This window comes from Citrobacter sp. KH_055_1, from assembly GCF_057838705.1.
Map to the genome: position 1 here is coordinate 4,540,623 of NZ_CM174473.1, position 56,657 is coordinate 4,597,279.

Genomic DNA, 56,657 nt, shown 5'->3' on the forward strand with positions numbered 1-56,657 from the left:
TTACATTCACCGCAAACATACATATTTCAGCACTGATTCACAGGTACAAAAAAAGCGCCTTACGGCGCTTTTTTCCGACAGCAAAAAACTTATTTGCTGGTACCCGGTACGCTGAAACGCTTGTTGAAGCGGTCAACACGGCCACCGGTAGCAACATCACGCTGTTTGCCAGTATAGAACGGGTGGCATTTACCGCACACGTCGAGGTTCAGATCGTGACCAACGGTAGAGCGGATTTTCATGACGTTACCGCAAGAGCAGTTTGCAGTAATTTCTTCGTATTTCGGATGAATATCTTTTTTCATGGGGAGAACCTCAGTTAAGGCCGCGTCGCTCTTCCAGCCCTAACGCCAGACACCACGCGATGTTAATTATTCCCCGTCACCTTTCACACTGCTGATGCGTTGCCTGCGTTCACTCACTCTGGTCACATAGTTCACTATGCTCCCAGAGATTCGTTCGCTTGCCGCCTTCCAGCCGCGCGAAACTCTCGGGTAATGGTCAGTATTTGACGCAATCAATTTGCATCAAAGGCGGCGAATCATACAGAAATTAGCCTGCTCATGCAAACTGATCCGCATTCCGCTCCCCACTAATGTGTATACTAACCCGCCAGAATTCAAGTCAGGATGATTCAATGCCCGTTGCTCACGTTGCCTTACCTGTCCCGCTACCCCGCACCTTTGACTACCTCTTACCGGAAGGTATGAGCGCCAAAGCCGGGTGTCGCGTGCGTGTACCCTTTGGCAAACAGCAAGAACGCATTGGCATTGTCCTGTCAGTTAGCGAGAACAGCGAACTGCCGCGGAGCGAACTAAAAGCGGTCATTGAGGTGCTGGACAGCGAACCGGTCTATTCGACCTCCGTCTGGCGCTTGCTGCTGTGGGCCGCAGATTATTACCATCATCCCATTGGTGACGTGCTGTTTCACGCCCTGCCGATGCTACTGCGCCAGGGGCGTCCCGCCACCAACACGCCAATGTGGTACTGGTTTGCCACCGAAGAAGGCCATGCCACTGACCTGAACAACCTGAAACGCTCACCGAAGCAGCAGCAGGCGCTGGCAGCACTGCGACAGGGAAAAATCTGGCGGGATCAGGTGGCCGACCTCGAATTTAATGATGCGGCATTGCAGGCGCTACGCAAAAAAGGTCTGTGCTCCCTGGCAAGCGAAACGCCTGGATTCAGTGACTGGCGCACGCACTACGCCGTCTCTGGCGAGCGTTTAAGGCTGAATACCGAACAAGCCACCGCCGTTGGAGCTATTCACAGCGCATCGGACAGCTTTAGCGCCTGGCTACTCGCCGGCGTCACAGGTTCTGGCAAAACGGAAGTCTATTTAAGCGTACTGGAAAATGTCCTCGCTCAGGGCAAGCAGGCGCTGGTAATGGTGCCGGAGATCGGCCTGACGCCGCAAACCATCGCCCGCTTTCGTGAACGCTTCAATGCTCCGGTCGAAGTCCTGCACTCTGGTTTAAATGACAGCGAACGTCTTTCTGCATGGCTGAAAGCAAAAAACGGTGAAGCAGCAATTGTCATCGGTACCCGCTCATCGCTGTTCACCCCGTTTAAAAACCTCGGCGTAATTGTCATCGACGAAGAACATGACAGCTCCTATAAACAGCAGGAAGGCTGGCGCTATCACGCCCGCGACCTGGCGGTTTACCGTGCGCACAGCGAGCAGATCCCGATTATCCTCGGCTCAGCCACACCGGCGCTGGAAACGCTGTGCAACGTACGACAAAAAAAATATCGCATGTTGCGCCTGACGCGTCGCGCCGGGAATGCCCGTCCCGCGACGCAGCACGTGCTGGATCTGAAAGGTCAGCAGGTACAGGCCGGACTGGCCCCGGCGCTGATCGCCCGCATGCGTCAGCATCTGCAGGCTGATAACCAGGTTATCTTGTTTCTTAATCGCCGGGGTTTTGCCCCTGCGTTGTTGTGCCACGACTGCGGCTGGATTGCTGAATGTCCACGCTGCGATCACTACTACACGCTGCATCAGGCACAGCATCATCTGCGCTGCCACCACTGCGACAGCCAGCGCCCGATACCGCGTCAGTGCCCCTCCTGCGGCTCTACGCATATGGTACCGGTTGGACTCGGCACTGAGCAGCTCGAACAGGCCTTAGCGCCGTTCTTTCCCGGCGTGCCGATTTCACGTATCGATCGCGATACCACCAGCCGTAAAGGGGCGCTTGAGCAGCATCTGGCAGAGGTCCATCGCGGCGGAGCACGCATTCTTATCGGGACGCAAATGTTGGCGAAAGGCCACCACTTCCCGGACGTCACGCTGGTGGCGCTGCTGGATGTGGATGGGGCATTATTCTCTGCTGATTTCCGCTCCGCAGAGCGCTTTGCCCAGCTCTATACCCAGGTATCCGGGCGCGCAGGACGTGCCGGGAAACAGGGCGAAGTGGTATTGCAGACGCATCACCCTGAACATCCGTTGCTGCAAACCTTATTGCATAAAGGCTATGACGCCTTTGCCGAGCAGGCACTGGCCGAGCGACAAACATTGCAGCTCCCACCGTGGACCAGCCACGTGATCGTGCGGGCTGAAGATCACAACAACCAGCAGGCACCGCTGTTTTTACAACAGTTACGTAATCTGATTCAGGCCAGCCCGCTGGCCGACGATAAGCTGTGGGTATTGGGCCCGGTTCCCGCGCTGGCGCCCAAACGTGGCGGTCGCTATCGCTGGCAAATTTTGTTGCAACATCCGTCACGGATTCGACTGCAGCATATCGTCAGCGGCACGCTGGCGTTGATCAATACCCTGCCCGAAGCACGCAAGGTCAAATGGGTGCTGGATGTCGATCCCATTGAGGGATAACCCCCCATGATGCGAGGCGGATCGTAAAATTAAATATCCATCACACTTTTTATGAAAATTCTGTAACTGCTTCGATTCACTATCTGATAAAAATGTTTCAGATGAAGGTTACCCAGGGACAGATCTGCACCAGCAGCGCCCTGGCGAGGAGAAAGAGTGAAACCGAACAAGCAGGTCACTGCCGCAACGATGAAAGATGTTGCCCTGAAGGCGAAGGTCTCCACGGCAACCGTTTCCCGTGCATTGATGAATCCAGACAAAGTCTCTCAGTCAACCCGTAACAAGGTTGAGCAGGCCGCTCTGGAAGTAGGATATTTACCGCAGTCAATGGGCCGCAACGTTAAGCGTAATGAATCACGTACCATCCTGGTCATCGTCCCGGATATTTGCGATCCCTTTTTCAGCGAAGTCATTCGCGGCATTGAAGTCACCGCCGCCGAGCAGGGTTATCTGGTGCTGATCGGCGATTGCGCGCATCAGAACCAGCAGGAAAAGACCTTTCTTAACCTCATTATTACCAAGCAAATTGACGGCATGGTGCTGCTCAGCTCACGCCTGCCATTTGATGCCAGCGTAGAAGAACAGCGCAATTTACCGCCGATGGTGATGTCCAATGAATTCGCGCCTGAGCTGGAACTGCCCACCGTTCACATTGATAACCTCACCGCCGCCTTTAACGCGATGAACTATCTGCTGGAGTTGGGGCACAAACGCATCGGCTGTATCGCCGGACCAGAAGATATGCCACTGTGCCACTATCGCCTGCAAGGTTACGTTCAGGCGTTACGTCGCAGTGGGATTACCGTCGATCCGCATTTTATTGCGCGCGGCGATTTTACCTACGAAGCGGGGGCTAACGCGCTAAAACAACTGCTTGAACAGCCTCAACCACCGACAGCCGTCTTTTGCCACAGCGACGTCATGGCGCTGGGCGCACTTTCCTACGCCAAACGCCAGGGACTGAAAGTGCCTGACGACCTGTCGATTATTGGCTTTGATAACATTTCACTGACGGAATATTGTGATCCACCGCTGACAACCGTCGCACAGCCGCGTTTCGATATCGGACGTGAGGCTATGCTGTTACTGCTCGATCAACTCCAGGGGCAAAATGTCAGCAGCGGGTCACGTTTACTGGACTGTGAACTCATTATTCGGGGCACCACCCGGGCACTGACGTAAAGTAAAGTGCTTTCGGACTCCCCTGTCTGGTCAAAGGCCCGCCGCTTAAGTAACATGGCGGGCTGACGAACGAATAAATACAGCGAAACGATAGTGGCACAACGAGATTATGTACGTCGCGGCCAACCGGCACCTTCGCGGCGCAAAAAGAGCACCTCACGGAATAAGCAACGCAATACGCCTGCGGTTTCACCCGCGATGGTCGCTATTGCAGCAGCCGTACTCGTGACCTTTATCGGTGGTCTGTACTTCATTACGCATCACAAGAAAGAAGAGTCCGAGACGCTGCAAAACCAGAAAGTTACCGGCAATGGCATTCCGCCGAAGCCGGAAGAACGCTGGCGATACATCAAAGAACTTGAAAGCCGTCAACCAGGCGTGCGTGCACCAACCGAACCCTCTGCGGGCGGTGAAGTGCTGAATGCCGATCAGCTGACCAATGAGCAGCGCCAGTTGCTGGCGCAAATGCAGGCTGATATGCGTCAGCAGCCTACTCAGCTCAACGAAGTTCCGTGGAATGAGCAAACGCCTGCGCAGCGCCAGCAAACGCTGCAGCGTCAGCGTCAGGTGCAGCAACAGCAATGGAGCAACGCGCAGCAGCAGGCTCAGCAGCCACGCCCTCGGGCAACGGAGCAGCCTCAGCAGCAGCAAACGCGTACCGCACAAGCCGCGCCGGTGCAGCAACCTCGTCAAACGCAGCCCAAACCTGCGGCCCAACAGCCATACCAGGATCTGCTGCAGACGCCTGCACATACCGCTGCCGCTCAGCCGAAGACGCAGCCAGCAGCACCGATTACCGAAGTGCCGAAGCAGACTGCTGAGAAAAAAGATGAGCGCCGCTGGATGGTGCAGTGTGGGTCGTTTAAAGGGGCTGAACAGGCAGAAACCGTACGTGCACAGCTGGCTTTTGAGGGCTTTAACTCCCGTATTACCACCAACAACGGCTGGAATCGCGTGGTTATTGGCCCACTCAAAGGCAAAGAAAACGCTGACAACACCATCAGCCGTTTGAAAGTAGCGGGTCACACAAACTGTATTCGACTGTCTGCCGGGGGTTGAAACCCCCAAAATCCCCCCCATCTATACTTGCATTACGCCCCGTACATCTGTGCGGGGCCTGAATTCCGTATTTGTAACCAAGGGGTCTGCTCGTGACAACAATAGTAAGCGTACGCCGTAACGGCCATGTGGTAATCGCCGGTGATGGTCAGGCCACACTGGGTAACACCGTAATGAAAGGCAACGTGAAAAAAGTCCGCCGTCTGTACAACGACAAAGTCATCGCGGGCTTTGCGGGCGGCACTGCGGATGCATTCACGCTGTTTGAACTGTTTGAACGCAAACTTGAAATGCATCAGGGTCACCTGGTGAAAGCTGCCGTTGAGCTGGCGAAGGACTGGCGTACCGACCGTATGCTGCGCAAACTCGAAGCGCTGCTGGCTGTTGCCGATGAGACTGCATCACTCATCATTACCGGTAATGGCGATGTCATTCAGCCAGAAAACGATCTGATTGCCATCGGATCCGGCGGTCCCTACGCCCAGGCTGCGGCACGTGCTCTGCTTGAAAACACCGAGCTTGGCGCCCGCGAGATTGCTGAGAAAGCGTTGGATATTGCAGGGGATATCTGCATTTATACCAACCACTTCCATACCATCGAAGAATTGAACTCCAAAGCGTAAGGATCCCCCATGTCTGAAATGACCCCACGCGAAATTGTCAGCGAACTGAACAAACACATCATCGGCCAGGATAACGCCAAGCGTTCCGTGGCGATTGCTCTGCGTAACCGCTGGCGCCGCATGCAGCTCGACGAAGAGCTGCGCCATGAAGTTACGCCAAAAAACATTCTGATGATTGGCCCAACCGGCGTCGGTAAAACCGAAATCGCCCGTCGTCTGGCAAAACTAGCCAACGCACCGTTTATCAAAGTTGAAGCCACGAAATTCACCGAAGTCGGCTATGTGGGTAAGGAAGTTGACTCCATCATCCGCGATCTGACCGATGCTGCCATTAAAATGGTCCGCGTCCAGGCGATCGAGAAAAACCGCTTCCGCGCCGAAGAAATGGCGGAAGAACGTATTCTCGACGTACTGATCCCACCAGCTAAAAATAACTGGGGACAGTCTGAACAGCCTCAGGAACCTTCCGCTGCACGTCAGGCATTCCGTAAAAAACTGCGTGAAGGCCAACTGGACGACAAAGAGATTGAAATTGATCTCGCCGCTGCGCCGATGGGCGTAGAAATTATGGCACCTCCTGGCATGGAAGAGATGACCAGCCAGCTGCAGTCCATGTTCCAGAACCTGGGCGGCCAGAAACAAAAACCGCGTAAGCTGAAAATCAAAGAAGCCATGAAGCTGTTGATTGAAGAAGAAGCGGCGAAGCTGGTAAACCCGGAAGAACTGAAGCAAGACGCTATCGACGCCGTTGAGCAGCACGGGATCGTGTTTATCGACGAAATCGACAAAATCTGTAAGCGCGGTGAATCCTCCGGTCCGGACGTGTCCCGTGAAGGCGTGCAGCGCGACCTGCTGCCGCTGGTCGAAGGCTGCACCGTCTCGACCAAGCACGGCATGGTGAAAACAGATCACATTCTGTTTATCGCTTCCGGCGCGTTCCAGGTGGCGAAACCGTCCGACCTGATCCCGGAACTGCAGGGTCGTCTGCCAATTCGTGTAGAATTGCAGGCACTGACCACCAGCGATTTCGAGCGTATCCTGACTGAGCCTAACGCCTCCATCACCGTCCAGTACAAAGCACTGATGGCAACTGAGGGCGTTAATATTGAGTTCACGGAAGATGGCATTAAGCGCATCGCTCAGGCCGCCTGGCAGGTCAACGAAACCACCGAGAACATCGGTGCCCGTCGTCTGCACACCGTGCTTGAGCGTCTGATGGAAGATATTTCCTATGATGCGAGCGATTTAAACGGCCAAAGCATCACAATTGATGCCGAATATGTGAGCAAACATCTGGATGCGCTGGTCGCAGATGAAGATCTGAGCCGTTTTATCCTATAATCGCGTTCAATGCATTTTCATCACTGTTGATGGGGCTGATAAAGCCCCATTTTTATTGGCGCTAAATATGACTGAACAACAACAAATTAGCCGCTCACAAGCCTGGCTGGAAAGTTTACGACCTAAGACCTTACCGCTCGCCTTCGCGGCGATCATCGTCGGTACGGCATTAGCATGGTGGCAAGGGTATTTCGATCCGCTGGTGGCTCTGCTGGCATTGATAACGGCGGGGCTGCTGCAAATCCTGTCCAATCTCGCAAACGACTATGGCGATGCTGTCAAAGGCAGCGACAAGCCTGACCGCATTGGACCGCTGCGTGGCATGCAAAAAGGGGTGATCACCCAACAGCAGATGAAGCGCGCATTAATGGTCACCGTGGCCTTAATTTGCCTGTCCGGCCTGGCACTAGTTGCGGTGGCCTGCCACACGATGGCTGATTTTATCGGCTTCCTGGTGCTCGGTGGCTTGTCGATTATCGCGGCGATCACCTATACCGTCGGCAATCGCCCCTATGGCTACATCGGCCTCGGTGATATTTCCGTGCTGGTTTTCTTCGGCTGGCTGAGCGTGATGGGTAGCTGGTATCTGCAGGCCCATACGCTGATCCCCGCGCTGATCCTGCCAGCCACCGCCTGCGGTCTGCTGGCTACCGCCGTGCTCAACGTCAATAACCTGCGTGATATCAACAGCGACAGGGAGAACGGTAAAAACACGCTGGTGGTGCGTCTGGGGGCCGTGAATGCACGTCGTTACCATGCCTGCCTGCTGATGGGGACGCTGGTTTGCCTGGCGCTGTTTAATCTGTTTTCGCTGCAAAGTCTGTGGGGATGGCTGTTCATCCTGGCTGCTCCGCTGCTGATTAAGCAGGCGCGATACGTAATGCGTGAAATGGATCCGGCAGCAATGCGTCCGATGCTGGAACGCACCGTAAAAGCGGCACTGTTAACTAACCTGCTGTTTGTGGTTGGAATTTTCCTAAGCCAGTGGTCTGTTTAACTGACAAATATCAATTAACAATTGATGATTTTGCCAACAGTACACATAGCGCGATATACTAAAAATTCTCGCAGCAACTGAACGTTGAGCCTATGAAATACGATACATCCGAGCTTTGTGACATCTACCAGGAAGATGTCAACGTCGTGGAACCACTGTTCTCTAACTTTGGGGGACGGTCGTCGTTTGGCGGACAAATCACCACGGTAAAATGTTTCGAGGACAACGGGTTGCTGTACGATCTGCTCGAACAAAATGGCCGTGGTCGCATTCTGCTGGTCGATGGCGGCGGCTCTGTCCGTCGTGCGCTGGTTGATGCCGAACTGGCGCGCCTGGCGGTACAGAATGAATGGGAAGGTCTGGTCATCTACGGTTCAGTACGCCAGGTAGACGATCTGGAAGAACTGGACATCGGTATCCAGGCAATTGCCGCTATTCCGGTGGGTGCCGCAGGTGAAGGCATTGGGGAAAGCGATGTGCGCGTCAACTTCGGTGGCGTGACGTTCTTCTCCGGCGACCACCTGTACGCCGACAATACCGGGATGATCCTCTCCGAAGACCCGCTCGATATCGAGTAATCGAAAAAGGCACCTTACGGTGCCTTTTTTATGCGTTATCGCCGATCGCCGGATGGCGGCTTGCGCCTTATCCGGCCTACACGCAGAGCCAATTACGCGAGAGATTTCGTGTTGTAGCAAGGCGGCAAACGAAGATATCCCCAGGAGCGTAGTAAACTACGTGACTGGGGTAGCTGAGCACAGCCAACGCTGCTACGGCGCGAAAGATAAAGCGTAATTAGACTTCTTCCATACGCCCCAGGAGAGCATGCAGACGATCCTGCCAGCCGCTCTGCTGTTCTTTCAGGCTGTTGTTCTCACGCTCCAGCTCTTCACGCTGCTGCTGTGCAGACTGAACTTCCTGCGACAGTGAGTTGTTTTTTTCTTTCAGCTCTTCGATTTCCATCTGCAACAGCGTGATGGTATCAATCGCCTGCTGTACTTTTGCTTCCAGTTTCTCAAACACTTCTAATGACATCGTCATACCTCTCCTGAATTGCAAGGCGTTGATGGATATAAATCCTCGTCCCGATAACGGTGACGCCTTAATAAAAACGCGCGTTCTCTACTTAGCACCGATTGTATGAAGCCGCGCCATCCCTGTCCAGCAGCATCCCGCGTAGATTGCGGTTTGCAACACTTTTAATCCTTGTCCTGGCAACAAATACCCTATAGCTCAAAAGTGTTAACATATTGGTTAATGAAATGATTCAGCTCACACTAGTTATGTATTACAAATACCTCGTTATGGCGCGCAAACGCTCATTTTGTTGATGCAGCACACACATTTTAATTTCGATATTTCTCGTTTTTGCTCGTTAACGATAAATTAACAGTGTGCCTACCGGGCTCCGGGGATGTCAGTGACCTTCTCGCACACAATAAACATTAATCTCTCTTCAGGATCCGATTATGAGTCAAACATCAACCTTGAAAGGCCAGTGCATTGCTGAATTCCTCGGTACCGGGTTGTTGATTTTCTTCGGTGTGGGCTGTGTTGCTGCACTCAAAGTCGCTGGGGCGACTTTTGGGCAGTGGGAAATCAGTATCATCTGGGGTCTGGGGGTAGCGATGGCTATCTATCTGACGGCAGGCGTTTCTGGTGCACACCTGAATCCGGCGGTCACAATCGCACTTTGGCTGTTTGCCTGCTTTGATAAGCGTAAAGTCGTACCTTTTATCATTTCACAAATTGCCGGCGCCTTTTGCGCAGCGGCTTTGGTTTACGGGCTTTATTACAATCTTTTCATCGATTTCGAACAAACCAACCATATCGTGCGCGGTAGCGCTGAAAGCCTCAATCTGGCAGGGACATTCTCAACATATCCAAACCCGCATATCAATTTTGTGCAGGCCTTCGCAGTTGAAATGGTCATTACCGCTATTCTGATGGGGCTGATTTTGGCACTGACCGACGATGGTAACGGTGTGCCACGTGGTCCACTGGCGCCGCTGCTGATCGGTTTATTGATCGCAGTTATTGGTGCCTCTATGGGACCACTGACCGGTTTTGCAATGAACCCGGCACGTGACTTCGGACCGAAACTCTTCGCCTGGATGGCTGGATGGGGTGAGATTGCCTTCACGGGCGGTCGCGATATTCCTTACTTCCTGGTACCGGTGTTTGGCCCGATTACCGGCGCGATTTTGGGCGCATGGGCATATCGCAAACTGATTGGTCGCCATTTGCCGTGCGATGTCTGCACGATTGAAGAGAAAGACGTCGCGGCCAACACTCAACAAAAAGCTTCGCAGTAATGTGACTACGGGACAAAAATCATGACTGAAAAAAAATATATCGTTGCGCTCGACCAGGGCACTACCAGCTCCCGCGCGGTCGTAATGGACCACGATGCAAATATTGTTAGCGTTTCACAACGCGAATTCGAGCAAATCTACCCGAAAGCCGGTTGGGTAGAACACGACCCGATGGAAATTTGGGCGACTCAAAGCTCTACGCTGGTAGAAGTGCTGGCGAAAGCCGATATCAGTTCCGACGAAATTGCCGCGATCGGGATTACCAACCAGCGCGAAACCACTATCGTCTGGGAGCGTGAAACCGGTAAACCTATCTATAACGCCATTGTCTGGCAGTGTCGTCGTACCGCGGATATTTGCGAGAAACTTAAGCGCGACGGTATGGAAGACTATGTCCGTAACAACACCGGGCTGGTCATTGACCCGTACTTCTCTGGCACCAAAGTGAAGTGGATCCTCGACCACGTAGAGGGCTCGCGTGAGCGCGCTCGTCGCGGCGAACTGTTGTTTGGTACCGTGGACACCTGGCTTATCTGGAAAATGACTCAGGGGCGCGTACACGTAACGGATTACACCAACGCCTCACGTACCATGCTGTTCAACATCCATACCCTGGACTGGGACGACAAAATGCTGGACGCGCTGGACGTCCCGCGTGCCATGCTGCCGGAAGTGCGTCGTTCTTCTGAAGTCTACGGTCAGACCAACATTGGCGGTAAAGGCGGCACGCGTATTCCTATCTCGGGTATCGCGGGTGACCAGCAGGCCGCACTGTTCGGTCAGCTGTGCGTGAAAGAAGGGATGGCGAAAAACACCTACGGCACCGGCTGCTTCATGCTGATGAATACCGGCGAGAAAGCCGTGAAGTCTGAAAACGGGCTGCTGACCACCATCGCCTGCGGTCCGACCGGGGAAGTAAACTATGCGCTGGAAGGCGCGGTGTTTATGGCCGGCGCATCCATTCAGTGGCTGCGTGATGAAATGAAACTCATCAGCGATGCGTTCGACTCCGAATACTTCGCCACCAAAGTGAAGGACACCAACGGTGTGTACGTCGTTCCGGCATTCACCGGTCTGGGTGCGCCATACTGGGACCCGTATGCGCGTGGTGCCATCTTTGGCCTGACCCGTGGCGTTAACTCCAACCACATAATCCGTGCAACGCTTGAGTCTATCGCTTATCAGACCCGTGACGTGCTGGAAGCAATGCAGGCCGATTCCGGTATTCGTCTGCACGCGCTGCGTGTCGACGGTGGCGCGGTCGCCAACAACTTCCTGATGCAGTTCCAGTCCGACATTCTTGGCACCCGCGTTGAGCGCCCGGAAGTACGTGAAGTGACTGCACTGGGTGCCGCATACCTGGCAGGTCTGGCCGTTGGCTTCTGGCAAAACCTGGATGAACTGCAGGAAAAAGCGGTCATCGAGCGTGAATTCCGCCCGGGCATCGAAACCACCGAACGTAACTTCCGTTACAGCGGCTGGAAAAAAGCGGTTAAACGCGCCCTGGCGTGGGAAGACCACGAAGAGTAACCCGTCATTGCCGGATGGCACGGCCTACTGATACGAATCTGACGTAGGCCGGATAAGACGCGTTAGCGTCGCCATCCGGCAATATCTTCGTGCGGGGCAATCCCGCACACACATCAATAATCCCGCCCTCTCCCCTGTGCTACACTTCGCGCCATTCCTTTCTGCTACGAGTTTGCAATGAGACGAGAACTTGCCATTGAATTTTCACGCGTAACCGAAGCGGCAGCGCTGGCTGGCTATAAATGGCTGGGACGCGGCGATAAAAATACCGCCGACGGCGCAGCGGTGCACGCCATGCGTATTATGCTCAACCAGGTCAATATTGACGGCACCATCGTGATTGGCGAAGGTGAAATTGATGAAGCGCCGATGCTGTTTATCGGCGAGAAAGTCGGTACCGGTCACGGCGATGCCGTAGATATTGCGGTCGACCCTATCGAAGGTACGCGCATGACGGCAATGGGCCAGGCGAATGCGCTGGCGGTCCTCGCAGTTGGTGACAAAGGCTGTTTCCTCAACGCGCCAGATATGTACATGGAGAAGTTGATTGTAGGCCCTGGCGCCAAAGGGGCTATCGACCTGAACCTGCCGCTGGAAACAAACCTACGTAATGTCGCCGCCGCACTCAACAAGCCGCTCGGCGATCTGACCGTGACGATTCTGGCCAAACCTCGCCACGATGAGGTGATCGCAGAGATGGCGAAACTGGGCGTACGTGTTTTCGCCATTCCCGATGGCGACGTCGCAGCCTCCATTCTGACCTGTATGCCAGACAGCGAAGTTGACGTGCTGTACGGCATTGGCGGCGCACCGGAAGGTGTCGTTTCTGCCGCCGTCATCCGCGCGCTGGACGGCGACATGCAGGGTCGTTTGCTGGCACGTCATGACGTCAAAGGCGACAGCGAAGAAAACCGCCGTATCGGCGAACAGGAACTGGCCCGCTGCCAGGCGATGGGCATTGAAGCCGGTAAAGCGCTGCGTCTGGACGAAATGGCACGTAGCGATAACGTTATCTTCTCCGCCACCGGGATCACCAAAGGTGATCTGTTGGATGGAATTAGCCGTAAGGGCAATATCGCCACCACCGAAACGCTGCTGATCCGCGGCAAGTCGCGCACGATCCGTCGTATTCAATCCATCCACTACCTTGATCGCAAAGATCCTGATGTGCAGGCGCATATCCTGTAACAAATTTGTTTGATTGAGCCTTCCAGTCCTTCGGGGCTGGAAATCTTTCGTGCAACGAACGAAGATAAGGCAATCAAAGCAGACAGGAGGACACCATGGCAGATTGGGTAACAGGCAAAGTCACTAAGGTACAGAACTGGACCGACGCCCTGTTTAGTTTGACCGTGCGCGCACCGGTTCTCCCCTTCACTGCGGGTCAGTTCACCAAGCTTGGTCTGGAGATCGACGGCGAACGCGTCCAGCGCGCCTATTCCTACGTGAATGCACCAGACAACCCCGATTTAGAGTTTTATCTGGTGACAGTGCCTGACGGAAAGCTGAGTCCACGTCTGGCCGCGCTAAAACCTGGCGATGACGTACAGGTGGTCAGTGAAGCCGCGGGTTTCTTTGTGCTGGATGAAGTCCCCGATTGCGATACGCTGTGGATGCTGGCAACCGGCACGGCGATCGGCCCGTACTTATCCATTCTGCAACTGGGCAAAGATGTCGATCGCTTTAAAAATCTGGTGCTGGTCCATGCTGCCCGTTATGCCGCCGATTTAAGCTACCTGCCGCTGATGCAGGCGCTGGAAAAGCGTTACGAAGGGAAATTACGTATTCAGACCGTCGTCAGCCGTGAAACAGCTGCAGGTTCGCTTACTGGCCGCGTTCCCGCACTGATTGAAAGCGGTGAGCTGGAAAAAGCAGTCGGTCTGCCGATGGATACCGCCACCAGCCATGTGATGCTCTGTGGGAACCCACAGATGGTACGCGATACCCAGCAGTTGCTGAAAGATACCCGGCAGATGACCAAACACCTGCGTCGCCGACCGGGCCATATGACCGCTGAGCATTACTGGTAAGGGTGTTTGCCTGAAGTCACTTTTGCCGGATGGTGGCTTCGCCTTATCCGGCCTACGGGTGACACTTTCGCCATCTGGCATTGTATTCACGCTTTGTACTTCACGTCCTGCGTATCCTTACCAAACTTATTCTCGCCCTGGGTGCCAACAAACGCGCCCAGGTCAATCAGCATGCCGACCAGAATCAACGTGGGGACAAAGCGTCCGACGACCCACGGCAAGACGCTGGGTAACATCGTCCAATTTCCTGCCAGCAGCATCCACGCCAGAATCATCAATAGCGCCCATGCGCCAGAGCGTCCTCGGTCATGCAGGCGTTTTACCGTCACCGCCGCTGTCGGCCATAACAAGCACACCAGGCAAAAAGCCGCTGTCTGAATATCGAGAAGTTTTTTACTCGCCAGCGAGAACAGAACCAGCATACCGAAAATCCAGAGGCCGACCCAAATCCAGAAATCACGGCGTCCAATACGCCCTTTAATTGAGAATAACCACTGCTGTATGGTCATGTAAGTTCCTTTATTATTACCTTCAAGAACAGCTTACCCTTTTGACAAGCCCGACGGTTTTGCTCTATGGATTTCGAGTGGTGGGAAGGCGGCAAGTGAATGAGTCCCGATGAGCTTACTCAAGTAAGTGATTCGGGTGAATGAACGCAGCTAACGCACCTGCCACTTGAAAGACGACGAGTATATCGTTTTAATCGTGGTCAGTCATAATGAAAGGTACGATTGATGAAGCAAGGATTTACTCTGTTTTTATTATTGTTTTCAGCCCTGTCCGCAAGCCCTGTGGCTCGGGCGGAAGCGCCCTCGACGGCAACCACTGCCCCCTATCTGCTGGCGGGCGCGCCGACGTTTGATCTGTCGATCAGCCAATTTCGTGAAAACTTTAATACGCAGAATCCGAAGCTTGCATTAAATGAATTCCGCGCCATCGACAGCAGCCGCGATAAGGCAAATCTCACCCGAGCAGCCAGTAAAATCAATGAAAACCTGTATGCGTCATCAGCCCTTGAGCGCGGGACGTTGAAAATTAAAAGCATGCAGATAACCTGGCTGCCGATCCAGGGGCCGGAACAAAAGGCAGCCAAAGCCAAAGCGCTGGAGTACATGAGTGCCGTCATCCGCACCGTAGCCCCCTTACTGACCAAAGAACAAACTCAGAAAAAACTGCAAAAATTGCTCACTGCAGGCAAAAGTAAGCATTACTACGCAGAAACCGAGGGTGCAATTCGCTATGTAGTGGCAGATAACGGCGAAAAAGGGCTGACCTTCGCTGTTGAACCGATTAAGCTGGCGCTATCTGAAAATCTCGAAGGGTCGAATAAATGACAAAAAGCAAAGCCTTCATGATGATCAATCTCTATACTGTTTCACAGACCATGCTGCCCTGACGGGCGGCCATCTTCCTTAATTCGCTGACAAGCGTGGAGAAATGAAATGCGACATCCTTTAGTGATGGGTAACTGGAAACTGAACGGCAGCCGCCACATGGTAAACGAACTGGTTGCTAACCTGCGTAAAGAACTGGCTGGCGTTGCTGGCTGTGCAGTAGCAATCGCTCCACCGGAAATGTATATCGACCTGGCGAACCACGCTGCTGCCGGTAGCCACATCATCCTGGGTGCGCAGAACGTTGACCTGAACCTGTCTGGCGCATTCACCGGTGAAACCAGCGCTGAAATGCTGAAAGATATCGGCGCGAAATACATCATTATCGGTCACTCTGAGCGTCGTACTTACCACAAAGAGTCTGACGAACTGATCGCTAAAAAATTCGCCGTGCTGAAAGAGCAGGGTCTGACGCCGGTTCTGTGCATCGGTGAAACCGAAGCAGAAAACGAAGCGGGCAAAACTGAAGAAGTGTGCGCACGTCAGATCGACGCAGTACTGAAGACTCAGGGCGCAGAAGCATTCGAAGGCGTGGTTATCGCTTACGAACCTGTATGGGCTATCGGTACCGGCAAATCTGCAACTCCGGCACAGGCTCAGGCTGTTCACAAATTCATCCGTGACCATATTGCTAAAGCTGACGCAAAAATCGCTGAACAAGTTATCATCCAGTACGGCGGTTCCGTAAACGCAGCTAACGCGGCAGAATTGTTCGCGCAGCCGGACATCGACGGCGCGCTGGTGGGTGGTGCTTCTCTGAAAGCCGACGCCTTCGCCGTGATCGTTAAGGCAGCTGAAGCCGCTAAACAGGCTTAAGTTGTTGTAAGGGGGGCATTGCCCCCCTTGTCATCTCCGCGTTACCAATATCCCAGCCAGTGCCACCAGAAGGCACCCGTTACCCCCCAGATAGTCAGGTTGGCCACACTCATCACCAGCCCTGTTTTCCACCACTCAGCCAGCGTAACGTAACCCGAGCCAAAAATGATGGGCGCAGTACCTGTGCCGTAGTGCGTGAGCGACATCATCAACGAGGATGAGAATCCCAGCATCAGGCCAAGCAGCGCCGGAGGCGCACCGAGACCTAATCCCGCCGCGAAGAACGCCGCGAACATCGCCGTAATATGCGCGGTAGTGCTGGCAAAAAAGTAGTGCGAATAGACGTAAAGCAGCACCAGCAGCAGTGTGGCGATACTCCAGTGAACGCCGAGATGATCGATGGCACTTCCGACGCTGGTCGCCAGCCAGCCGACCAGGCCCAGTTTGCTCAGGAAGTCCGCCATCATTACCAGCGCAGCAAACCAGACTATCGTATCCCATGCCCCACGGCATTTGAGAATATCATCCCAGCTGAGTACCCCGGTCACTAACAAAATTGATAAGCCGATTAACGCCGCGCTGGTGGGGTTGACGGTCCAGGCACTGCCCATGATCATCGCAGGAACACCCGCCCACAGGCAGAGCAGCAAAACGAAAACCGCGAGGGTGATTTTCTCTGCCAGCGCAAGCGGGCCAAGCGCATCGAGCTTTTGCCGGGCGAACTGCGGCGCGTTCGGCGTGCGGGTAATGGCCGGCGGGTAGAGCCACCAGATAATAATGGGCATCACGATCAGTGAGACGACCGCAGGCAGAAGCGCAGCGATGGCCCACATTCCCCAGGTCATATTCAGTACCCCATCCGTCCCTTTGGTCAAAAAGCTGACAATCAATGGGTTAGGCGCGGTCGCAGTAATAAACATCGCCGAGGTAATCGGGTTAATGTTGTAGTTCACCAGCGCCAGATAGCGGCCGGTAGAACCGTTTTCCTTATCTCCCGGCTGAGACCCGAGGCTTTCGGCAATCGCCCGCATGACCGGGTGAATAATCCCACCACCGCGCGCGGTATTGCTTGGGGTTACGGGGGCTATCAGCGTTTCCGCCAGGGTTAACGCCCAGGCAATACCCAGCGTCCGTTTGCCAAACAGGGCAATGAACCCATAGCCAATGCGCGCGCCCAGCCCCGTTTTCAACAGGCTTTGCGACAGCATGATGGAGATACCGATCAACCAGATCAGTTGGTTAGAGAAACCGCTCAGCGCATCACTCAGCGCCGCAGTCGGTTTACCAGGGTGAGTGACGCCGGTCATTGCCACCAGCATAATCGCGACAATCGCGATAGCGCCAATAGGCATGGCTTTGCCAATGATGGCCGCGATAGTGCCAATAAACAACGCCAGCAGATGCCACGCTTCGGGGGTAACGTCAGGAGGGCAAGGGATAACAAACCAGATAGTCAGGGTAATCACGATCGAGATAATGGCAGGCCAACAGCGTATAGGGGTCAATCTGTCCATGAGACAATCCTTGAGTTTCCAGCACGCAAGTATGCACATCGATATTACCCGGTATCGACATGCAGAATGCGATTCACCTTCTCAATACATAAATTTTTACGATTACAAGACGTTATAGTTTCCCCAGTACGCTAAACCACAGATAATCCAGCGGCAGCAGAACCAGATACGTTGCCATAGCCAGCGTAATGCACAGCAGCATTCCTGCCCGTGCAGGCACTTTGCCTAGCGCCATCGCCACCACAATTGGCGATGCCTGATACGGCAGCAACGGAGTGGAATAGCCCAACACCTGAATCATAATCACCGACAGCAGCGGAAACCCGGTCGCATCGGCAAAGCTCTGTGCCAGCGTGGTATACAGCGCCGGAACGCCGTTGGCGGTCATAATAAAATTGAGCGCCGTGGTAATACCGGTTAACGCCAGAAAGCTTGTAAAGGGTTTATCCGCGTCCAGCGGCATCACGTGTAGCAACGCCTCCCCCACCGCGCTACCGATACCGGTTTGCGTCACGGTGATCGCCAGCCCCAGGATCCCCGCCACGTAAATACAGGTGCGGATGTTCACCCCGCTGGAAAACTCGTCCCCGTTAATAAAGCCTACCCGTGGCAACAGCGTAATGATTGCCGCCGCCAGCCCAGTCCAGGCCGGACCAATACCGTGCCAGCTTTCGCTGCCCCACATCAGCAACACCACCGCTAACATCCAGGCCAGCCGTTTTTCATCGCGACTCATCGGCGCAGGTGGCGTCACATCCATAGGGGCATGGGGCTTGCCGGGGAACAGCCAGCAGATCAGTCCAACCAGCAGCGCGCCTTTTAGCCAGCCGAGGACCGGCGTATGCAGCAATAAATAGGGTAGATAATTCAGATGGATACCGTAAGAACCTTCCGTTGCGCCGCTCATCACCAGATTCGGTACGTTGGCGGGTAGGATGGTAGCGGAAAGCTGGAACGTCCCAAAACCCACGGCTAACGCCAGACCGTACCAGGCACGGGTACCGTCGACAATGCCAGCGCGTTTCGCCATCGCCGCGACAATCGGCATCAGCAGCGCAATACGCCCCATATTGGACGGCATCACAAACGCCAGCGCATAGCTCAGCAGCACTACGCTTGCGACCATTAACGGCCAGGAATCGGTCAGCCGGGACGACAACGCCCGCGCCGCCCTGTCCGCCAGTCCCGTTTTACGTATCGCGATGCCCAACACGAAACCGCTGAAAACCAGCCAGAACGCCGACGAAGCAAAGCCGCCAAAAATCACCTCCGGTGGGGCGATTTTCGCCACCATTGCGACAGAGAAGAATATCAGCGCCGTAATGAACTCCGGTAACAGCGACGTAGCCCAGAGCAGAATGGTGATGCCAACCACCAGTGAAGGGATAAACAGAGGGTGCGTAAGCCAGAGCGACATGCCTGTCTCCTGTTGTTTTTTTCAACAAGAATACGGGGACAGGCACAGAGAGTAAACGCCAGATTAGGTGGGGTTACCGCAGGATCTGGCACTGATGATCCTGAATTTCCTCGGCGGAGGCGAGATTCAGCGACAGCAGATCGCGCTGGGTCGCCAGCAGGACAAAGGACTCATCACTCTGACGCACCATCGCCAGCGCATAGCGCCCCATATGATCACGCGCATCCGGCACCTCTTCCGCCAGCATCATAAACGGGCTGCGCTGTGCCAGTTCGTTTTCCGTCACGCGGCGCGCCAGATACTCGTGCCCACGTAATCCCCCCGGCAAAGGCAGCCAGCGGGTGCTGATTTTCGCCAGATTGTCATCCAGTTGCGTTCTAACGTCAGGACGCAGGCAAGAGATATGAATGTGGAAATGGTTTTGCGTGCGGCCAGACGGCGAGTTGATCGTGAGCGATACCGCTTTATCAGGAATTTCCTGGCCGTATTTTTGGCTCATAAAACCGCGCGCTTGCCAGGCGAGCCAGAAAAAATTCGGCGTGCCTGATTGCAACAGCAGCGGGCTTTCCGTGCCGTTAATGCGGTAAGTGGGCATCAATAAGTATTGCAGAGGGCCGTTACGGTCTTTGAACACCACATACCCGGCATCCGGTTTCACCTCCGCACACGGCGCAGGGTTATGCCGTTGCAGCTGGTTCGGCAGGCATTGCTCAAGAACAATCTGGCGTAATGCATCCGGGTTACCGTTGAGTTTCCAGTAACCTATGCCCGCAGCGGCAGCGATAATCATCACCACCAGTAAAAAATAGCCTGCTTTTTTCATTACGCGTTTCCTGTATCCCATTGAAGGGTAAGCGTAACGTAAAATGATGACAAATAAAAAAGCCCGGTCGCGTTATGCCACCGGGCCTGCAAACACATCTGCGTTAGCGTTTACTGATTTGGTCAAACGTACCGCCGTTAGAGAAGTGCTCTTTCTGCGCTTTGGTCCAGCCACCAAACTCGTCGTCGATGGTGAATAACTTCAGCTTCGGAAAGGCATTTTCGTATTTCTTCGCCACGTCAGCATCACGCGGGCGGTAATAGTTTTTCGCCGCAATTTCCTGACCTTGCGGAGAATAGAGATACTTCAGGTAGGCTTCGGCCACCACTTTGCTGTCTTTCTTTTCTACCACTTTGTCGACAATAGACACGGTCGGTTCTGCGAGAATAGATTCGCTTGGCGTGACGATCTCAAACTTGTCTTTACCCAGTTCGTTCGTCGCCAGCAGCGCTTCGTTTTCCCATGCGATCAGCACATCGCCAATTCCGCGTTCAACAAAGGTATTGGTAGAGCCGCGCGCGCCGGAATCCAGCACTTCCACGTTTTTAAACAGAGCTTTGACGAAGTCCTGAGCTTTGGCCTGATCGTTGTTATTGTGGTGCAGGGCATAACCCCATGCCGCCAGATAGTTCCAGCGTGCCCCGCCGGAGCTTTTCGGGTTTGGCGTAATGACTGACACACCCGGTTTAACCAGATCGTTCCAGTCATGAATCTGCTTTGGATTGCCTTTGCGCACCAGGAAGACGATGGTGGAGGTGTAAGGTGCAGAGTTGTCCGGCAGGCGTTTAATCCAGTTTTTATCGATACGGCCACGCTCAGCAATGGCGTCCACGTCATAGGCCAACGCCAGGGTAACCACATCGGCTTCGATACCGTTGATGACTGAGGTTGCCTGTTTACCGGAGCCACCATGTGACTGACGGATCACCACGTTATCGCCCGTTTCCTGTTTCCAGTGCGCCGCGAAGGCTTTGTTGTACTGTTCGTACAGCTCACGCGTTGGATCGTACGATACGTTAAGTAACTGAATATCCTTTGCCAGAACGCTGGTCGATGCCAGCAATAATGTTAACCCTACGCCCCATTTGTTCATCGCCCAGCTCGCTTATTTAATGTTGTGATGAGCAGAGCGTGCCAGAAAGCGAACCAAACTTTAAAGAATAAAAAAAGATTTGCTATAACGCGGGGGAATATATGGAGTCGGGTGTTTGCCTGATGGCGCTACGCTTATCAGGCCTACAATTTGCATCATGTAGGCCGGATAAGGCGCAAGCCGCCATCCGGCAATTGCAATCAGTACAGTTTTTTCGCGCAGTCCAGCCAGTCACCTTTGAACGGACGCTTCATATTCTCGATAGCGTCGATTATGTCGTGGTGAACCAACTGTTCGTTCTGAATACCGACGCAGCGACCGCCATGACCTTCAAGCAGCAGATCAATGGCATACGCCCCCATACGGGATGCCAGAATACGGTCGTAAGGCACCGGGGAACCACCACGCTGGATGTGACCCAGTACGGTTGAGCGCGTTTCACGGCCGGTTTCTTTCTCGATGTAATGCGCCAGTTCATCAACGTCACACATGTGCTCGGTGATCGCCACAATCGCGTGTTTCTTACCTTTGGCGATGCCCGCTTTGATTTCAGCGACCAGATCGTCACGGCTGAATTCAACTTCCGGAACGACGACGAATTCGCAGCCACCGGCAATTGCTGCCGCCAGAGTCAGGTCACCACAGTAGCGCCCCATCACTTCAACGATAGAGATACGCTGGTGAGAAGAAGAGGTGTCACGCAGACGGTCAATCGCTTCTACCACGGTACCCAGTGCGGTGAAGTAGCCGATAGTGTAGTCGGTGCCTTTAATATCGTTGTCGATAGTACCCGGCAGGCCAATGCACGGGAAACCCATTTCAGTCAGACGTTTTGCACCCAAGTAGGAACCGTCACCACCGATAACAACCAGGGCGTCAATCCCACGCTTCTTCAGGTTTTCGATAGCCACAGCGCGCACGTTTTCGTCGCGGAATTCCGGGAAGCGAGCAGAACCGAGGAAAGTACCGCCACGGTTGATCATGTCGGACACGCTATAACGGTCGAGCTGAACCATACGGTCTTCATACAAACCCAGGTAGCCATCATGGATCCCCATGACTTCCAGTCCTTCCGTCAACGCTGCACGTACAACACCACGGATTGCTGCGTTCATGCCCGGCGCATCACCGCCGCTTGTCAACACACCGATTTTCTTAATCATGACTACCTCTGAACTTTGGAATGCAAAATGAAATCTGCTGCCGGAAGTCGATTCCGCATATCGAAACGATCCAACGAATATGCAGATAGTATAACAATCACTTCCTGCTGAATTGATTCAGGTCAGGCCAAACGGTGGTAATTTATACACAAAATGCTGGCCCTGCTCACTTTTTTACAACGAATTATGAAAGCTCAAACATCTTGCCTTCCTTGGGTACGACTGAACAGGGATCCTGATGAATAATCACATCCGATCCCGGGAAACGCCGCAAAATCGCCTGCTCAACCTGTTCAGCCACTAAATGCGCCTGAACGAGCGGCAGATTATCTTCCATTTCCAAATGAATCTGAATAAAGCGGGTCGGCCCTGACTGCCGCGTGCGAAGATCGTGAGCGCCGCTGACTCCTGGCCATGACGTCACTATATCAATAATTTCCTGACGTTCTTCATCGGGCAAGGCGCGATCCAGCAAGGATTGCACCGCCTCGTAGCCCATACGCAATGCGCTATATAGAATATAGATGCCAATCCCGAGCGCAAACAAGGCATCCGCACGATGCCAACCGTACCAGGCCAGACCAAGCGCGACGAGAATAGCGCCGTTCATCATAACATCAGACTGATAATGAAGCATATCTGCCCGAACGGCCTGACTTTGCGTACGCTTAACGACCCAACGCTGAAACGTGACCAGTATGATAGTACAAATTAACGCAATGACGGTGACGATTACCCCAACGCCCGGATCTTTCATCGGCGTCGGTTGAACAAGATGCTGAATGCCGGTCAAAAATAAGAACAGCGCCGAGCCAGAAATAAACATACTTTGCGCCAGCGCCGCCAGCGATTCTGCTTTCCCGTGCCCGAACGTGTGTTCATCATCGGCTGGCTGTAAGGAATAGCGCACCACCAGCAAATTGGTTAACGACGCGGCAATATCGACCAAAGAGTCCACCAGTGCAGCCAGAATACTCACCGACCCGGTGTACCACCACGCAAAAATTTTGATCAAAAGTAACAGCGAAGCCATCACGGTCGCCGCGATAGCCGCCCGGCTCACCAGCCGCCCATAAGTTTGATTCATAAGCACTCCCATCAGGATATGCCGCTAGTATAACGGATGAACTAAAACAGTCAGGCAATAAGAAAGTGTCAAATTTCGGGCAAAAAAAACCCCCACATCATGTGGGGGAAGACAGGGATGGTGTCTATGGCAAGGAAAACAGGGTTACTACTGGGAACGTGAGTTGCTACTACTCAATAAATTCAACGATGAGCTTTTTTGCCATTGCGCGACATCGCGCAGCTGCTCCATTCGTTGTTCATGTTTCTCATTTAAAACCGCTTGCTGCTCGGGCGTTAACAGGCGATACATCTGGTTGCGGACCTTGGCGATTTCAACCTGGCGGGCAACCTGCTGTTGTGCCATCTTTTCTGCCTGAGCGCGCACAGCGCTTTCATCAAAATTCTCTGCGGTGACAAGACGATGCATTGTCTCCATTTCGCTAACATTAACAGGAGGCTGCTCATGTCTGGCCTGCTGCATTAAATCTCGCATCTGTTGACGTTGATGTTCGGTTAAACTGATACCGTCAAACATGTGGCTCTGCGCATTACGTTGCGAAGAGCTTTCACCCAGGTGCCAGTGATCGCCTGTGACGACTTCAGCTGCATGGCTAAACGTACTGAGTGCCAGCGTTGAGGCCATGACGGCAGCGGTAACTTTGCCCATCACTTGCTCCCAAAATCTTTTCTGTCGCGATTCAACGAGAGACAGTTTACGATTCGGGCTGCAAACATGCGTCAGGGGGTGTAAAACAACGTAAAGTCATAGATTAGCGCCGCCTGATGTCGTAATTTCTGCCTCGGAGGTACGTAAAAAATGAATAAAATACTGCTAGTTGATGATGACCGAGAGCTGACATCCCTGTTAAAGGAGCTGCTCGAAATGGAAGGTTTCGATGTGCTGGTTGCCCATGATGGGGAGCAGGCACTGGAGCTTCTGGATGACAGCATCGATTTACTTTTGCTCGACGTCATGATGCCGAAGAAAAACGGCATTGATACACTGAAAGCACTTCGCCAGACACACCAGACCCCCGTAATCATGCTGACCGCCCGCGGCAGCGAACTGGATCGCGTACTCGGCCTTGAGCTGGGCGCGGACGATTATTTACCCAAACCGTTTAACGACCGCGAACTGGTCGCGCGTATCCGCGCCATTCTGCGCCGCTCCCACTGGAGCGAACAGCAGCAGAACAGCGATAACGGCTCGCCGACGCTGGAGGTGGATGCGTTAAGCCTCAATCCGGGTCGCCAGGAAGCCAGCTTTGACGGGCAAACCCTGGAGTTAACCGGTACCGAATTCACCCTGCTGTATTTGCTGGCGCAGCATCTCGGCCAGGTGGTTTCTCGTGAGCATTTAAGCCAGGAAGTGCTGGGCAAACGCCTGACACCGTTCGATCGTGCTATCGACATGCATATCTCGAACCTGCGTCGTAAGCTGCCGGAGCGTAAAGACGGGCACCCGTGGTTTAAAACCCTGCGCGGTCGCGGCTATCTGATGGTCTCCGCTTCATGATAGGAAGTTTAACCGCACGCATCTTTGCCATCTTCTGGTTAACGCTGGCACTGGTGCTGATGCTGGTGCTGATGTTACCCAAGCTCGACTCACGCCAGATGACCGAGCTACTGGATAGCGAACAGCGCCAGGGGTTGATGATTGAGCAGCACGTTGAAGCTGAACTGGCGAACGATCCGCCCAACGATTTGATGTGGTGGCGTCGCTTGTTTCGTGCGATAGACAAGTGGGCGCCGCCGGGACAGCGGTTATTACTTGTTACGACGGAAGGACGCGTGATCGGCGCAGAACGCAACGAAATGCAGATCATTCGTAACTTTATTGGTCAGGCCGATAACGCCGATCATCCGCAAAAGAAAAAATACGGTCGTGTTGAAATGGTTGGGCCTTTCTCCGTCAGAGATGGCGAAGATAACTACCAACTGTACCTCATTCGGCCTGCCAGCAGTTCACAATCTGACTTCATCAACCTGCTGTTTGACCGACCGCTGTTACTGCTGATCGTGACCATGTTAGTCAGCTCTCCGTTGCTGCTTTGGCTGGCCTGGAGTCTGGCAAAACCGGCACGTAAGCTGAAAAATGCGGCGGATGAAGTGGCACAGGGCAACCTGCGTCAGCATCCTGAACTGGAAGCCGGTCCGCAAGAATTCCTGGCGGCAGGTGCCAGCTTTAACCAGATGGTGACGGCGCTGGAACGCATGATGACCTCACAGCAACGCCTGCTGTCGGACATCTCTCACGAGTTGAGAACGCCGTTAACGCGTCTGCAATTGGGGACCGCGCTGCTGCGCCGTCGTAGCGGCGAGAGCAAAGAGCTGGAGCGTATTGAAATGGAAGCGCATCGACTGGACAGCATGATCAACGATCTGCTGGTCATGTCGCGCAATCAGCAGAAAAACGCGCTGGTCAGTGAAACCGTGAAGGCGAATCACCTGTGGGGTGACGTGCTGGATAACGCCGCCTTTGAAGCCGAGCAGATGGGCAAATCGTTCACAGTTAACTTCCCGCCAGGGCCGTGGCCGCTGTACGGTAACCCGAATACGCTGGAAAGTGCGCTGGAGAACATTGTTCGCAACGCCCTGCGCTACTCACACACCAGGATTGAAGTGGGCTTCGCGGTGGATAAAGACGGGATTACCATCACCGTGGACGATGATGGTCCGGGCGTGAGCCCCGAAGACAGAGAACAGATTTTCCGTCCGTTCTATCGTACCGATGAAGCGCGCGATCGCGAATCTGGCGGTACTGGTCTGGGTCTGGCAATTGTTGAAACCGCTATTCAGCAGCATCGTGGCTGGGTCAAGGCCGAAGACAGCCCATTGGGTGGTCTGCGCCTGGTGCTGTGGCTGCCGCTGTATAAACGTGCGTAATTGTGCCTGTTGCGCCGGATGACGATGCTAACGCATCTTATCCGGCCGACAGGTTCAATAATCGCCTTATTTTCCCCACAATCTCCGCGAATTATCTTCGATCTTGCCGCTTAAGCGGCGTTTCTGCATGGTTCTGGTCCAGCTCTTTGACAGCCCCGCCGCCGACAGCAAACGGTGATACTGGTCGTCATCAAACGGCATATGCCAGGCAATGGCGATGGCCTCTTGCACGCTAACGTCACTCACACGAGACGCCAGTACCAGCGGCGCATCCGCCGATACCATGCCGGGTGCGATAACGCTGCACAACCAGCCGGTCTTGCCCGCATCCTGCATCTGGCTTGCCATGTCGCTAATAGCAAAATGAAAATTCAGCTTAAAACACGGCGAGCGTGGCTGTGTGACCTGAATCAGCGCCTCACCCCACTGGAAGATATCACCAATAAAAACATTCTCTTCCGTCATGCCCTGCGTTGACAGGTTCTCGCCAAAAGCGGGCGCGACAAACAACTCTGCCTGTTCAGGAAAAGCCTGTCGCCAGTGTAGGTAGTGTTCACGCGGATAGTGGCACAGCGCGCGGTCCGGCCCACCGTGAATTTTCGTTTCTGCCTGTTCATCCCCTGCCAACCCTAATTCGGTCAGCATCAGCTCGCCATCGACCTGAACTTTCGCAATCGCACTGGGGCGGCTTCCCGTGTAATCCCGAATCTTGCCTGCAAATACATCAACCGGATATCGCATCTGTTCCCTCTCCCGATAACTTTTCCCCATTACACCCTATTTATTCTACCCTATTCGCTCAAAATGAGAGCACGGTTGGTGTGAAACGTAGGGACACATGCTATCAATGTAAGTTGGTTTTGAAACAACATTTCAATTAAGGAGTCGACAACGTGACGGGTCAATCGCAATTTGCTGGCGTCTGGTGTCCTTCCATTACGCCAATGGACAATGACGGCAAGATCGATTTCAACGGTCTGAGCCAGCATCTCAAACGCCTTACCGAGGCACAGATCGACGTTATTTTGCTGATGGGAAGCATTGGGGAATTTGCCTCCTTTACGCTCGACGAAAGGCTGCAGTTGATCCGTGAAGCCCGAGCTATGAGCTCGCTGAAGATGGTCGCCAACGTCTCATCCACCTGCCAGAATGATGTGCTACTGATGGCGCAGGAAGCGTATCACGCGGGATACGATGCCGTCATGATCCTGCCACCTTACTATTACGGACAAACGGCAACGCAGCTGCTGAGCTACTTCCGCCAGTTAGGGCAACAACTCAGCGGTCAATGGTTTGCCTATAACTTCCCGGCCCGTACCGGCTGTGATTTAACACCTGAGCTGGTTGCTACCCTGGCCGGGGAATTCCCGAACTTCGCCGGTATCAAAGACACCGTGGACTGCCAGTCCCATACCCGCAGTATGATTCAGACCACCCGCGCTGTACGCAAAGATTTTGCCGTACTCTCCGGCTACGACGAATATTACATCCCCAACCTGCTGGCAGGCGGCGCGGGGATTATTTCTGGCCTAAATAACGTGATGCCTGAGCTGTTTGTCCACGCACGCGAGGCGTTTAAACAGGGCGACCTGGCGGCGTTGCGTGATATTCAGGATAAGATTGGCACGTACATGTCCATCTACGCTATTGGCGAGGATTTTGTCACCACCATTAAAACCGTGGTGTCGCGTAAGTTTGGCTATTGCACCGGCGTTTCGCGTAATGCAGGTGGGGAGTTAAACGAGGACCAATGCCGAATAATTGATGAGGTGTTTGGGCGTTAATATTACCCGGCCCGCATCATGATGTGGGCCGGGTAAGTGCATCAGGCAATACAGCGTTACCGCTCTACGCCATCAGGCTGTATGGGGCTTATTTTTTCGCTGCGAAACGCGCGGCAGCTTCGTCCCAGTTAACCACGTCCCAGAATGCTTTGATGTAGTCCGGGCGACGGTTCTGGAATTTCAGGTAGTAAGCGTGTTCCCAAACGTCCAGGCCCACGATCGGGAAGCCGGAAGCGCCAGAGATAGCCTCACCCATCAGCGGGGAATCCTGGTTGGCAGTAGAAACCACAGCCAGTTTGTCACCTTTCAGTACCAGCCATGCCCAGCCAGAACCGAAACGGGTTGCCGCTGCTTTTTCAAATTCAGCTTTGAAGTTATCAACAGAGCCAAAGTCGCGTTCGATAGCCGCTTTCAGGTCACCCTGCAGCGTAGTACCGGTTTTCAGACCTTTCCAGAACAGGCTGTGGTTAGCGTGGCCGCCTGCGTTGTTACGCAGTACGGTTTTCTTATCCGCTGGCAGCTGATCCAGTTTAGTGATCAGCTCTTCAACAGGCAGGCTAGCGAATTCAGGCAGGCTTTCCAGCGCAGCGTTCGCGTTGTTTACATAGGCCTGGTGGTGCTTGGTATGGTGGATTTCCATCGTCTGCTTATCAAAGTGCGGTTCAAGGGCATCATAAGCGTACGGCAGGGATGGCAGTGTATAACTCATAATCATCTCCAGTATTGTCGGGCGGCCAGTGTTAACGCCGCGTAAGCAGTTGAGTCATTATAGTTAATTAAATGATATTGAAAATGATTATCAATGCCGCACTTTTTACAGGGCTATTGCAAGATGAAAATGTGAGCGCCACCGGGAAAATCAGGCGAATTTTGCCAACCTGCGTAGGAAACAGGCAGCGACATAAAGGACATGGGAGACAAAGCACGAGATAGTCTGCGGATTATCTCACAAGGAAATATTGCTATGTCTGTCAACATCGCCCTTTTCGGAATCGGCCTCGACACATACTGGCCCCAGTTTGCTGGCCTGGAGTCACGCTTGCAGGGTTACCTGCAAACGATTGATGAGCGTCTGACGGCGCAACAGGCCACCGTCATTAATGGCGGCCTGATTGATAACGTCGATAAAGCCGATGATCTTATCAGGCGATTACAACAGCAGCCGGTCGATGCGGTCTGTCTTTACATTAGCACCTACGCACTCAGCGCAACGGTTCTACCCCTTGTACAGAGTATCAATAAGCCAGTTATTATTATGGCCCTACAGCCGGAGCCTGGTCTGCCCTATTCGGCAATCCGCCAAATTCCCGATCGGGGCGGACGTACTGGAGAGTGGCTGGCGCACTGCCAGGCCTGCAGCGCGCCCGAACTGGCAAACGTATTTAATCGTGCGAATATCCGCTTTCAGTTGATTGTTGGTGCGTTACAGGGCGATGAGTACGTCTGGCAACAAATGGCACAGTGGCTACAGGCCCTTAATGCCCGCCAGATGCTGGCAAACTGTCAGGTCGGCGTACTCGGACACTATTATGACGGCATGGTGGACGTTTACAGCAATATGACGAACCTGTCCGCCAAATTGGGCGTACGCTTTAAGCCACTGGAAATGTGTGAGCTGGCGGAATACCGCGAGCAGGTCAGCGAGACAGATCTCAGCGTCAAACAACAGGAAATGTACCGTGTGCTTCAGCTGGATCCGACATGCGAACCGGCAGAGCTTGATCGCGCACTCACCACCGCCTGCGCCATGGATAAACTGATTGCCCAGAACACACTCGGTGCACTGGCCTACTACTACGAAGGTAGAAACGGCAATGCTTACGAGAACATCATCACCTCAATCATTCTTGGCAACACACTACTCACCCACCGTGGTATTCCCGTGGCAGGTGAATATGAAATCAAAAATGTACTGGCGATGAAAATTCAGCAGCTTCTGGGGGCGGGTGGTTCATTCTCTGAGCCATATGGAATTGAATTTATTGATGATGTTGTATTGTGGGGACATGATGGCCCGGCGCACCCGCTGATGGCCGATGGTCCGGTGCGTCTGGTTCCGCTGCCGGTTTATCATGGTAAACCGGGTAAAGGTGTGTCTATCCAGATGACCGTGAAACCGGGCCCGGTAACCTTTCTTTCGGTCATTGAAGATGCCGAAAACGGGGTGCGTTTGCAGTATGCCGAAGGGGAAGCAGTGGCAGGTGAAGTCCTGGATATCGGCAATACCAACAGCCGCTATCGCTTCCCGTTATCGGCTCGCGATTTCACCACACAATGGTGCATGGGCGGTCCAGCCCATCATTGCAGCATTGGCCTTGGTCATCATGGTGAGGTACTGGAAAAACTCGCCTGGCTACTGGGTATTCAGACGGTAAAAATCTGCTAACCCTTAATATTATCGCCCTTCTCAAAAAAGAGGGGCGGATCAGCATTTGTGATCAACATCCTTTTCATCCCCTGAATTTTGCCAGCATTGCCCATCCTACGGCAGCATGCTGAAGGTTAATTCATTGCTCACTCTTTAGACTTTTGAATATCAAAACGGGTGATTTTCATCCAGCCAGAACGACAATTTAAAAGGAACCAGAATGGGTAACGCAATTACGATGGGGATATTATGGCATCTTATCGGTGCCGCTAGTGCCGCTTGTTTTTATGCCCCTTTTAAAAAGGTACAACACTGGTCCTGGGAGACCATGTGGTCCATAGGCGGTTTTGTTTCATGGTTGATCCTGCCCTGGCTCGTCAGCGCAATCCTGCTGCCAGACTTCTGGGCCTATTACAGTTCATTCAGCGCATCCACACTACTGCCGGTATTTTTATTCGGCGCAATGTGGGGGATCGGTAATATCAACTATGGCCTGACCATGCGCTATCTCGGCATGTCGATGGGGATCGGCATCGCTATCGGCATTACGCTGATTGTTGGCACCTTAATGACACCAATCATTGCCGGTAAATTTGACGTGCTCATCGGCACTCCGGGTGGGCGTATGACCCTGCTTGGTGTGCTGGTCGCGCTGATCGGCGTGGCGATAGTCACTCGAGCAGGACAGTTAAAAGAACGCAAGATGGGTATCAAAGCCGAAGAGTTCAACCTGAAAAAAGGTCTAATACTGGCGGTGATGTGCGGCTTTTTCTCCGCAGGGATGTCCTTTGCCATGGATGCGGCTAAACCGATGCACGAAGCCGCCGCTGCGCTCGGTATCGATCCTTTGTATGTCGCTCTGCCAAGCTACGTAGTCATTATGGGAGGCGGTGCGGTGATCAACCTGGGATTCTGCTTCATTCGTCTGGCAAAAATGAAGAACCTGTCGGTAAAAGCCGACTTCTCGTTAGCAAAACCACTTATTATCAGCAACATCCTGTTCTCGGCCCTTGCCGGTCTGATGTGGTATCTCCAGTTCTTCTTTTACGCCTGGGGCCATGCCAAAATTCCGGCGCAGTATGACTACATGAGCTGGATGCTGCACATGAGTTTCTACGTCCTGTGCGGCGGTATCGTCGGCCTGATCATGAAAGAGTGGAGCAATGCGGGAAAACGCCCTGTCAGCGTGCTGAGCCTCGGCTGCGTGGTGATTATCCTTGCCGCAAACATTGTCGGTCTGGGAATGGCCAGCTAGTCCTGCGGATTACTGAGATGACGCCACTGGCTCGGCGTCATCCCGGTTTCTCGCGTAAACACCACCGAAAAGTAGTTACTGTCCTCAAAGCCACAACGCATAGAAATCTCACCAATCATCAACTTGCTATGTTGCAGCAAATACTGAGCGTGGCAGACCCGCACCTGTCGAAGATACTGGTTGATGGTCATTCCAGTCTGGCTGCGAAACTGCTGACGCAGCACGCGCTCGCTGCACTGCTCCCGTTGACAGAATTTATCCAGTTCAAAGGTATGCTCATGGCTGCCGGCCAGCGCAGTGATCAGCTTATCCAGCAGTGTCTCACTGGTGGTGGCCGGGAGCCTATCCGTGGCATAACGATGGCGCTTGAGAAGCGTCACCAACTGTCCGAACAACAGCTCCGCCATATCATTACATAACGGATCGCGCTGCTGGCTTTCGTGTTCCAGTTGGCTAATCACCTGTCGAGCCTGAGCCATACCGGCACTGCCCAGCCGCCAGTGGGGCTGGCACGGCGTGCCGTTGTTAAAACCGGGGATCACATCTTCCCATCCCAGATTCAGCGTCAACCGCTCAGGGCAGTAGATAATATTCTGCAGGACGAGGTCGTTAACAGAGGTGTACGAGTGTTTGTCTGCGGCGCGAATGTAAAACAGATCGCCACGGGTTATTCGATACGGCCGATCGTTGAGAACATGCAGACCATTGCCACGCCAGACCATCACCAGCTCACAAAACTCATGAGTATGTTCGGCAAACACATCCTGCGGATAGCGATCGGCGACGGCGACGGCCTGCTGTTCGCTCGCAAAAAAGTCTGATTTCAGAAGGACTAGCTGATTCGCCACCACATCACCTCAACCTGAACGCTTGCCGGATGCGCTGCGCTTATTCGGCCTACAGGGCATTCATGTAGGCCGGACAAGGCGCAGCCGCCATCCGGCATTAAAGGGTATGATTATCAGCAAACGGACGGTAAAAAACGTTGATAGCTTTCGCGTTACTGGAGGCTGCTTCCGGCCATGACGTCGCGGCCCTGGCGAATATCGCGCGGTGACCAGTTAAACTCCCGGCGAAATAGCGTCGAAAAGTGGTTACTGTCGCCAAAACCGCAGCGATAAGCGATGTCCGTAACGCTGTCATCGCTATGGCGCAATAAGTGCCGTGCTTTGATTAGCCGCAGGCGATTGAGATAGCGCTGCGGCGTCAGCCCGGTTTGCTGTTTGAGCTGGCGGTGCAAGGTGCGTAAAGAGAGCGAAAACTGCTCAGCCACCGCATCCCAGCAGACTTCGTCGGCAAAATTATCTTCCAGCCACGCCATCAGCCGGTTTAGTCGCGCATCGTTATCCGCTGCCGCTTCCATCAGACTACTTTTGCGTAGCAGCACCAGCAGTTGCATAAACAGGATCTCGCGATTGGCCGCCGTCGGCGTATCCATCTCCTCACCAAGATGCTCTATTTGCCCCACCAAGTGACGGACCTGCTGCAGTACGCCCTGATTCACGCGCCAGTGGGACGGATACTGACCGTTCTGCTCCTGAGGTAACAACTGGTTTAACCCGGCCAGAAACTGAAACGCATCAGGGGAACGATACAGTACATTTGTCAGGCACAGGTTGTCAGTATGTTCATATAAGTGTCTGTCATGATCGCGGACAAAACAGACCGTCCCGCCGCTAATGGTGTAGGGCTGTCCATTGAAAACATGAATACCTGTTCCATGCTCAACTATCACAATTTCATGAAAATCATGATGATGCTCGGGAAAAGCAGTCTGGGGCAGTCGCGGTTCGATCGCCACAGGCGCTTTACCTGTCGGAAAAAAATCCACGCAATGCAGTACGGTCATGATGACTTCCTTCCAGATCAAATGAACATGGCTGCATAGTAATTAAGGGTTATGACCCTCACCTTAAATTTTTGACGCCAAAGTGCGTAAACACGGTTAATTCTTCAAGAAACGACAGGAAAGATCGGGAAATGCGGAAGGGGTCACATCAGACAAAATCCCGCCCATTACACGAAACTGTGAACAGCATCACGTTCACCTTTGCCATGCTGCCAGCGGCTTATTGTGACTGTCACTAACAAGAAGGTACGCCGTTCCAGGGGTTCTTAGACTGAGTGCAATAAAACTCAGAAGGACCTCGCTATGACTCTTCGCCATTGTGTCGCTGTCGATCTCGGCGCATCCAGCGGACGCGTAATGCTGGCACGTTACGACAGTGACCACCGCACCCTGACGCTGCGTGAAATCCACCGTTTCGCGAACTGTCTGCAAAAAACAGACGGTTTTGACACCTGGGATATCGACAGCCTGGAAAACGACATTCGCCTGGGGCTGAAGAAGGTCTGCGATCAAGGCATCCTGATTGACAGCATCGGGATTGATACCTGGGGCGTGGATTACGTCCTGATCGGTAAAGACGGTCAGCGCGTCGGTCTGCCGGTCTCTTACCGCGACAGCCGCACTACCGGCGTGATGTCGCAAGCCTTAGCGCAACTGGGTAACAGCGAGATCTATCGTCGGAGCGGCATTCAGTTTCTGCCCTTTAACACCCTGTATCAGCTCCGCGCGCTGGTCGAACAGCAGCCAGAGCTGGTCCCGCAGGTGGCGCATGCCCTGATGATCCCCGACTACTTCGGCTACCGCCTGACCGGCGAAATGAACTGGGAATATACCAACGCCACCACTACGCAGTTGGTCAATATCAACACCGACGACTGGGATGACACCCTGCTGGCATGGACCGGCGCAGACAAAGCCTGGTTTGGTCGCCCAACGCATCCGGGGAACGTGATTGGTCACTGGATCTGCCCGCAGAAAAATCAGATCCCGGTGGTTGCCGTCGCCAGCCACGACACCGCCAGCGCGGTCATCGCTTCACCGCTGGCCGATAACAACAGCGCTTATCTCTCTTCCGGCACCTGGTCCCTGATGGGGTTTGAGAGCAAAACACCGTATGCCAACGAGGCCGCGCTGGCGGCAAATATCACCAACGAAGGCGGCGCGGAAGGACGTTACCGCGTGCTGAAAAATATTATGGGATTGTGGCTGCTGCAACGCGTATTAAAAGAGCGGCAGATTACCGACCTGCCCGCGCTGATCGCGAAAACCGAAGCGCTACCGGCCTGCCAATTCCTGGTCAACCCGAACGACGATCGCTTTATCAACCCAGTTGATATGAGCGCAGAAATTCAGGCCGCATGCCGCGAATCCGGTCAACCCGTTCCGGTTCAGGATGCTGAGTTGGCGCGCTGTATTTTCGACAGTCTGGCGCTGCTGTATGCCGACGTCCTGCAGGAACTGGCACACCTTCGTGGTCACGCCTTCAACCAACTGCACATTGTTGGCGGCGGCTGCCAGAACGCCCTGCTCAACCAACTGTGCGCGGATGCATGCGGTATCCGCGTCATGTCCGGGCCTGTTGAGGCCTCTACGCTCGGCAATATTGGCGTTCAGCTGATGACGCTGGACGAACTTAACAACGTCGATGATTTCCGCCAGGTGGTGACCGCTAACTACGACCTGACAACCTTCATCCCAAATACTGACAGTGAAATTGCCCGCTACCAGGCGCAGTTTCAATCAACACGACAGACAAAGGAGCTTTGCGCATGACCACTCAACTTGAACAAGCCTGGGAACTGGCAAAACTGCGTTTCGCCGCGGTAGGTATCGATGTCGAGGAGGCATTACGCCAGCTCGATCGTCTGCCGGTCTCCATGCACTGCTGGCAGGGCGATGATGTCGCCGGATTCGAAAACCCGGAAGGTTCGCTCACCGGCGGCATTCAGGCCACCGGTAACTATCCAGGTAAAGCGCGTAACGCCGTTGAACTGCGCGCCGATCTGGAGCAGGCACTGAGCCTGATCCCGGGTCCTAAGCGTCTGAACCTGCACGCTATCTACCTGGAATCCGATACCCCGGTATCCCGTGACCAAATCAAACCTGAACACTTTAAAAACTGGGTGGAATGGGCGAAAGCGAACCAGTTAGGTCTGGATTTCAACCCGTCATGCTTCTCGCATCCGTTGAGTGCCGACGGTTTCACGCTGGCACATGCTGACGACAGCATCCGTCAGTTCTGGATTGACCACTGCAAAGCCAGCCGTCGCGTCTCCGCGTACTTTGGCGAACAGCTGGGTACGCCGTCGGTGATGAACATCTGGATCCCGGATGGCATGAAAGACATCACCATTGACCGCCTGGCACCACGCCAGCGCCTGCTGGAAGCACTGGACGACGTCATCAGCGAGAAGTTCGACCCGGCGCATCATATTGATGCCGTCGAGAGCAAACTGTTTGGTATCGGCGCAGAAAGCTACACCGTTGGCTCCAACGAGTTTTACATGGGCTACGCCACCAGCCGCCAGACCGCACTATGCCTGGATGCAGGTCACTTCCATCCGACTGAAGTGATTTCCGACAAGATCTCTGCCGCCATGCTGTACGTGCCGCGCCTGCTGCTGCACGTCAGCCGTCCGGTGCGCTGGGACAGCGACCACGTGGTATTGCTGGATGATGAAACTCAGGCGATTGCCAGCGAGATCGTACGCCATAACCTGTTCGACCGCGTACACATTGGCCTCGACTTCTTCGACGCTTCCATCAACCGCATTGCCGCATGGGTGATCGGCACCCGCAATATGAAGAAAGCCCTGCTGCGTGCGCTGTTAGAACCCACTGAGCAACTGCGCCAACTCGAAGCTAGCGGCGACTACACCGCCCGCCTGGCCCTGCTGGAAGAACAGAAATCGCTGCCATGGCAGGCCGTCTGGGAGATGTATTGCCAGCGTCACGACACCCCAGCCGGCAGCCAGTGGCTGGACAACGTCCGCACGTATGAAAAAGACGTACTGAGCAAGCGTAACTAAAGGCGTTGTCTGCCTTGTAGGCCGGATACGGTGCGTTAGCGCCGCCATCCGGCAACGTACAAAACACTACGCCGGATGGCGCTGCGCTTATCCGGCCTACGTAAGACCCGACACCCGTTCGGGCAATAAACAGGAACACCGACCATGCAAAACATTACTACCTCCTGGTTCGTCCAGGGGATGATCAAAGCCACTTCTGATGCCTGGCTGAAAGGTTGGGATGAGCGTAACGGCGGCAACCTGACGCTGCGCCTGGATGAGGCTGATATCGCCCCCTTTACCGCTGATTTCCACGAAGAACCGCGCTACATCGCGCTGAGCCAGCCGATGCCGCTGCTGGCTAACACGCCGTTTATCGTTACCGGTTCCGGCAAATTCTTCCGCAACGTCCAGCTCGATCCGGCAGCCAATTTAGGTGTGGTAAAAATCGACAGCGACGGCGCCGGCTACCACATTCTTTGGGGGCTGACCCACGAAGCCGTACCGACCTCCGAACTGCCCGCACACTTCCTTTCCCACTGCGAGCGCATTAAAGCCACCGATGGCAAAGACCGCGTGATCATGCACTGCCATGCCACCAATCTGATTGCTCTGACCTATGTGCTGGAAAACAGCACTGCGCTGATCACCCGCAAACTGTGGGAAGGCAGCACCGAATGTCTGGTGGTGTTCCCGGACGGCGTCGGCATTCTGCCGTGGATGGTGCCGGGTACCGACGAAATCGGTGAAGCGACGGCAGTTTCAATGCAGCAGCATTCTCTGGTGTTGTGGCCGTTCCACGGCGTATTTGGCAGCGGCCCGACGCTCGACGAAGCGTTCGGTTTGATAGATACCGCAGAGAAATCGGCCGAAGTTTTGGTCAAAATCTATTCGATGGGCGGTATGAAGCAAACCATCACGCGTGAAGAGCTCATTGCTCTCGGCAAACGTTTTGGCGTGACCCCACTGGCCAGCGCATTAGAGCTGTACTGATACCTCCCTCATTCAACGCCGGATGCGGCTTTGCCTTATCCGGCCTACATGACGGTCCCTATTTAACCGTAGGCCCGATAAGCGAAGCGCCATCGGGCACCAGGGATTTATTATTCAGGAGAATACTTATGAGCTTTATGTTGGCACTGCCAAAAATCAGTCTGCACGGCGCTGGTGCGATTGGTGATATGGTCAACCTCGTGGCGAACAAGCAATGGGGTAAGGCGCTGATCGTAACCGACGGTCAACTGGTCAAACTGGGCCTGCTGGACAGCCTGTTTACCGCCCTTGATGCGCATAAAATGTCGTATCATCTGTTCGACGACGTATTCCCGAACCCAACGGAAGAACTGGTCCAGCAAGGTTTTGCCGCATACCAGGACGCTGAATGTGATTACATCATCGCTTTCGGCGGCGGCAGCCCGATCGATACCGCTAAAGCGGTGAAAATCCTGACCGCCAACCCTGGCCCGTCTACCGCCTATTCCGGCGTGGGCAAAGTTAAAAATGCCGGCGTACCGCTGGTTGCCATTAACACCACCGCGGGTACGGCCGCAGAAATGACCAGCAATGCGGTGATCATTGATTCCGCACGCAAGGTGAAAGAAGTCATCATCGATCCGAACATTATTCCGGATATCGCCGTCGATGACGCCAGCGTGATGCTGGAAATTCCTGCCTCAGTCACCGCCGCTACCGGTATGGACGCCCTGACCCACGCGGTGGAAGCCTATGTTTCTGTTGGCGCGCACCCGTTGACCGACGCCAATGCCCTGGAAGCGATTCGCCTGATCAACCAGTGGCTGCCTAAAGCCGTCGACGAGGGTCACAACCTCGAAGCCCGTGAGCAAATGGCATTTGGTCAGTATCTGGCGGGGATGGCATTCAACAGTGCAGGTCTGGGTCTGGTGCATGCGCTGGCACACCAGCCGGGCGCGACACACAATCTGCCGCACGGCGTCTGCAACGCTATCCTGCTGCCGATTATCGAAAACTTTAACCGTCCAAACGCCGTGGCACGCTTTGCCCGCATAGCACAGGCCATGGGGGTTGATACCCGTGGGATGAGCGATGAAGTAGCAAGCATGGAAGCCATCAACGCGATCCGTGCCCTGAGCAAGCGCGTGGGCATTCCGGCAGGCTTCAGCCAGCTAGGCGTGACCAAAGAGGACATTGAGGGGTGGCTGGACAAAGCACTCGCCGATCCGTGCGCACCATGCAATCCGCGCACCGCCAGCCGCGAAGACGTCCGCGCGCTGTATCTGGAGGCGTTATGATCCGCAAAGCCTTTGTGATGCAGGTGAATGCCGACGCGCACGTTGAGTATCAGCGTCGGCATAATCCCATCTGGCCGGAGCTGGAAGCCGTACTGAAAGCCCACGGCGCGCATCACTACGCGATTTATCTCGACCAGGAGCGCAGCCTGCTGTTTGCCACCGTTGAGATTGAATCCGAAGAGCGCTGGAATGCCGTCGCCAGCACCGACGTGTGTCAGCGTTGGTGGAAGCATATGCGTGACGTGATGCCCACTAATCCGGACAACAGCCCGGTGAGCGCGGAATTAAAAGAAGTGTTTTATCTGCAGTAGTATTGTTGGCCGGATAAGGCGCTAACGCGCCGCATCCGGCACAACGCAACATAACAGTTAGTTCTGCTCAGAAACCAGAATCGCCTGGGTATCCGGTTCCAGCGCTTTAAAGATATGTGCCTGGTCAGCGGGATAACAGATATAGTCGCCCTCGCCCAATTCTTCCGGTGCTTCAGTCAGTCCTACCAGCGCCTTCCCCTGCGTCACAATAATATGCTCAACGGACCCCGGCGGATGCGGGTGTGAGATGCGGTCAGCACCCGGTTGCGTCAACAACAGATAGATATCTCGCCGCGCCCCCGGTGGACAGGCCGCCAGTAAAATAGCCTGATAATGGGCCTGCTCCGCCACCACTTTGGTCCCTTCACCCCGGCGTATCACCTGGGTTTTTTGCTCCTGCGGCTCCAGCAATCGCGCAAAGGGAATATCCAGCGCCACACACAGCGACCACAGCGTTTCCAGGCTAGGATTGCCATTGCCCGCCTCCAACTGCGAGAGCGTCGATTTTGCAATGCCCGCGCGGCGGGCGATTTCTGCCAGCGACAGACCGGTACGCTGACGTTCACGCACCAGGCTTTTCGCAATCATACTGATGGGTTGGGTCATACATGACTCCATGTTCTTTATATCGAACGAATCGTTCGACTTGTAAAGCAATCTTGTTGCGTTCATTATAATGGAAATTCGTTCGATATGGCTAAAGCAGGATGAAACATTATTTTTCCAGTCTCAAAGGCGACACGATAAAAGCAATATTTTTAGTCTGTCTGGCTGTCGGCGTAGTCGGCATGTCATACGGCTCGCTGGCGATGGCTTACGGCTTCCCGCTGTGGGTGCCGTTTGTGCTCTCGATTACAGTGCTGGCGGGTGCGTCTGAGTTTATGTTTATCGGGATTGTTGCCAGCGGCGGTAATCCTCTGGCTGCTGCAGCAGCAGGGTTGCTGGTGAATGCCCGCCACGTGCCGTTTGGCGTGACGGTACGCGATCTGGTGGGAACGCGGGCCGCCAGTTTCCTCGGCTGCCATATCATGAACGATGAAAGCGTGGTGTTTGGCCTGTCGCAAAAAACGCCGGAGCAGCGCAAAGCCGCCTACTGGCTGTGCGGACTGGGCGTAGCCATTGTCTGGCCGCTGGGCACGCTGCTTGGGGCGATGGTTGGCAAGCTACTGCCCGCACCGGAAACCATCGGCCTGGATGCCGTTTTCCCTGCCATTCTGCTGGCCTTAGTGGTCCCGGCATTTAAAAACCGTACCACGCTGGTTCGCGCCTGCAGCGGTGCTGCGCTGTCGCTCGCCGCCGTCCCGTTTGCGCCGGTGGGCCTGCCGGTACTGCTTTCACTGTTTGGCTTACTGACGAGGAAAAAATAATGGGCAACATGACGCTGTTTATCGTCGGTATCGCCGTACTCTCTCTGGGAACCTATTTAATGCGTTTAGGTGGAGCAAAGTTGGGGAGCCGTCTGGCATTTTCCACGCGCTCGCAGGCGCTGCTTTCCGATGCCGCGACGGTATTACTGTTCTCCGTCGCCCTGGCGACCACCTTTTACGAAGGCGAACATTTTGCCGGCATGGCGCGCGTTCTCGGCGTGGGCTTTGCAGTGTTCCTCGCCTGGCGCAAAGTGCCATTGATTATGGTGATTATCGCCGCTGCTGTGGTGACGGCGTTGTTAAGGATGGCGGGAATAAACTAAAAAAGCGCCTCAAGGGCGCTCTTTCGACAGTATTGAGGTCACTTATTTCAGCAGTTCAGCGGTCATGTGCACACGGTTACCGCTGTAGGCCTGAGTGATTTTATAATCGCTTGCGCCAGCACGTTCCGCCTGAGCGGCAATTTTTGCTTCAGTGCTTTCCAGAGTTGACCCGGTAGCGGTAACAGACTGAGCAGCGAAAGAACCGAAAGAGGTAGCAAGAGCGATAACTGCGACAAAAGTTTTGATGCTTTTCATGATGTAAACCCTTTAATTTAGTTGTTTGAGTAAGGCACCGTGCCTTGATGTGATAAATAATAGCCCTCACACCGCACAACTAAAAGCGGAAGGTTTTGCCTGTCTTATTCAAATTATTTGAGAGATAACATGTCAGCCGAATACGATCAAAAATTGCTGTCAGGCTCGCGAAAAAAACCACTCTCTGCGGGCAGTTGGTTACTGCGTCAGGGTGAAAGGCAAAGCAAAATTTATTATTTACATCATGGCGTTGCCCGTGCGGTGTATCACTCACCCAACGGTTCAGAACGGGTGAAAGAGTTTTACTTCCCGGGTGAATATTGTTTTCTGTACCTGAACTGGCTAACCCACACCTCGGCAGATTACAGCCTGCAAATGATCACCCCGGGCGAAATCAGTGAAATCTCGCTGGCATTGCTGGATGCACCGGAACATCAGGACATCAAGACACAGCTCCTGGTCCAGCAGTTGATCTACAAAGAGAAAAAAGAACAAATGCTGCTGCTTAATACGCCAGAACAACGCTACCAGTATGTTCAGACACACTTTCCCAGTTGGGAATTGCAGCTCACTCAGCGGGACCTCGCCCACTACATTGGCATTACGCCCGTTAGCCTGTCTCGCATTCGCCAGCGTCTTAACAAAGGTTAACGCATTCGCTTTTTGCATAGATTATTGTCCCGCCACTCTTCACAAGATGGCGCGCATGATGAACGCATTTTTTCTCTCTCAGCTGCTGGCCTGCATCAGCTTTGTGCTGGATATTTCAGCCTTTCATTTCCGGCGTCGGGCGATGACGTTAGTGCTGTTGACCAGCTCAACCAGCCTGCTGGCCATTCATTTTTATCTTTTGCATCAACCCGCCGCCGCAGGATTAATGCTCATCGCCGCCTGTCGTTATGCGATAGCCATCGTGACGCAACGCCGCTGGGCCATGTGGGGATTTATGATGGGGTCACTGCTGTGTAGTGCTTATCTCTGGCAGGGAATGTGGGGCCTGCTGCCGCTCGCAGGAAGCCTGCTGATGACCTATGCGTCGTTTCAGACACAGGGTGGAAAATTACGTGGATACACATTGTGCGGCAGCCTGTGCTGGCTACTGAACAATGCCATCGTCGGCTCGCCCGCTGCTGTAATGATGGAGCTGGCATTCTCAGGCAGCATTGTGGCAGCCTGGTGGCGTTACTCCGCCACCAGACGTTCCGGATGCGTATAAATCGTTGCCCTGCCCGGTTTACAAAAACCCACCAGCGTCAGGTTACAGCGTTCGGCTACTTCTACGGCCAGTGTCGTCGCGGCAGAGACAGCGAACAAGATCTCCACGCCGCACATCGCCGACTTTTGCACCATCTCATAGCTGGCGCGACTGGAGACTAAAACGGCTCCCTGCCGCCATGTTTCGCCTTCAATTGCACGCCGCCCGAGCAGTTTATCCAGCGCCACGTGACGGCCCACATCTTCATGCCCTCCCGCCAGGTTCCCCGACGGCTGGACCCAGGCCGCTGCGTGCGTACAGCCCGTCAGTTGCCCCACGGGCTGGAAGTCATGCAAATGCTTTAACGCGCGATCGAGGTCCGCCAGGTTAAACGTCTGGGTAAACGCCAAAGGCTGAACCGGCTTGCCAATGTCATTGAGCTGTTCCACGCCGCAAACGCCACAACCGGTACGACCGGCCAAAGCTCGACGGCGCTCTTTCAATCCCATAAAACGACGGCTGGACAGCTCAACCTGAACTTCTAATCCGTTACAAGAAGGCACCACTTCCATGCCGTAGATATCCTGCGGGGACTCAATAATGCCTTCAGAAAGTGAAAAGCCCATCGCAAAATGCTCAAGATCTTTCGGTGACGCCATCATCACCACGTGCGAAATCCCGTTGTACACCAACGCAACGGGCACTTCTTCAGCGACGACATCCGGCTGAGGATGTTGCAAATCCTCGCGTTTCCAGAGGGTCAACTGGCGCGATCCCGTCAAAGCCGTCACATTTTCGATGTTTTTTTGAATAATCTTATTCACTTTCTTTTAACCATATTGGAACACACATACCAACATTGTGGTATTCTTTACAAATCCCTCCTGGACGGAGGGAAATTCACCCAATTCTGGACCTTTGCGGTCCCGTCCGCAAAGAAAAATAACAACCACTTCCCTCGCGATCGCGATACACCTACGCGAAGGGAACGTGACAATGTCGAAACAAGGAGCGAACCATGCAGGTCAGCAGAAGGCAGTTCTTTAAGATCTGCGCTGGCGGTATGGCAGGCACCACGGCAGCGGCACTGGGTTTTGCACCCGGCGTAGCGCTAGCGGAAACACGGCAATATAAACTGCTGCGTACCCGCGAAACCCGTAACACCTGCACTTACTGTTCCGTTGGCTGTGGACTGTTAATGTACAGTCTCGGTGACGGTGCGAAAAACGCCAAAGCATCCATCTTCCATATCGAGGGCGATCCGGACCATCCGGTGAACCGTGGCGCACTGTGCCCGAAAGGGGCTGGTCTGGTGGATTTCATCCACTCCGAAAGCCGGCTGAAATTCCCGGAATACCGTGCACCAGGCTCCGATAAGTGGCAACAAATTAGCTGGGATGAGGCATTTGACCGCATCGCGAAGCTGATGAAAGAAGACCGCGACGCTAACTACGTTGCGCAGAACGCCGAAGGCGTCACCGTTAACCGCTGGCTTTCCACCGGGATGCTGTGTGCTTCCGCCTCCAGTAATGAAACCGGCTATTTAACGCAAAAATTCTCCCGCGCGCTGGGTATGCTCGCGGTCGACAACCAGGCGCGCGTCTGACACGGACCAACGGTAGCAAGTCTTGCTCCAACATTTGGTCGCGGTGCGATGACCAACCACTGGGTCGACATTAAAAATGCCAACCTCGTTGTGGTGATGGGCGGTAACGCCGCTGAAGCTCACCCGGTCGGATTCCGCTGGGCGATGGAAGCCAAAATTCACAACGGCGCGAAGCTGATTGTGGTCGATCCTCGCTTTACGCGAACCGCAGCGGTGGCAGATTTCTATGCACCCATTCGTTCCGGTACTGACATTGCCTTCTTGTCAGGCGTCTTGCTGTACCTGCTGAATAACGAAAAATTCAACCGCGAATATACCGAAGCCTACACCAACGCCAGTCTGATTGTGCGTGAAGATTATGGCTTCGAAGATGGCCTGTTCACCGGCTATGACGCGGACAAACGCAAGTACGATAAAACCAGTTGGAACTACGAGCTGGATGAAAAAGGCTTCGCCAAACGCGATGTTACGCTGCAACACCCGCGCTGCGTGTGGAATCTGCTGAAACAGCACGTTTCCCGCTACACGCCGGATGTTGTCGAAAACATTTGCGGTACGCCGAAGGCTGATTTCCTGAAAGTCTGCGAATACATCGCTGAAACCAGCGCCAAAGACAAAACCGCGTCGTTCTTGTACGCGCTGGGCTGGACGCAGCACTCCGTGGGCGCGCAGAACATTCGTACCATGGCGATGATCCAGCTGCTGCTCGGCAATATGGGGATGGCAGGCGGTGGCGTTAACGCCCTGCGCGGTCACTCCAATATTCAGGGTCTGACTGACTTAGGACTGCTGTCGCAGAGCCTGCCTGGTTACATGACGCTGCCAAGCGAAAAGCAAACCGACCTGCAAACTTACCTTGCGGCCAACACGCCAAAACCGTTGCTGGAAGGTCAGGTAAACTACTGGGGCAACTACCCGAAATTCTTCGTCTCGATGATGAAGGCCTTCTTTGGTGATAAAGCGACAGCGGAAAATAGCTGGGGCTTCGACTGGCTGCCGAAGTGGGATAAAGGGTACGACGTGCTGCAGTACTTCGAGATGATGAACCAGGGCAAAGTGAATGGCTACATCTGCCAGGGCTTCAACCCGGTCGCCTCATTCCCGAACAAAAACAAGGTCGTGGCTTCACTTTCAAAACTGAAGTTCCTAGTGACTATCGACCCACTCAACACCGAAACGTCCACCTTCTGGCAAAACCACGGTGAGTCGAACGATGTGGATCCGTCAAAAATCCAGACCGAAGTGTTCCGTCTGCCGTCCACCTGCTTCGCCGAAGAAAACGGCTCAATCGTTAACTCCGGACGCTGGCTGCAGTGGCACTGGAAAGGCGCGGATGCCCCAGGGATTGCCGCCACCGACGGTGAAATCCTCGCCGGTATCTTCCTGCGCATGCGCAAGATGTACGCCGAACAGGGGGGAGCGAACCCGGAACAGGTGCTGAGCATGACCTGGAACTACTCCACGCCGCATGAACCTGCTTCAGAAGAAGTGGCGATGGAGAGCAACGGTAAAGCCCTGGCTGATATCACCGACCCGGCAACCGGTGCGGTGATCGTCAAGAAAGGCCAACAGCTTAGTTCATTTGCCCAACTGCGCGATGACGGCACCACTTCCAGCGGCTGCTGGATATTTGCCGGTAGCTGGACACCGGAAGGCAACCAGATGGCGCGTCGTGATAACGCCGACCCGTCGGGCCTGGGCAATACGCTGGGCTGGGCATGGGCATGGCCGCTCAACCGCCGCATTCTGTATAACCGCGCCTCCGCTGACCCGCAGGGGAATCCGTGGGATCCAAAACGTCAGATCCTGAAATGGGATGGGGCGAAATGGAGCGGGATGGATATTCCGGACTACAGCGCCGCCGCACCGGGCAGCAACGTCGGGCCGTTTATCATGCAGCCCGAAGGGATGGGACGCCTGTTTGCTATCGATAAGATGGCGGAAGGGCCGTTCCCGGAACACTACGAGCCGTTTGAAACGCCGCTGGGCACCAACCCGCTGCACCCGAACGTTATCTCTAACCCGGCTGCCCGTATCTTTAAAGGCGATGAAGAAGCACTGGGCAAAGCGGATAAGTTCCCGTACGTCGGGACGACCTACCGTCTGACCGAGCACTTCCACTACTGGACCAAGCACGCGCTGCTAAACGCCATCGCTCAGCCGGAACAGTTTGTGGAAATTGGCGAGAAGCTGGCGAACAAGCTCGGCATCTCCCACGGCGATACCGTTAAGGTCTCTTCTAACCGCGGCTACATCAAAGCCAAAGCGGTGGTGACCAAACGTATTCGCACGCTGAAGGCCAACGGTCAGGATATCGACACCATCGGTATTCCGATCCACTGGGGCTACGAAGGTGTGGCGAAAAAAGGCTTTATCGCTAACACGTTAACGCCATTCGTCGGTGATGCGAACACGCAGACGCCGGAATTTAAGTCCTTCCTCGTGAACGTGGAAAAGGTGTAACGGAGACGACCTATGGCTTATCAATCGCAAGACATCATTCGTCGATCCGCCACTAACGGTTTCACCCCCGCACCTCAGGCGCGGGATCACCAGGAGGAAGTGGCCAAGCTCATCGACGTCACCACCTGCATCGGTTGTAAAGCCTGTCAGGTGGCCTGCTCAGAGTGGAACGATATCCGCGATGAAATCGGTAGCAACGTTGGGGTGTACGACAACCCCGCCGATTTGACCGCCAAATCCTGGACGGTGATGCGCTTCTCGGAAGTGGAACAAGACGACAAACTGGAGTGGCTGATCCGCAAGGATGGCTGCATGCACTGTGCCGATCCGGGCTGCCTGAAGGCGTGTCCGGCGGAAGGGGCAATCATTCAGTATGCCAACGGCATTGTCGACTTCCAGTCCGAGCAGTGCATTGGCTGCGGCTACTGCATTGCAGGCTGTCCGTTCGACGTGCCGCGCCTCAACCCGGAAGACAATCGCGTCTATAAATGTACGCTGTGCGTTGACCGTGTTGTGGTAGGACAAGAACCGGCCTGCGTGAAAACCTGCCCAACCGGCGCGATTCATTTCGGCACCAAAGAGTCGATGAAAACGCTGGCAGGCGAGCGCGTGGCAGAGCTGAAAACCCGTGGCTACGATAACGCCGGACTGTACGATCCGATAGGCGTTGGCGGTACGCACGTTATGTACGTACTGCATCATGCCGACAAGCCGAATCTGTACCATGGCCTGCCGGAAAACCCGGAAATCAGCGCCACCGTGAAGTTCTGGAAAGGCATCTGGAAACCCCTCGCAGCGGTCGGCTTTGCAGCGACATTTGCGGCCAGCATCTTCCACTACGTCGGCGTAGGTCCGAACCGTGCGGAAGAGGAAGAAGACAATCTGCATGAAGAAAAAGACGAGGTGCGCAAATGAAACGACGTGACACCATCGTGCGCTATACAGCGCCGGAACGCATCAACCACTGGGTCACCGCCTTCTGCTTCATGTTGGCGGCGATAAGCGGGCTGGGCTTTTTCTTCCCATCCTTCAACTGGCTGATGCAAATCATGGGCACCCCGCAGCTGGCGCGAATTCTGCACCCGTTTGTCGGCGTGATTATGTTTGCCTCGTTTATCATCATGTTTTTCCGTTACTGGCACCACAATCTAATCAATCGGGATGATATCTTTTGGGCGAAGAATATTCGTAAGATCGTCGTCAACGAGGAAGTAGGTGACACGGGACGTTATAACTTCGGCCAGAAATGCGTATTCTGGGCGGCGATTATCTTCCTGGTCCTGTTGCTGGTGAGCGGAGTGATCATCTGGCGCCCGTATTTTGCGCCTGCTTTCTCAATCCCGGTGATCCGATTCGCGTTAATGCTGCATTCATTTGCCGCAGTAGCGTTAATTGTGGTTATCATGGTGCACATTTACGCCGCCCTTTGGGTGAAAGGCACCATTACCGCGATGGTGGAAGGATGGGTCACCAGCTCATGGGCGAAGAAACATCACCCACGCTGGTACCGTGAAGTCCGCCAGAAACAGGAAAAGTCATCTGAATGAGTATTCGCATAATCCCGCAAGATGAGCTGGGTTCGAGCGAGAAACGCACGGCGGATATGATTCCGCCGTTATTGTTCCCCAGACTCAAAAATTTGTATAACCGCCGTGCTGAGCGTCTGCGCGAGCTGGCGGAAAACAACCCGTTGGGTGATTATCTGCGCTTTGCTGCGCTGATCGCTCATGCGCAGGAAGTGGTGCTGTACGACCATCCGCTGCAGATGGACCTGACCGCGCGCATCAAAGAAGCGAACGATCAGGGCAAACCGCCGCTGGATATCCACGTTCTGCCACGCGATAAGCACTGGCAAAAACTGCTGCAATCGTTAATTGCTGAGCTGAAACCAGAAATGAGCGGCCCTGCGTTAGCGGTGATCGAGAATCTGGAAAAAGCCTCCGAGCAAGAGCTGGAACTGATGGCCAGCGCGCTGTTTGCTTCTGATTTTGCGTCGGTCAGCAGTGATAAAGCGCCGTTCATCTGGGCCGCGCTGTCGCTCTACTGGGCACAAATGGCCAGCCTGATCCCCGGCAAAGCCCGAGCGGAATACGGTGAACAGCGCCAGTTCTGCCCGGTGTGCGGTTCGATGCCAGTCTCCAGCATGGTGCAAATCGGTACCACTCAGGGGCTGCGCTATCTGCACTGCAACCTGTGTGAAACCGAGTGGCACGTGGTGCGCGTGAAGTGCAGCAACTGCGAGCAAAGCCGTGATTTGAACTACTGGTCACTGGATAACGAACAGTCTGCGATTAAAGCTGAAAGCTGCGGCGACTGCGGGACTTACCTGAAGATTCTGTATCAGGAAAAAGACCCCAATGTCGAAGCCGTTGCCGACGACCTCGCCTCGCTGATGCTGGACGCGCACATGGAGCAAGAGGGCTTTGCCCGCAGCTCCATCAACCCGTTCCTGTTCCCGGGTGAAGGGGAGTAAGTCTACTCACAACCCGGTGAGCATTTCACGCTGCCGGGTTGTCCTTTAGACGCTTAATGCCTGAATAACACGTCTGGGATCGTTAGCAATAGCGAACGGGGTAGAATGAAAAACAGGGATTTGCCCCTACTCCTCTTCGTTTCCACCTTCTTCGTAGGCACCAAACGGTTTTGCGGGTAGCACAATGTAGGTGCCTTCAAACACCACACCTGCCGCGTCATCGCCAAAGACCTCTACCTGCATCTGGACACGCGCCTTACGGCCTCTCGCCAGACGGTCAAGATCGCCACTCAGCGAACCCAGATCGGCAATGGCCGTCGGCTTGCCGGTGATCGGTCTGCTGTAGCGGATATGCGCATCGGCGAGGATAATCGTTCCGCCCAAATGGCGCTCGCGCAGCATTAGCCAGATCAGCCCCCAACCGGTTAACGTAGCCAGAGAAAACAGGCTCCCGGCAAACAGGGTATGGTGCGGGTTTTGATTGCCAGTTTCGGGCATCGTGGTAATGAATTTTTGCCCGGTATACTGCTGAATACGCACGCCCATTTTCTCGCTCAGCGGAATATGTTCGTACCAGGCTTGCTGAAGCTGTCCACACCAGTCACCGCGATGAAGAATATCATCCAGCGTGGCAATGGGCTTGATCATCAAAAAGTGGCGTACCGGCGTGGTTTGCGGCGTGGTGATTTCACCCTGGCTCACAAAACCCAGCTTGGCAAAAAATTCGACCGCATCTTCACGGGCGCTACAGGTTACGCGCTTGACCCCTTCCTGACGCGCCACAGATTCCAGGGTCATCGCCATCAGCGTGCCTAAGCCCTTCTCCTGCACGGACGGGTCTACAGCCATAAAGCGTATGGAGGCTTCGTTATCCGCATTGATATACAAACGCCCTACCGCGACCAGATTGCCCTCTTCATCCACCACCATCTGGTGGTGCGCCATCGCATCCCAGGCATCCCGCTCGGAGCCTTTTGGCTGATGCAGCGGTTTACGCAACATCTCCCAGCGAAACTGGTAGTAACGCGCCAATTCTTCTTCTGTTTGCGGCACTCGAAGGTGATACATAGTTGTATTCTCTCTTGTTACCCGCGACCACGCCGGAAGCTGGTTCATACCTGTAACCAGAACGTCACGGGGCCATCATTAACCAGTGAAACCTGCATATCCGCAGCGAATCGTCCGGTTTGCGTATTCATCTCCTGTTGGCGACAGCGCTCAACAAAGTATTCATATAACGCTTCTGCACGATCGGGCGCAGCGCCCTTTGAGAAGCCCGGGCGCATGCCCCGTTCGGTATCTGCCGCCAGCGTAAACTGTGAGACCACCAGCACGCTGCCACCCGCCTGTTGTACATTCAGGTTCATCTTACCTTCGGCATCGCTAAAAATTCGATAGCCGAGCACGCGCTCGCAAAGGCGGTTCGCTTTCTGTTCGTCATCATCCCTTTCGACACCTAATAAGACTAAAAGTCCTGGGCCAATTTCACCCGTCACCTCATCCTCCACGGTGACGCTGGCACGGGTTACGCGCTGAATCAATGCAATCATATTTATTCTGCTTCTTCTTGTTCTGCGGCTTGTTTGAGTTTGCGGTATTCACCGAGAGTGACAGTTATTTCCGCGCCTAGCAAGACGATACACCACGTCCAGTATACCCAGACAAATAAAATGGGGATCACCGCCAGCACGCCGTAAATCAACTGATAAGACGGAAACATCGTGATATAGAGCGCAAATCCTTTCTTCCCAGCTTCGAACAACACCGCGGCGACAAAAGCGCCGATCACCGCATCGCGATTGGGTACGCGCGTGGTAGGTACAATGCTGTACAGCAGCCAGAATGAGAGCCAGGAGAGCACCAGCGGCAATACCCTCAGGACGTTATCAATAACGGTATTGAGATCGCTGGCCCAGCGCAGGGACAAAAGATAAGAGCTGATCGCCAGACTGGCACCCGCCAACAACGGGCCCAGCGTTAAAATCATCCAGTACACCGCAAACGAATACACTTTGGGCCGGGTGCGTTTGCTGCGCCAAATGGTATTCAGTGCGCTGTCGATGGCATACATCAGCAACAGAGCCGTCACAATCAGCCCACATGCGCCGACGGCGGTCATTTTGTTCGAGTTCGCGACAAACTGTTCGATATAGCGCTGAATAACATCGCCGGTGGCCGGAATAAAATTAGCGAATATAAAATGTCGCAGCTGAATGCTGACGTCGGAAAACATGGGAAATGCGGCGAAAAGCGCAAAAACAACGGCGATAAGCGGCACTAACGAAAGCAACGAGACGTAAGCCAGGTTGCCCGCCAGTGTCGTCATGTTGTCCTCATCAATGCGTTGCCATAATAACTTCAGCCAGGCCCGTACAGGACGCGTATGGTGCCTGGCTTTTTGATGCACGTTTTTTAGCATAACACCGTCGCGAAATAGTCAGGTATGGTCGTTTTATCAACGACCAGGATGCTGGTGATCCCTAACTGGTTAGCCCCTTCAATATTATCGGCGTTATCATCAAAAAAGACCGTATCTGCGGCAGAAAAACCTTCGGACTGCAGAACATGCTGGTAAATCCGCGCTTCGGGTTTACGCATGCCGAGTTCCTGGGAAAGATAGATATGGTCCGCAGCCTGGCGAACTTCTGGGTACTCATCCGGCCAAAATGTCGTATGCAGGCGGTTGGTATTCGACAGCACCACGACACGATGCCCCTGCTCACGCAGTTTATGCATGATGTCGATGACGTCGGGGCGTAGCGCAACAAAAACGGCCTGCCAGCCATGGGAAAACTGTTCGTAACTCAACGGCAGCGCCATGTCGTGACACAGCGCCTCGGCAAACGCCTCATCGGTTATTTCACCCCGCTCATGTTGGCGAAAAGCCTCCCCCATGGTGAAACTTTGCTTTAGCGAAGCCAGCGGGACACGGCTCAGATCGCTCCATGTGCCTAACACGCGATTGAAGTCGATATCGACAATCACATTACCCAAATCAAAGATATAGAGCATGTCCTTCTCCTTACTCGCCATGGATGAATAACTGTAGCGGGAAAGGAGAAGTTTGACTATGCGTGCGTGATGGCTTTGACGTTTCCGAGTCACCACTAGAGGGGATTACATTGCCAGAGCGTCATCCTGGGAGGGACTCACCTGCACAATTTCCACCTGCTGCGACTGGAGCAGGTTGTGCAATGCCGGACCGGGATACTCATCGGTAAACAACGCCGTCACCTGAGACACGTTACCAATCTCTACCGCTGCGGAAGCCGTGTATTTCGTATGATCGGCAGCCAGCAGAATATGCCGCGAATGGGCCATCATCGTTTTCACCACGCTGGCTTCGTTGACATCAAATTCCAGCAGCGCGCCATCGTTTTCTATCGCCCCGACGCTGGTCACCAGATAATCTGCCCGAAAATCAGCCACAAACGCGGTGGCTGAAGGGCCGATAATCCCGCTGTTGTGCGGGCGCAGCGTCCCGCCGGGCACCATCACCTCGAAGCGCGGATTGTTATACAGAATATGCGCCACCCGCAGACTGTTGGTGATAATGCGCAAATGGTTATGGTTTAACAGCGCCCGCGCCACCTGTTCAACGGTGGTACCGATGGTAATAAACACCGTTGAACCATCTGGAATATAGTCAGCCACCGCTTCTGCGATGGCTTTTTTCTCTTCCGTCCAGGAGACTTCACGCTGCTCGAACGCCGTATTAACCACGCTCGACGCTCTGCCCGCCCCACCGTGGTGACGCGTAATCAATCCCTGTTCGCTTAGTTTACGAATATCGCGACGCACGGTCTGCGTGGAAACATCCAGCAGGCTGGCTAGTTCGTCAATATTCATATAACCGCGCTCGCTAATCAGCATCAGCAGCTGATCGTGCCGCGGGTTACCGGTCAGTTCGGTAAGACTCATGAAATTTCCTCGAAAAACCATTGCCCTGGCATTTTATACAAAAAGTGACAGAAAAGATCGGGTTTGATCACAGTCAGGAATACCCGCACGTCCACCTGGCCGCGTACATTTCAGTGCCGCAACCCCGCTGGCGAACCTGACAGCGTCGTCCTGCGCGCTGCCGGAAGCCAGACTGAAGGCTAGCGCACCGTGAAACACATCCCCAGCCCCCGTCGTATCGACCACCTCCACGGCGAAGCCAGGCTGATGCTGTAACACATTATTTTTTATCCAGTCGCAGCCTTCCCCGCCTCGCGTCACATAGACATGTCCATTTGTGAGCGTTTGTGCTTTTTTCAGTCCAGCCTCAGGTTCTTCTATCCCTGTTAGACGCGCCAGACCCGGTTCTGAGAATGCCGCATGATCGCTTAACGCCACCAACTCGCTAATGTCCTGAGGCGTAACGTCACCATCCAGCACGGTGATGACGCCCGCCTGACGCGCAAGAGTAAATGCCTGCTCTGCGCCTTCGTGCCAGCGAACATCTGCCAGCACCACGTCCCACTGGGAAAAATCAATCGCATGCAACCAGTCGGCATTCGGCAGTAAGTCCGGGCTGGGGTAGTTGACGATAATCCGCTCCCCTTTCGCATCAACCATGATTGCCGATTGCGAAGAGTTTGCTTCTGTATAGCGCCGGGTGTAGCGGGTATTTACCCCCAGGGATTCAAGCTCCGCCAGCAAGCTATTTCCGGTGTCGTCATCGCCCACACGGCCAATAAAGTCCACCTGCGCGCCCAACTTCGCCGCAGCCACTGCCGCCGTTGCGGCAGGCCCTCCCCCCACTTCCGTATAGCGCTTCGCCACATATTTCCCCCCTTCAGTCGGTAAGCCTTCTACGTAATAGATGCGATCCATCACGGCAATACCTACACAAGCAATACGAATCATGGTCATTCCTCAAATGTTTTGGATGGGATCATTTTAATTTCACAAAATGTTTAAAAAGTGACGGCTGTCAATTTTTTGACCATAAATTACAAATACGATCAAAAACAGACAGAAAAGACCGATTTTAAATGACAAAAAATGACATCCACATCTCAGGAGAAGGTTATGGCAGTTATAGCATTTATCGGATTAGGTCAGATGGGTTCACCAATGGCGAGCAACTTGCTGAAGCAGGGCCATCAGCTCAGCGTCTTTGACGTTAACCCGGATGCTGTTCAGCGCTTGGTAACACAAGGCGCACAGCCTGCCAGCACGCCAGCTCAGGCCGCAAAAGACGCAGAGTTTGTCATCACCATGCTGCCAAACGGCGATCTGGTACGCGGCGTTTTATTCGGTGAACAAGGCGTTTGTGAAAGCCTTTCCCCGCAGGCGCTGATGATTGATATGTCGACCATTCATCCACTGCAAACCGACAAGCTGATTACCGATATGCGTGCCAGGGGCTTGTGCATGATGGATTGTCCGGTCGGACGCACTTCCGATCACGCGGTCGCGGGGACATTGCTGCTGCTGGCGGGTGGTACGGCAGAACAAGTCGAACGCGCTACTCCAGTGCTGATGGCGATGGGCAGCGAACTGATTAACGCAGGCGGGCCGGGCATGGGCATCCGCGTGAAGCTTATCAACAACTATATGAGCATTGCGCTGAATGCGCTGTCTGCCGAAGCCGCCGTGCTGTGCGAGGCACTCGGTCTCTCCTTCGATGTGGCCTTGAAAGTGATGAGCGGGACCCCCGCCGGAAAAGGCCACTTCACCACCTCCTGGCCTAACAAAGTGCTGAAAGGCGATCTTTCCCCGGCCTTCATGATCGAGCTGGCCCACAAAGATCTTGGTATCGCGCTGGATGTTGCCAATCAGTTGCATGTGCCGATGCCGCTGGGTGCCGCCTCCCGCGAGGTTTATAACCAGGCGCGTGCCGCCGGTCGTGGTCGTGAAGACTGGACCGCCATTCTTGAGCAGGTGCGCAACAGCGCCGGACTAACTGCCAAAGTAAAAATGTAACGACTGTATAAAGGAAAATTGAATGAACAATTACACCATCAAAGATATCACGCGCGCATCCGGCGGTTTTGCCATGCTGGCCGTCGACCAGCGTGAAGCCATGCGCTTAATGTTTGCCGCTGCGGGTGCGAAATCCCCGGTCAGCGACAGCGTGCTGACCGATTTCAAAGTGAATGCGGCAAAAATCCTTTCTCCTTATGCCTCGGCCATTCTGGTCGATCAGCAATTCTGTTACCGCCAGGTGGTGGAGCAAAACGCGGTAGCCAAAAGCTGCGCCATGATTGTTGCCGCCGATGCGTTTATTCCGGGCAACGGCATTCCTGTTGATAGCGTAGTGATTGATAAAAGTATCGATCCGCAGGCCGTTAAGCAAGACGGCGCCAAGGCGTTAAAACTGCTGGTGCTGTGGCGTAGCGATGAAGATGCCCAGCAGCGTCTGGATATGGTGAAAGAATTTAATGAGATGTGCCACTCCAGTGGCTTGCTGAGCATTATCGAACCGGTCGTACGTCCGCCGCGTCGCGGCGATAAGTTCGATCGCGAGCAGGCCATTATCGATGCCGCTAAAGAGCTGGGTGACAGCGGTGCCGATCTCTACAAAGTCGAAATGCCGCTCTACGGTAAAGGCTCTCAGCAAGAGCTTCTCACTGCATCACAGCGGCTGAATGAAAACATCAATATGCCGTGGGTCATTCTCTCCTCCGGTGTGGATGAAAAACTGTTCCCTCGCGCGGTCAGCGTGGCCATGACCGCAGGAGCATCCGGCTTCCTGGCCGGGCGCGCGGTCTGGTCATCGGTTGTGGGATTACCGGATACCGAACTGATGCTGCGCGATGTTTCTGCACCGAAGTTGCAGCGTCTGGGCGATATCGTCGATGAAATGATGGCCCGCCGCCGTTAATACGAGGATCGAAGAATGAAATGGTTTAACACCTTGAGCCACAACCGCTGGCTGGAGCAGGAAACCGACCGCATCTTTAACTTTGGCAAGAACGCGGCGGTACCGACCGGATTTGGCTGGCTGGGAAACAGTGGCCAGGTCAGAGCAGATATGGGAACGCATTTGTGGATCACCGCCCGCATGCTGCACGTCTATTCCGTTGCCGCGTCCATGGGTCGCCCCGGCGCATATCAGTTGGTCAGTCACGGGATTAACGCCCTGAACGGCGCACTGCGCGACAAACGCTACGGCGGCTGGTACGCCTGCGTCAATGACGAAGGCGTAATGGATGCCTCCAAGCAGGGCTATCAACATTTCTTTGTGTTACTCGGGGCAGCAAGCGCCGTCACTACCGGTCATCCGCAGGCCCGACAGCTGCTTGATGACGCCATCGAAGTGATTGAAAAATACTTCTGGAGTGAAGATGAGCAGATGTGCCTGGAGTCCTGGGACGAAGCCTTCAGCCAGACGGAAGATTATCGCGGCGGCAACGCCAACATGCACGCAGTTGAAGCCTTCCTGATCGTTTACGACGTCACCCACGACCGTAAATGGCTGGATCGGGCGCTGCGCATCGCGTCGGTGATTATTCACGACGTGGCCCGCAGCGGCGAGTATCGGGTCAACGAACATTTCGATTCGCAGTGGAACCCGATTCGCGATTACAACAAAGACAACCCTGCTCACCGCTTTCGCGCCTACGGCGGTACACCGGGCCACTGGATTGAGTGGGGCCGCCTGATGCTGCATCTGCATGCCGCGCTGGAAGCGCGCTTCGAAACGCCACCCGCCTGGCTGCTGGAAGATGCTAAAGGTCTGTTCCACGCCACCATCCGCGATGCCTGGGCTCCCGATGGCGCTGACGGCTTTGTTTACTCAGTGGACTGGGACGGCAAACCGATCGTCCGCGAAAGAGTGCGCTGGCCGATAGTCGAAGCCATGGGCACCGCCTACGCCCTGTATACCCTCACTGGCGAGAGCCAGTACGAAACCTGGTACCAGACGTGGTGGGATTACTGCATCACCTATCTGATGGATTACGAGACCGGCTCATGGTGGCAGGAACTGGACACCGATAACAAGGTGACCACCAAAGTCTGGGACGGCAAGCAGGATATTTATCACCTGCTGCATTGTCTGGTGATCCCACGCCTGCCACTGGCTCCGGGACTTGCTCCAGCGGTTGCTGC

At 54.3% G+C, this 56,657-nt stretch carries 57 protein-coding genes (1 of these 57 only partly in view); 34 read left to right on the plus strand and 23 right to left on the minus strand.

Annotated elements, in window-relative coordinates:
* Nucleotides 1–89: 89 nt before the first annotated feature.
* A complete protein-coding gene (gene rpmE, locus AC3ITF_RS21300; RefSeq protein ID WP_096758811.1) occupies nt 90–305 on the minus strand; it encodes a 50S ribosomal protein L31 in 216 nt (71 codons plus the stop codon).
* A 332-nt stretch (nt 306–637) separates the two neighbouring features.
* Between rpmE and priA the strand changes: the two genes are divergently transcribed.
* The 7 genes from priA to rraA all read left to right on the plus strand — a co-directional run bounded on the left by priA (nt 638) and on the right by rraA (nt 8,616).
* Complete coding sequence (gene priA / locus AC3ITF_RS21305; RefSeq protein ID WP_115259756.1) at nt 638–2,836, plus strand: primosomal protein N'; 2,199 nt, start codon at nt 638–640, stop codon at nt 2,834–2,836.
* 156 nt (nt 2,837–2,992) lie between these two features.
* A complete protein-coding gene (gene cytR / locus AC3ITF_RS21310; protein WP_096758813.1) occupies nt 2,993–4,018 on the plus strand; it encodes a DNA-binding transcriptional regulator CytR in 1,026 nt (341 codons plus the stop codon).
* 93 nt (nt 4,019–4,111) lie between these two features.
* Nucleotides 4,112–5,077: a cell division protein FtsN gene (gene ftsN, locus AC3ITF_RS21315; protein WP_115259758.1), complete on the plus strand. Its 966-nt coding sequence runs from the start codon at nt 4,112–4,114 to the stop codon at nt 5,075–5,077.
* A 92-nt stretch (nt 5,078–5,169) separates the two neighbouring features.
* Nucleotides 5,170–5,700 (plus strand): ATP-dependent protease subunit HslV, encoded by a 531-nt coding sequence (hslV, locus tag AC3ITF_RS21320; protein ID WP_003028805.1) that lies wholly within the window; start codon nt 5,170–5,172, stop codon nt 5,698–5,700.
* Nucleotides 5,701–5,709: 9 nt separating this feature from the next.
* Nucleotides 5,710–7,041, plus strand: coding sequence for an ATP-dependent protease ATPase subunit HslU (hslU, locus tag AC3ITF_RS21325; protein WP_096758815.1), 1,332 nt, complete (start codon nt 5,710–5,712; stop codon nt 7,039–7,041).
* 67 nt (nt 7,042–7,108) lie between these two features.
* Nucleotides 7,109–8,038 (plus strand): 1,4-dihydroxy-2-naphthoate polyprenyltransferase, encoded by a 930-nt coding sequence (menA, locus tag AC3ITF_RS21330; protein WP_489176001.1) that lies wholly within the window; start codon nt 7,109–7,111, stop codon nt 8,036–8,038.
* A 92-nt stretch (nt 8,039–8,130) separates the two neighbouring features.
* Nucleotides 8,131–8,616 (plus strand): ribonuclease E activity regulator RraA, encoded by a 486-nt coding sequence (rraA, locus tag AC3ITF_RS21335; protein WP_115259760.1) that lies wholly within the window; start codon nt 8,131–8,133, stop codon nt 8,614–8,616.
* A 217-nt stretch (nt 8,617–8,833) separates the two neighbouring features.
* Here rraA and zapB read toward each other — a convergent pair whose 3' ends face one another.
* Nucleotides 8,834–9,079, minus strand: coding sequence for a septal ring assembly protein ZapB (zapB, locus tag AC3ITF_RS21340; RefSeq protein ID WP_115259761.1), 246 nt, complete (start codon nt 9,077–9,079; stop codon nt 8,834–8,836).
* 428 nt (nt 9,080–9,507) lie between these two features.
* Here zapB and AC3ITF_RS21345 point away from each other — a divergent pair, with 428 nt between their 5' ends.
* The 4 genes from AC3ITF_RS21345 (at nt 9,508) to fpr (ending at nt 13,913) form a co-directional block, all read left to right on the plus strand.
* Nucleotides 9,508–10,353 carry an MIP/aquaporin family protein gene (locus AC3ITF_RS21345; RefSeq protein WP_489176002.1) on the plus strand — a complete coding sequence of 282 codons (846 nt, stop codon included), beginning with the start codon at nt 9,508–9,510 and terminating at the stop codon, nt 10,351–10,353.
* Nucleotides 10,354–10,374: 21 nt separating this feature from the next.
* Nucleotides 10,375–11,883, plus strand: a complete 1,509-nt coding sequence (gene glpK / locus AC3ITF_RS21350) for a glycerol kinase GlpK (RefSeq protein WP_096758821.1) — start codon at nt 10,375–10,377, stop codon at nt 11,881–11,883.
* Between the two features lie 177 nt (nt 11,884–12,060).
* The gene (gene glpX, locus AC3ITF_RS21355; protein ID WP_096758822.1) at nt 12,061–13,071 is read left to right on the plus strand and encodes a class II fructose-bisphosphatase; all 1,011 of its coding nucleotides are present in this window, start codon (nt 12,061–12,063) and stop codon (nt 13,069–13,071) included.
* Nucleotides 13,072–13,166: 95 nt separating this feature from the next.
* Nucleotides 13,167–13,913 carry a ferredoxin--NADP(+) reductase gene (gene fpr / locus AC3ITF_RS21360; RefSeq protein ID WP_096758823.1) on the plus strand — a complete coding sequence of 249 codons (747 nt, stop codon included), beginning with the start codon at nt 13,167–13,169 and terminating at the stop codon, nt 13,911–13,913.
* Nucleotides 13,914–13,999: 86 nt separating this feature from the next.
* Here the strand turns inward: fpr and AC3ITF_RS21365 are convergent, their stop codons facing one another.
* Nucleotides 14,000–14,422, minus strand: a complete 423-nt coding sequence (locus AC3ITF_RS21365) for a DUF805 domain-containing protein (protein ID WP_489176003.1) — start codon at nt 14,420–14,422, stop codon at nt 14,000–14,002.
* Nucleotides 14,423–14,647: 225 nt separating this feature from the next.
* On the opposite strand from AC3ITF_RS21365, the gene AC3ITF_RS21370 reads away from it, so the two are divergent.
* Both AC3ITF_RS21370 and tpiA read left to right on the plus strand, forming a co-directional pair.
* Nucleotides 14,648–15,247, plus strand: a complete 600-nt coding sequence (locus tag AC3ITF_RS21370; RefSeq protein ID WP_411509740.1) for a DUF1454 family protein — start codon at nt 14,648–14,650, stop codon at nt 15,245–15,247.
* 108 nt (nt 15,248–15,355) lie between these two features.
* The gene (tpiA, locus tag AC3ITF_RS21375) at nt 15,356–16,123 is read left to right on the plus strand and encodes a triose-phosphate isomerase (protein WP_096758826.1); all 768 of its coding nucleotides are present in this window, start codon (nt 15,356–15,358) and stop codon (nt 16,121–16,123) included.
* A gap of 41 nt (nt 16,124–16,164) precedes the next feature.
* Here the strand turns inward: tpiA and AC3ITF_RS21380 are convergent, their stop codons facing one another.
* From AC3ITF_RS21380 to cpxP, 7 genes are all read right to left on the minus strand, one after another.
* Complete coding sequence (locus AC3ITF_RS21380; protein WP_096758827.1) at nt 16,165–17,637, minus strand: DASS family sodium-coupled anion symporter; 1,473 nt, start codon at nt 17,635–17,637, stop codon at nt 16,165–16,167.
* Nucleotides 17,638–17,749: 112 nt separating this feature from the next.
* Nucleotides 17,750–19,054 (minus strand): SLC13 family permease, encoded by a 1,305-nt coding sequence (locus AC3ITF_RS21385; protein WP_489176004.1) that lies wholly within the window; start codon nt 19,052–19,054, stop codon nt 17,750–17,752.
* A gap of 73 nt (nt 19,055–19,127) precedes the next feature.
* Complete coding sequence (locus AC3ITF_RS21390) at nt 19,128–19,877, minus strand: CDP-diacylglycerol diphosphatase (protein WP_115259767.1); 750 nt, start codon at nt 19,875–19,877, stop codon at nt 19,128–19,130.
* 103 nt (nt 19,878–19,980) lie between these two features.
* The gene (gene sbp, locus AC3ITF_RS21395) at nt 19,981–20,970 is read right to left on the minus strand and encodes a sulfate/thiosulfate ABC transporter substrate-binding protein Sbp (RefSeq protein ID WP_096758830.1); all 990 of its coding nucleotides are present in this window, start codon (nt 20,968–20,970) and stop codon (nt 19,981–19,983) included.
* A 200-nt stretch (nt 20,971–21,170) separates the two neighbouring features.
* The gene (gene pfkA / locus AC3ITF_RS21400) at nt 21,171–22,133 is read right to left on the minus strand and encodes a 6-phosphofructokinase (RefSeq protein ID WP_117343655.1); all 963 of its coding nucleotides are present in this window, start codon (nt 22,131–22,133) and stop codon (nt 21,171–21,173) included.
* Between the two features lie 184 nt (nt 22,134–22,317).
* The gene (fieF, locus tag AC3ITF_RS21405; protein WP_096758832.1) at nt 22,318–23,220 is read right to left on the minus strand and encodes a CDF family cation-efflux transporter FieF; all 903 of its coding nucleotides are present in this window, start codon (nt 23,218–23,220) and stop codon (nt 22,318–22,320) included.
* A 147-nt stretch (nt 23,221–23,367) separates the two neighbouring features.
* Nucleotides 23,368–23,868, minus strand: a complete 501-nt coding sequence (gene cpxP, locus AC3ITF_RS21410) for a cell-envelope stress modulator CpxP (RefSeq protein WP_117343652.1) — start codon at nt 23,866–23,868, stop codon at nt 23,368–23,370.
* Nucleotides 23,869–24,018: 150 nt separating this feature from the next.
* Between cpxP and cpxR the strand changes: the two genes are divergently transcribed.
* Nucleotides 24,019–24,717, plus strand: a complete 699-nt coding sequence (gene cpxR / locus AC3ITF_RS21415) for an envelope stress response regulator transcription factor CpxR (protein ID WP_005121756.1) — start codon at nt 24,019–24,021, stop codon at nt 24,715–24,717.
* Nucleotides 24,714–26,087, plus strand: a complete 1,374-nt coding sequence (gene cpxA / locus AC3ITF_RS21420) for an envelope stress sensor histidine kinase CpxA (RefSeq protein WP_096758834.1) — start codon at nt 24,714–24,716, stop codon at nt 26,085–26,087. The genes cpxR and cpxA overlap by 4 nt, the downstream gene beginning before the upstream one ends.
* 66 nt (nt 26,088–26,153) lie before the next feature.
* On the opposite strand, the gene yiiM is transcribed toward cpxA, so the two are convergent.
* Nucleotides 26,154–26,828, minus strand: a complete 675-nt coding sequence (gene yiiM / locus AC3ITF_RS21425; protein WP_096758835.1) for a 6-hydroxyaminopurine reductase — start codon at nt 26,826–26,828, stop codon at nt 26,154–26,156.
* Between the two features lie 152 nt (nt 26,829–26,980).
* Here yiiM and AC3ITF_RS21430 point away from each other — a divergent pair, with 152 nt between their 5' ends.
* Entirely contained in the window at nt 26,981–27,871 is an 891-nt protein-coding gene (locus AC3ITF_RS21430; RefSeq protein WP_115259794.1) for a dihydrodipicolinate synthase family protein, read from the plus strand.
* Nucleotides 27,872–27,959: 88 nt separating this feature from the next.
* Here the strand turns inward: AC3ITF_RS21430 and sodA are convergent, their stop codons facing one another.
* Nucleotides 27,960–28,580: a superoxide dismutase [Mn] gene (gene sodA, locus AC3ITF_RS21435; protein WP_096758838.1), complete on the minus strand. Its 621-nt coding sequence runs from the start codon at nt 28,578–28,580 to the stop codon at nt 27,960–27,962.
* Between the two features lie 255 nt (nt 28,581–28,835).
* Here sodA and AC3ITF_RS21440 point away from each other — a divergent pair, with 255 nt between their 5' ends.
* Nucleotides 28,836–30,257, plus strand: coding sequence for an L-fucose/L-arabinose isomerase family protein (locus tag AC3ITF_RS21440; RefSeq protein ID WP_115259795.1), 1,422 nt, complete (start codon nt 28,836–28,838; stop codon nt 30,255–30,257).
* Between the two features lie 202 nt (nt 30,258–30,459).
* Nucleotides 30,460–31,494, plus strand: a complete 1,035-nt coding sequence (gene rhaT / locus AC3ITF_RS21445) for an L-rhamnose/proton symporter RhaT (protein ID WP_117343650.1) — start codon at nt 30,460–30,462, stop codon at nt 31,492–31,494.
* Here the strand turns inward: rhaT and rhaR are convergent.
* Both rhaR and rhaS read right to left on the minus strand, forming a co-directional pair.
* Nucleotides 31,491–32,342, minus strand: coding sequence for an HTH-type transcriptional activator RhaR (gene rhaR, locus AC3ITF_RS21450; RefSeq protein ID WP_117343676.1), 852 nt, complete (start codon nt 32,340–32,342; stop codon nt 31,491–31,493). The genes rhaT and rhaR overlap by 4 nt on opposite strands.
* A gap of 152 nt (nt 32,343–32,494) precedes the next feature.
* Entirely contained in the window at nt 32,495–33,343 is an 849-nt protein-coding gene (gene rhaS / locus AC3ITF_RS21455; protein ID WP_096758841.1) for an HTH-type transcriptional activator RhaS, read from the minus strand.
* A gap of 303 nt (nt 33,344–33,646) precedes the next feature.
* On the opposite strand from rhaS, the gene rhaB reads away from it, so the two are divergent.
* From rhaB to rhaM, 5 genes are all read left to right on the plus strand, one after another.
* On the plus strand, nt 33,647–35,116 hold the full coding sequence (gene rhaB, locus AC3ITF_RS21460) for a rhamnulokinase (protein WP_117343649.1): 1,470 nt from the start codon (nt 33,647–33,649) through the stop codon (nt 35,114–35,116).
* Nucleotides 35,113–36,372: an L-rhamnose isomerase gene (gene rhaA, locus AC3ITF_RS21465; RefSeq protein ID WP_489176005.1), complete on the plus strand. Its 1,260-nt coding sequence runs from the start codon at nt 35,113–35,115 to the stop codon at nt 36,370–36,372. Before rhaB ends, rhaA begins: the two co-directional genes overlap by 4 nt.
* A gap of 144 nt (nt 36,373–36,516) precedes the next feature.
* Nucleotides 36,517–37,344 (plus strand): rhamnulose-1-phosphate aldolase, encoded by an 828-nt coding sequence (gene rhaD / locus AC3ITF_RS21470; RefSeq protein ID WP_115259799.1) that lies wholly within the window; start codon nt 36,517–36,519, stop codon nt 37,342–37,344.
* Between the two features lie 128 nt (nt 37,345–37,472).
* Nucleotides 37,473–38,621, plus strand: coding sequence for a lactaldehyde reductase (fucO, locus tag AC3ITF_RS21475; RefSeq protein WP_146717404.1), 1,149 nt, complete (start codon nt 37,473–37,475; stop codon nt 38,619–38,621).
* Nucleotides 38,618–38,932, plus strand: a complete 315-nt coding sequence (rhaM, locus tag AC3ITF_RS21480) for an L-rhamnose mutarotase (protein ID WP_096758846.1) — start codon at nt 38,618–38,620, stop codon at nt 38,930–38,932. Before fucO ends, rhaM begins: the two co-directional genes overlap by 4 nt.
* 57 nt (nt 38,933–38,989) lie before the next feature.
* On the opposite strand, the gene AC3ITF_RS21485 is transcribed toward rhaM, so the two are convergent.
* Nucleotides 38,990–39,538 carry a helix-turn-helix domain-containing protein gene (locus AC3ITF_RS21485; protein WP_489176006.1) on the minus strand — a complete coding sequence of 183 codons (549 nt, stop codon included), beginning with the start codon at nt 39,536–39,538 and terminating at the stop codon, nt 38,990–38,992.
* A 101-nt stretch (nt 39,539–39,639) separates the two neighbouring features.
* Between AC3ITF_RS21485 and AC3ITF_RS21490 the strand changes: the two genes are divergently transcribed.
* Nucleotides 39,640–40,299, plus strand: coding sequence for an AzlC family ABC transporter permease (locus tag AC3ITF_RS21490; protein WP_137400236.1), 660 nt, complete (start codon nt 39,640–39,642; stop codon nt 40,297–40,299).
* Nucleotides 40,299–40,622 (plus strand): AzlD domain-containing protein, encoded by a 324-nt coding sequence (locus AC3ITF_RS21495; RefSeq protein ID WP_115259804.1) that lies wholly within the window; start codon nt 40,299–40,301, stop codon nt 40,620–40,622. Before AC3ITF_RS21490 ends, AC3ITF_RS21495 begins: the two co-directional genes overlap by 1 nt.
* 42 nt (nt 40,623–40,664) lie before the next feature.
* On the opposite strand, the gene AC3ITF_RS21500 is transcribed toward AC3ITF_RS21495, so the two are convergent.
* Nucleotides 40,665–40,877, minus strand: coding sequence for a YdgH/BhsA/McbA-like domain containing protein (locus AC3ITF_RS21500; RefSeq protein ID WP_135912774.1), 213 nt, complete (start codon nt 40,875–40,877; stop codon nt 40,665–40,667).
* A 129-nt stretch (nt 40,878–41,006) separates the two neighbouring features.
* Here AC3ITF_RS21500 and AC3ITF_RS21505 point away from each other — a divergent pair, with 129 nt between their 5' ends.
* Complete coding sequence (locus AC3ITF_RS21505; protein WP_279271397.1) at nt 41,007–41,528, plus strand: Crp/Fnr family transcriptional regulator; 522 nt, start codon at nt 41,007–41,009, stop codon at nt 41,526–41,528.
* A 55-nt stretch (nt 41,529–41,583) separates the two neighbouring features.
* On the plus strand, nt 41,584–42,093 hold the full coding sequence (locus AC3ITF_RS21510) for a YgjV family protein (protein WP_249414865.1): 510 nt from the start codon (nt 41,584–41,586) through the stop codon (nt 42,091–42,093).
* Here AC3ITF_RS21510 and fdhD read toward each other — a convergent pair.
* Nucleotides 42,060–42,896, minus strand: coding sequence for a formate dehydrogenase accessory sulfurtransferase FdhD (gene fdhD / locus AC3ITF_RS21515; protein ID WP_115259808.1), 837 nt, complete (start codon nt 42,894–42,896; stop codon nt 42,060–42,062). The genes AC3ITF_RS21510 and fdhD overlap by 34 nt on opposite strands.
* Before the next feature lie 194 nt (nt 42,897–43,090).
* Between fdhD and fdnG the strand changes: the two genes are divergently transcribed.
* Genes fdnG through fdhE form a run of 4 tightly spaced genes read left to right on the plus strand, consistent with a single transcriptional unit; the run spans nt 43,091 to nt 48,614 of the window.
* On the plus strand, nt 43,091–46,141 hold the full coding sequence (fdnG, locus tag AC3ITF_RS21520) for a formate dehydrogenase-N subunit alpha (protein ID WP_117343643.1): 3,051 nt from the start codon (nt 43,091–43,093) through the stop codon (nt 46,139–46,141).
* Nucleotides 46,142–46,153: 12 nt separating this feature from the next.
* Nucleotides 46,154–47,056, plus strand: coding sequence for a formate dehydrogenase O subunit beta (gene fdoH / locus AC3ITF_RS21525; protein ID WP_115259809.1), 903 nt, complete (start codon nt 46,154–46,156; stop codon nt 47,054–47,056).
* Nucleotides 47,053–47,688 carry a formate dehydrogenase cytochrome b556 subunit gene (fdoI, locus tag AC3ITF_RS21530; protein ID WP_096758858.1) on the plus strand — a complete coding sequence of 212 codons (636 nt, stop codon included), beginning with the start codon at nt 47,053–47,055 and terminating at the stop codon, nt 47,686–47,688. The genes fdoH and fdoI overlap by 4 nt, the downstream gene beginning before the upstream one ends.
* A complete protein-coding gene (gene fdhE / locus AC3ITF_RS21535; protein ID WP_096758859.1) occupies nt 47,685–48,614 on the plus strand; it encodes a formate dehydrogenase accessory protein FdhE in 930 nt (309 codons plus the stop codon). Before fdoI ends, fdhE begins: the two co-directional genes overlap by 4 nt.
* Nucleotides 48,615–48,740: 126 nt before the next feature.
* On the opposite strand, the gene fabY is transcribed toward fdhE, so the two are convergent.
* From fabY to AC3ITF_RS21565, 6 genes are all read right to left on the minus strand, one after another.
* The gene (fabY, locus tag AC3ITF_RS21540) at nt 48,741–49,682 is read right to left on the minus strand and encodes a fatty acid biosynthesis protein FabY (RefSeq protein ID WP_153064726.1); all 942 of its coding nucleotides are present in this window, start codon (nt 49,680–49,682) and stop codon (nt 48,741–48,743) included.
* Nucleotides 49,683–49,726: 44 nt separating this feature from the next.
* Nucleotides 49,727–50,164: a D-aminoacyl-tRNA deacylase gene (dtd, locus tag AC3ITF_RS21545; RefSeq protein ID WP_096758864.1), complete on the minus strand. Its 438-nt coding sequence runs from the start codon at nt 50,162–50,164 to the stop codon at nt 49,727–49,729.
* A 2-nt stretch (nt 50,165–50,166) separates the two neighbouring features.
* Entirely contained in the window at nt 50,167–51,033 is an 867-nt protein-coding gene (locus tag AC3ITF_RS21550; RefSeq protein ID WP_115259810.1) for a virulence factor BrkB family protein, read from the minus strand.
* Nucleotides 51,027–51,626 carry a glucose-1-phosphatase gene (gene yihX, locus AC3ITF_RS21555; RefSeq protein WP_096758866.1) on the minus strand — a complete coding sequence of 200 codons (600 nt, stop codon included), beginning with the start codon at nt 51,624–51,626 and terminating at the stop codon, nt 51,027–51,029. The genes AC3ITF_RS21550 and yihX overlap by 7 nt, the downstream gene beginning before the upstream one ends.
* A 105-nt stretch (nt 51,627–51,731) precedes the next feature.
* The gene (locus AC3ITF_RS21560; protein ID WP_096758867.1) at nt 51,732–52,535 is read right to left on the minus strand and encodes a DeoR/GlpR family DNA-binding transcription regulator; all 804 of its coding nucleotides are present in this window, start codon (nt 52,533–52,535) and stop codon (nt 51,732–51,734) included.
* A 33-nt stretch (nt 52,536–52,568) separates the two neighbouring features.
* Complete coding sequence (locus tag AC3ITF_RS21565; RefSeq protein WP_489176007.1) at nt 52,569–53,465, minus strand: sugar kinase; 897 nt, start codon at nt 53,463–53,465, stop codon at nt 52,569–52,571.
* Nucleotides 53,466–53,630: 165 nt separating this feature from the next.
* On the opposite strand from AC3ITF_RS21565, the gene yihU reads away from it, so the two are divergent.
* The 3 genes in view from yihU to yihS are tightly spaced (at most 22 nt apart) and all read left to right on the plus strand, a layout consistent with a single transcriptional unit that may run on beyond the window.
* Nucleotides 53,631–54,527 (plus strand): sulfolactaldehyde 3-reductase, encoded by an 897-nt coding sequence (gene yihU, locus AC3ITF_RS21570; protein WP_181490762.1) that lies wholly within the window; start codon nt 53,631–53,633, stop codon nt 54,525–54,527.
* A gap of 22 nt (nt 54,528–54,549) precedes the next feature.
* The gene (gene yihT / locus AC3ITF_RS21575) at nt 54,550–55,428 is read left to right on the plus strand and encodes a sulfofructosephosphate aldolase (RefSeq protein WP_117343640.1); all 879 of its coding nucleotides are present in this window, start codon (nt 54,550–54,552) and stop codon (nt 55,426–55,428) included.
* 15 nt (nt 55,429–55,443) lie between these two features.
* On the plus strand, nt 55,444–56,657 hold the 5' portion of the coding sequence (yihS, locus tag AC3ITF_RS21580; protein ID WP_181218425.1) for a sulfoquinovose isomerase. It continues 28 nt past the right edge of the window; 1,214 of the gene's 1,242 nt are visible here — the first part of the coding sequence; the start codon lies at nt 55,444–55,446; its stop codon lies off the right edge, out of view.

Excerpts from the sequence above, each read along its gene's own strand:
- rpmE (WP_096758811.1), bottom strand. The coding sequence starts at position 305 with ATGAAAAAAGATATTCATCCGAAATACGAAGAAATTACTGCAAACTGC.
- priA (WP_115259756.1), top strand. The coding sequence starts at position 638 with ATGCCCGTTGCTCACGTTGCCTTACCTGTCCCGCTACCCCGCACCTTT.
- hslU (WP_096758815.1), top strand. The coding sequence starts at position 5,710 with ATGTCTGAAATGACCCCACGCGAAATTGTCAGCGAACTGAACAAACAC.
- menA (WP_489176001.1), top strand. The coding sequence starts at position 7,109 with ATGACTGAACAACAACAAATTAGCCGCTCACAAGCCTGGCTGGAAAGT.
- rraA (WP_115259760.1), top strand. The coding sequence starts at position 8,131 with ATGAAATACGATACATCCGAGCTTTGTGACATCTACCAGGAAGATGTC.
- zapB (WP_115259761.1), bottom strand. The coding sequence starts at position 9,079 with ATGACGATGTCATTAGAAGTGTTTGAGAAACTGGAAGCAAAAGTACAG.
- AC3ITF_RS21345 (WP_489176002.1), top strand. The coding sequence starts at position 9,508 with ATGAGTCAAACATCAACCTTGAAAGGCCAGTGCATTGCTGAATTCCTC.
- glpK (WP_096758821.1), top strand. The coding sequence starts at position 10,375 with ATGACTGAAAAAAAATATATCGTTGCGCTCGACCAGGGCACTACCAGC.
- glpX (WP_096758822.1), top strand. The coding sequence starts at position 12,061 with ATGAGACGAGAACTTGCCATTGAATTTTCACGCGTAACCGAAGCGGCA.
- fpr (WP_096758823.1), top strand. The coding sequence starts at position 13,167 with ATGGCAGATTGGGTAACAGGCAAAGTCACTAAGGTACAGAACTGGACC.
- AC3ITF_RS21365 (WP_489176003.1), bottom strand. The coding sequence starts at position 14,422 with ATGACCATACAGCAGTGGTTATTCTCAATTAAAGGGCGTATTGGACGC.
- AC3ITF_RS21370 (WP_411509740.1), top strand. The coding sequence starts at position 14,648 with ATGAAGCAAGGATTTACTCTGTTTTTATTATTGTTTTCAGCCCTGTCC.
- tpiA (WP_096758826.1), top strand. The coding sequence starts at position 15,356 with ATGCGACATCCTTTAGTGATGGGTAACTGGAAACTGAACGGCAGCCGC.
- AC3ITF_RS21380 (WP_096758827.1), bottom strand. The coding sequence starts at position 17,637 with ATGGACAGATTGACCCCTATACGCTGTTGGCCTGCCATTATCTCGATC.
- AC3ITF_RS21385 (WP_489176004.1), bottom strand. The coding sequence starts at position 19,054 with ATGTCGCTCTGGCTTACGCACCCTCTGTTTATCCCTTCACTGGTGGTT.
- AC3ITF_RS21390 (WP_115259767.1), bottom strand. The coding sequence starts at position 19,877 with ATGAAAAAAGCAGGCTATTTTTTACTGGTGGTGATGATTATCGCTGCC.
- sbp (WP_096758830.1), bottom strand. The coding sequence starts at position 20,970 with ATGAACAAATGGGGCGTAGGGTTAACATTATTGCTGGCATCGACCAGC.
- pfkA (WP_117343655.1), bottom strand. The coding sequence starts at position 22,133 with ATGATTAAGAAAATCGGTGTGTTGACAAGCGGCGGTGATGCGCCGGGC.
- fieF (WP_096758832.1), bottom strand. The coding sequence starts at position 23,220 with ATGAATCAAACTTATGGGCGGCTGGTGAGCCGGGCGGCTATCGCGGCG.
- cpxP (WP_117343652.1), bottom strand. The coding sequence starts at position 23,868 with ATGGGCAAAGTTACCGCTGCCGTCATGGCCTCAACGCTGGCACTCAGT.
- cpxR (WP_005121756.1), top strand. The coding sequence starts at position 24,019 with ATGAATAAAATACTGCTAGTTGATGATGACCGAGAGCTGACATCCCTG.
- cpxA (WP_096758834.1), top strand. The coding sequence starts at position 24,714 with ATGATAGGAAGTTTAACCGCACGCATCTTTGCCATCTTCTGGTTAACG.
- yiiM (WP_096758835.1), bottom strand. The coding sequence starts at position 26,828 with ATGCGATATCCGGTTGATGTATTTGCAGGCAAGATTCGGGATTACACG.
- sodA (WP_096758838.1), bottom strand. The coding sequence starts at position 28,580 with ATGAGTTATACACTGCCATCCCTGCCGTACGCTTATGATGCCCTTGAA.
- AC3ITF_RS21440 (WP_115259795.1), top strand. The coding sequence starts at position 28,836 with ATGTCTGTCAACATCGCCCTTTTCGGAATCGGCCTCGACACATACTGG.
- rhaT (WP_117343650.1), top strand. The coding sequence starts at position 30,460 with ATGGGTAACGCAATTACGATGGGGATATTATGGCATCTTATCGGTGCC.
- rhaS (WP_096758841.1), bottom strand. The coding sequence starts at position 33,343 with ATGACCGTACTGCATTGCGTGGATTTTTTTCCGACAGGTAAAGCGCCT.
- rhaB (WP_117343649.1), top strand. The coding sequence starts at position 33,647 with ATGACTCTTCGCCATTGTGTCGCTGTCGATCTCGGCGCATCCAGCGGA.
- rhaA (WP_489176005.1), top strand. The coding sequence starts at position 35,113 with ATGACCACTCAACTTGAACAAGCCTGGGAACTGGCAAAACTGCGTTTC.
- rhaD (WP_115259799.1), top strand. The coding sequence starts at position 36,517 with ATGCAAAACATTACTACCTCCTGGTTCGTCCAGGGGATGATCAAAGCC.
- fucO (WP_146717404.1), top strand. The coding sequence starts at position 37,473 with ATGAGCTTTATGTTGGCACTGCCAAAAATCAGTCTGCACGGCGCTGGT.
- rhaM (WP_096758846.1), top strand. The coding sequence starts at position 38,618 with ATGATCCGCAAAGCCTTTGTGATGCAGGTGAATGCCGACGCGCACGTT.
- AC3ITF_RS21485 (WP_489176006.1), bottom strand. The coding sequence starts at position 39,538 with ATGACCCAACCCATCAGTATGATTGCGAAAAGCCTGGTGCGTGAACGT.
- AC3ITF_RS21490 (WP_137400236.1), top strand. The coding sequence starts at position 39,640 with ATGAAACATTATTTTTCCAGTCTCAAAGGCGACACGATAAAAGCAATA.
- AC3ITF_RS21495 (WP_115259804.1), top strand. The coding sequence starts at position 40,299 with ATGGGCAACATGACGCTGTTTATCGTCGGTATCGCCGTACTCTCTCTG.
- AC3ITF_RS21500 (WP_135912774.1), bottom strand. The coding sequence starts at position 40,877 with ATGAAAAGCATCAAAACTTTTGTCGCAGTTATCGCTCTTGCTACCTCT.
- AC3ITF_RS21505 (WP_279271397.1), top strand. The coding sequence starts at position 41,007 with ATGTCAGCCGAATACGATCAAAAATTGCTGTCAGGCTCGCGAAAAAAA.
- AC3ITF_RS21510 (WP_249414865.1), top strand. The coding sequence starts at position 41,584 with ATGATGAACGCATTTTTTCTCTCTCAGCTGCTGGCCTGCATCAGCTTT.
- fdoH (WP_115259809.1), top strand. The coding sequence starts at position 46,154 with ATGGCTTATCAATCGCAAGACATCATTCGTCGATCCGCCACTAACGGT.
- fdoI (WP_096758858.1), top strand. The coding sequence starts at position 47,053 with ATGAAACGACGTGACACCATCGTGCGCTATACAGCGCCGGAACGCATC.
- fdhE (WP_096758859.1), top strand. The coding sequence starts at position 47,685 with ATGAGTATTCGCATAATCCCGCAAGATGAGCTGGGTTCGAGCGAGAAA.
- fabY (WP_153064726.1), bottom strand. The coding sequence starts at position 49,682 with ATGTATCACCTTCGAGTGCCGCAAACAGAAGAAGAATTGGCGCGTTAC.
- dtd (WP_096758864.1), bottom strand. The coding sequence starts at position 50,164 with ATGATTGCATTGATTCAGCGCGTAACCCGTGCCAGCGTCACCGTGGAG.
- AC3ITF_RS21550 (WP_115259810.1), bottom strand. The coding sequence starts at position 51,033 with ATGCTAAAAAACGTGCATCAAAAAGCCAGGCACCATACGCGTCCTGTA.
- yihX (WP_096758866.1), bottom strand. The coding sequence starts at position 51,626 with ATGCTCTATATCTTTGATTTGGGTAATGTGATTGTCGATATCGACTTC.
- AC3ITF_RS21560 (WP_096758867.1), bottom strand. The coding sequence starts at position 52,535 with ATGAGTCTTACCGAACTGACCGGTAACCCGCGGCACGATCAGCTGCTG.
- AC3ITF_RS21565 (WP_489176007.1), bottom strand. The coding sequence starts at position 53,465 with ATGATTCGTATTGCTTGTGTAGGTATTGCCGTGATGGATCGCATCTAT.
- yihU (WP_181490762.1), top strand. The coding sequence starts at position 53,631 with ATGGCAGTTATAGCATTTATCGGATTAGGTCAGATGGGTTCACCAATG.
- yihT (WP_117343640.1), top strand. The coding sequence starts at position 54,550 with ATGAACAATTACACCATCAAAGATATCACGCGCGCATCCGGCGGTTTT.